44 protein-coding genes and 4 pseudogenes (1 of these 48 running past the window's edge) are annotated in these 57671 nt (G+C 52.3%); 12 read left to right on the top strand and 36 right to left on the bottom strand.

Features of this window, described 5'->3' with window-relative positions:
* The 10 genes and pseudogenes from recB to rppH all read right to left on the bottom strand — a co-directional run.
* Positions 1-783, bottom strand: partial view of an exodeoxyribonuclease V subunit beta gene (gene recB / locus JK211_RS05855; protein ID WP_212707777.1) — the beginning only. 2802 nt of this gene lie to the left of the window's left edge; the window shows 783 of its 3585 coding nt (coding positions 1-783); its start codon is at positions 781-783; its stop codon lies off the left edge, out of view.
* Positions 784-828: 45 nt separating this feature from the next.
* On the bottom strand, positions 829-4203 hold the full coding sequence (recC, locus tag JK211_RS05850) for an exodeoxyribonuclease V subunit gamma (RefSeq protein ID WP_212707736.1): 3375 nt from the start codon (positions 4201-4203) through the stop codon (positions 829-831).
* Positions 4204-4279: 76 nt separating this feature from the next.
* Entirely contained in the window at positions 4280-4615 is a 336-nt protein-coding gene (locus JK211_RS05845) for a prepilin-type N-terminal cleavage/methylation domain-containing protein (RefSeq protein WP_212707735.1), read from the bottom strand.
* A pseudogene (locus tag JK211_RS16880) lies at positions 4614-4979 on the bottom strand (DUF2509 family protein); the annotation flags it as partial. The pseudogene JK211_RS16880 and the gene JK211_RS05845, both read right to left, overlap by 2 nt.
* Before the next feature lie 123 nt (positions 4980-5102).
* Positions 5103-5603, bottom strand: coding sequence for a prepilin-type N-terminal cleavage/methylation domain-containing protein (locus JK211_RS05840; protein WP_212707734.1), 501 nt, complete (start codon positions 5601-5603; stop codon positions 5103-5105).
* A complete protein-coding gene (locus JK211_RS05835; RefSeq protein WP_212707733.1) occupies positions 5594-6082 on the bottom strand; it encodes a prepilin-type N-terminal cleavage/methylation domain-containing protein in 489 nt (162 codons plus the stop codon). Before JK211_RS05835 ends, JK211_RS05840 begins: the two co-directional genes overlap by 10 nt.
* A 198-nt stretch (positions 6083-6280) precedes the next feature.
* On the bottom strand, positions 6281-7075 hold the full coding sequence (gene thyA, locus JK211_RS05830; RefSeq protein WP_212707732.1) for a thymidylate synthase: 795 nt from the start codon (positions 7073-7075) through the stop codon (positions 6281-6283).
* The gene (lgt, locus tag JK211_RS05825; RefSeq protein WP_212707731.1) at positions 7072-7953 is read right to left on the bottom strand and encodes a prolipoprotein diacylglyceryl transferase; all 882 of its coding nucleotides are present in this window, start codon (positions 7951-7953) and stop codon (positions 7072-7074) included. The genes thyA and lgt overlap by 4 nt, the downstream gene beginning before the upstream one ends.
* Positions 7954-8083: 130 nt before the next feature.
* A complete protein-coding gene (ptsP, locus tag JK211_RS05820) occupies positions 8084-10330 on the bottom strand; it encodes a phosphoenolpyruvate--protein phosphotransferase (RefSeq protein WP_212707776.1) in 2247 nt (748 codons plus the stop codon).
* A gap of 12 nt (positions 10331-10342) precedes the next feature.
* Complete coding sequence (gene rppH / locus JK211_RS05815) at positions 10343-10870, bottom strand: RNA pyrophosphohydrolase (RefSeq protein WP_212707730.1); 528 nt, start codon at positions 10868-10870, stop codon at positions 10343-10345.
* A gap of 683 nt (positions 10871-11553) precedes the next feature.
* On the opposite strand from rppH, the gene mutH reads away from it, so the two are divergent.
* The 4 genes from mutH to JK211_RS05795 all read left to right on the top strand — a co-directional run bounded on the left by mutH (position 11554) and on the right by JK211_RS05795 (position 14680).
* Entirely contained in the window at positions 11554-12240 is a 687-nt protein-coding gene (gene mutH / locus JK211_RS05810) for a DNA mismatch repair endonuclease MutH (RefSeq protein ID WP_212707729.1), read from the top strand.
* Between the two features lie 59 nt (positions 12241-12299).
* On the top strand, positions 12300-13010 hold the full coding sequence (locus JK211_RS05805) for a TerC family protein (protein WP_212707775.1): 711 nt from the start codon (positions 12300-12302) through the stop codon (positions 13008-13010).
* A gap of 187 nt (positions 13011-13197) precedes the next feature.
* Positions 13198-13416, top strand: a complete 219-nt coding sequence (locus JK211_RS05800) for a YgdI/YgdR family lipoprotein (protein WP_249213036.1) — start codon at positions 13198-13200, stop codon at positions 13414-13416.
* Positions 13417-13639: 223 nt separating this feature from the next.
* A complete protein-coding gene (locus tag JK211_RS05795; protein WP_212707727.1) occupies positions 13640-14680 on the top strand; it encodes an NADP(H)-dependent aldo-keto reductase in 1041 nt (346 codons plus the stop codon).
* 42 nt (positions 14681-14722) lie between these two features.
* Here JK211_RS05795 and lplT read toward each other — a convergent pair whose 3' ends face one another.
* The 7 genes from lplT to JK211_RS05760 all read right to left on the bottom strand — a co-directional run bounded on the left by lplT (position 14723) and on the right by JK211_RS05760 (position 29251).
* A complete protein-coding gene (gene lplT, locus JK211_RS05790; RefSeq protein WP_212707726.1) occupies positions 14723-15934 on the bottom strand; it encodes a lysophospholipid transporter LplT in 1212 nt (403 codons plus the stop codon).
* Positions 15927-18092: a bifunctional acyl-ACP--phospholipid O-acyltransferase/long-chain-fatty-acid--ACP ligase gene (gene aas / locus JK211_RS05785; protein ID WP_212707725.1), complete on the bottom strand. Its 2166-nt coding sequence runs from the start codon at positions 18090-18092 to the stop codon at positions 15927-15929. Before aas ends, lplT begins: the two co-directional genes overlap by 8 nt.
* Positions 18093-18264: 172 nt before the next feature.
* Positions 18265-19698: an efflux transporter outer membrane subunit gene (locus JK211_RS05780; protein ID WP_212707724.1), complete on the bottom strand. Its 1434-nt coding sequence runs from the start codon at positions 19696-19698 to the stop codon at positions 18265-18267.
* Positions 19699-19701: 3 nt separating this feature from the next.
* Positions 19702-22803 carry an efflux RND transporter permease subunit gene (locus JK211_RS05775; protein ID WP_212707723.1) on the bottom strand — a complete coding sequence of 1034 codons (3102 nt, stop codon included), beginning with the start codon at positions 22801-22803 and terminating at the stop codon, positions 19702-19704.
* Complete coding sequence (locus tag JK211_RS05770; RefSeq protein WP_212707722.1) at positions 22800-25991, bottom strand: efflux RND transporter permease subunit; 3192 nt, start codon at positions 25989-25991, stop codon at positions 22800-22802. Before JK211_RS05770 ends, JK211_RS05775 begins: the two co-directional genes overlap by 4 nt.
* Complete coding sequence (locus tag JK211_RS05765; RefSeq protein WP_212707721.1) at positions 25991-27199, bottom strand: efflux RND transporter periplasmic adaptor subunit; 1209 nt, start codon at positions 27197-27199, stop codon at positions 25991-25993. Before JK211_RS05765 ends, JK211_RS05770 begins: the two co-directional genes overlap by 1 nt.
* A gap of 297 nt (positions 27200-27496) precedes the next feature.
* The gene (locus JK211_RS05760) at positions 27497-29251 is read right to left on the bottom strand and encodes a penicillin-binding transpeptidase domain-containing protein (RefSeq protein ID WP_212707720.1); all 1755 of its coding nucleotides are present in this window, start codon (positions 29249-29251) and stop codon (positions 27497-27499) included.
* A gap of 503 nt (positions 29252-29754) precedes the next feature.
* Between JK211_RS05760 and galR the strand changes: the two genes are divergently transcribed.
* Entirely contained in the window at positions 29755-30768 is a 1014-nt protein-coding gene (galR, locus tag JK211_RS05755) for an HTH-type transcriptional regulator GalR (RefSeq protein ID WP_212707719.1), read from the top strand.
* A gap of 15 nt (positions 30769-30783) precedes the next feature.
* Here the strand turns inward: galR and lysA are convergent, their stop codons facing one another.
* Positions 30784-32052, bottom strand: a complete 1269-nt coding sequence (gene lysA / locus JK211_RS05750) for a diaminopimelate decarboxylase (protein ID WP_212707718.1) — start codon at positions 32050-32052, stop codon at positions 30784-30786.
* A 193-nt stretch (positions 32053-32245) separates the two neighbouring features.
* On the opposite strand from lysA, the gene JK211_RS05745 reads away from it, so the two are divergent.
* Complete coding sequence (locus JK211_RS05745; RefSeq protein WP_212707717.1) at positions 32246-33184, top strand: LysR family transcriptional regulator; 939 nt, start codon at positions 32246-32248, stop codon at positions 33182-33184.
* On the opposite strand, the gene JK211_RS05740 is transcribed toward JK211_RS05745, so the two are convergent.
* Positions 33178-34344: an MFS transporter gene (locus JK211_RS05740; protein WP_212707716.1), complete on the bottom strand. Its 1167-nt coding sequence runs from the start codon at positions 34342-34344 to the stop codon at positions 33178-33180. The two genes, JK211_RS05745 and JK211_RS05740, sit on opposite strands and share 7 nt — an antisense overlap.
* Before the next feature lie 511 nt (positions 34345-34855).
* Here JK211_RS05740 and JK211_RS05735 point away from each other — a divergent pair.
* Genes JK211_RS05735 through JK211_RS05720 form a run of 4 tightly spaced genes read left to right on the top strand, consistent with a single transcriptional unit; the run spans position 34856 to position 38201 of the window.
* Positions 34856-35155, top strand: a complete 300-nt coding sequence (locus JK211_RS05735) for a PTS sugar transporter subunit IIB (protein WP_212707715.1) — start codon at positions 34856-34858, stop codon at positions 35153-35155.
* Between the two features lie 16 nt (positions 35156-35171).
* Positions 35172-36458: a PTS sugar transporter subunit IIC gene (locus JK211_RS05730; RefSeq protein ID WP_212707714.1), complete on the top strand. Its 1287-nt coding sequence runs from the start codon at positions 35172-35174 to the stop codon at positions 36456-36458.
* Between the two features lie 16 nt (positions 36459-36474).
* Positions 36475-36810: a PTS lactose/cellobiose transporter subunit IIA gene (locus tag JK211_RS05725; protein WP_212707774.1), complete on the top strand. Its 336-nt coding sequence runs from the start codon at positions 36475-36477 to the stop codon at positions 36808-36810.
* Positions 36810-38201 (top strand): 6-phospho-beta-glucosidase, encoded by a 1392-nt coding sequence (locus JK211_RS05720; protein ID WP_212707713.1) that lies wholly within the window; start codon positions 36810-36812, stop codon positions 38199-38201. Before JK211_RS05725 ends, JK211_RS05720 begins: the two co-directional genes overlap by 1 nt.
* Before the next feature lie 323 nt (positions 38202-38524).
* Here the strand turns inward: JK211_RS05720 and JK211_RS05715 are convergent, their stop codons facing one another.
* From JK211_RS05715 to JK211_RS05675, 9 genes are all read right to left on the bottom strand, one after another.
* Entirely contained in the window at positions 38525-39691 is a 1167-nt protein-coding gene (locus JK211_RS05715) for a nucleotide sugar dehydrogenase (RefSeq protein WP_212707712.1), read from the bottom strand.
* 183 nt (positions 39692-39874) lie between these two features.
* Positions 39875-40336, bottom strand: coding sequence for a DUF986 family protein (locus JK211_RS05710; RefSeq protein WP_212707711.1), 462 nt, complete (start codon positions 40334-40336; stop codon positions 39875-39877).
* A 50-nt stretch (positions 40337-40386) separates the two neighbouring features.
* Entirely contained in the window at positions 40387-41235 is an 849-nt protein-coding gene (locus JK211_RS05705; protein ID WP_212707710.1) for a PTS mannose transporter subunit IID, read from the bottom strand.
* Positions 41236-41247: 12 nt separating this feature from the next.
* A complete protein-coding gene (locus JK211_RS05700; RefSeq protein ID WP_212707709.1) occupies positions 41248-42045 on the bottom strand; it encodes a PTS mannose/fructose/sorbose transporter subunit IIC in 798 nt (265 codons plus the stop codon).
* Between the two features lie 50 nt (positions 42046-42095).
* Entirely contained in the window at positions 42096-43079 is a 984-nt protein-coding gene (manX, locus tag JK211_RS05695) for a PTS mannose transporter subunit IIAB (protein WP_212707708.1), read from the bottom strand.
* Between the two features lie 405 nt (positions 43080-43484).
* Positions 43485-44660, bottom strand: coding sequence for a mannose-6-phosphate isomerase, class I (gene manA, locus JK211_RS05690; RefSeq protein ID WP_212707707.1), 1176 nt, complete (start codon positions 44658-44660; stop codon positions 43485-43487).
* A 502-nt stretch (positions 44661-45162) separates the two neighbouring features.
* Positions 45163-45681: an iron transporter gene (locus JK211_RS05685; RefSeq protein WP_212707706.1), complete on the bottom strand. Its 519-nt coding sequence runs from the start codon at positions 45679-45681 to the stop codon at positions 45163-45165.
* Positions 45682-46026: 345 nt separating this feature from the next.
* Entirely contained in the window at positions 46027-46353 is a 327-nt protein-coding gene (locus tag JK211_RS05680; RefSeq protein WP_212707705.1) for a DUF1493 family protein, read from the bottom strand.
* Entirely contained in the window at positions 46347-46811 is a 465-nt protein-coding gene (locus JK211_RS05675) for an STM2901 family protein (RefSeq protein WP_212707704.1), read from the bottom strand. Before JK211_RS05675 ends, JK211_RS05680 begins: the two co-directional genes overlap by 7 nt.
* A 434-nt stretch (positions 46812-47245) precedes the next feature.
* On the opposite strand from JK211_RS05675, the pseudogene JK211_RS05670 reads away from it, so the two are divergent.
* Positions 47246-47766 (top strand): annotated as a pseudogene (locus JK211_RS05670) (transposase); the annotation flags it as partial.
* Positions 47767-47823: 57 nt separating this feature from the next.
* On the opposite strand, the gene JK211_RS05665 reads toward JK211_RS05670, so the two are convergent.
* From JK211_RS05665 to JK211_RS05635, 7 genes are all read right to left on the bottom strand, one after another.
* Positions 47824-48726, bottom strand: coding sequence for a beta-1,6-N-acetylglucosaminyltransferase (locus JK211_RS05665; RefSeq protein ID WP_212707702.1), 903 nt, complete (start codon positions 48724-48726; stop codon positions 47824-47826).
* 31 nt (positions 48727-48757) lie between these two features.
* Entirely contained in the window at positions 48758-49624 is an 867-nt protein-coding gene (rfbD, locus tag JK211_RS05660; RefSeq protein WP_212707701.1) for a dTDP-4-dehydrorhamnose reductase, read from the bottom strand.
* The gene (locus JK211_RS05655; protein ID WP_212707700.1) at positions 49621-51063 is read right to left on the bottom strand and encodes a lipopolysaccharide biosynthesis protein; all 1443 of its coding nucleotides are present in this window, start codon (positions 51061-51063) and stop codon (positions 49621-49623) included. The genes rfbD and JK211_RS05655 overlap by 4 nt, the downstream gene beginning before the upstream one ends.
* 114 nt (positions 51064-51177) lie before the next feature.
* Positions 51178-51711, bottom strand: coding sequence for a dTDP-4-dehydrorhamnose 3,5-epimerase (gene rfbC / locus JK211_RS05650; protein ID WP_212707699.1), 534 nt, complete (start codon positions 51709-51711; stop codon positions 51178-51180).
* 1 nt (position 51712) lies between these two features.
* On the bottom strand, positions 51713-52582 hold the full coding sequence (gene rfbA / locus JK211_RS05645) for a glucose-1-phosphate thymidylyltransferase RfbA (RefSeq protein ID WP_212707698.1): 870 nt from the start codon (positions 52580-52582) through the stop codon (positions 51713-51715).
* 19 nt (positions 52583-52601) lie between these two features.
* Positions 52602-53663, bottom strand: coding sequence for a dTDP-glucose 4,6-dehydratase (gene rffG / locus JK211_RS05640; protein WP_212707697.1), 1062 nt, complete (start codon positions 53661-53663; stop codon positions 52602-52604).
* Between the two features lie 21 nt (positions 53664-53684).
* Entirely contained in the window at positions 53685-54590 is a 906-nt protein-coding gene (locus JK211_RS05635) for a glycosyltransferase (protein ID WP_212707696.1), read from the bottom strand.
* A gap of 481 nt (positions 54591-55071) precedes the next feature.
* On the opposite strand from JK211_RS05635, the pseudogene JK211_RS05630 reads away from it, so the two are divergent.
* Positions 55072-55858, top strand: a pseudogene (locus JK211_RS05630) (transposase).
* Between the two features lie 248 nt (positions 55859-56106).
* Here the strand turns inward: JK211_RS05630 and JK211_RS05625 are convergent.
* Positions 56107-57269: pseudogene (locus JK211_RS05625) on the bottom strand (IS3 family transposase).
* Positions 57270-57671: the final 402 nt, after the last annotated feature.

The raw sequence follows: 57671 nt of genomic DNA, 5'->3' as shown, positions 1-57671 counted from the left end.
TTCGATAATATCCCGCAGATCGTCAGCGGCCTGGCTCCACGCCTGTTTCAGTGTATTAATCCGCTGAATATTCTGCTCATGCCGCCCGGTCAGGCTCTGTTCTTCGGCCGGAGCTGACTTAATCACCGGCATTTCCCCCTGCAGCCAGGGCAGCAGAGAGGCTAATAAATGTTCCGGGCCGCTAAAGGTTTCCAGTACGATCCGCGCAACATCTTCATCCAGCGGGTAACAATAGCGCCGCCAGAAATCTGCGGCCGCCTGCCCGAGCAAAGGCTGTTCATTTTCGACCAGTTGCTGTTCAAACAGCATCCCTGATTCAAATGCATTCATATTCAGCATCCGCTGGCAGAAACCGTGGATGGTAAATATAGCGGCTTCATCCATCTGCCGCTCTGCCGCCAGCAGCCGTGCCGCCGCGCCAGAAAAATCAGTAATTTGTGCCAGCAATGGCTGCCAGGCGGCATCCTGCTCCGCCAGCGCCCCGCCGCTTTCCGCCGGAGACGGTTCGGCAGCCCGGATACAGGCAATACGCAGACCATGAATATTATTACGGATACGGCCACGTAATTCGGCAGTCGCCGCCTCGGTAAAGGTCACAACCAGAATTTCTTCCACCGATAACGGACGGTGAAATGCATGATCACCTCCCAGCCCCAGCAACAAACGCAGGTAGAGAATACCTATAGTGTAGGTTTTGCCGGTCCCGGCAGATGCTTCAATCAGCCTCTGGCCCTGCAACGGTAAAACTAACGGGTCCAGTGCTTCTGCCTGCTGCATATTCATCATCCCTTACTTATGATTAATTTAGTCCGGCCTGTCAGGCTGCAGTTATTCGGCCACATGGGCACGGATCACCGGCAGATACCACTGTTCGGCCGCCGCACAGATTTCGCTAATCACCTGCGGGCCGGGTTCACGGCACAGACGCTGCAAATAAGGATCACTGCCTTCGCCCGGCACCTGGAAACTGCCCTGCCAGGCATCCGTCAGTTTTTGTAATGCCTTGCGCCGGGTTTCTTCATCGGTCAGCAGTTGCTGCTTATCAGCACTCAGGCTGCTGGTCAGCCAGCTGCCACCGCAACGGTTCAGCAGTAACAACGGCTGGTTCATCCCCTGCAGAAAGCCATCGATCAGCTGTTCCAGCTGCTGCAGGGCCTGCTCCGGCGGCAGAGGCAGAAAACGCCAGCCACTGTTTTTACGTCCGTACATGCGGCTGATCCCCTGGTAACCGAGGGCACAGTAAACCACGTGCTCAATCCATAATAGCAGGCCATCACTGAGATTAAGCTCTCCCGGCCGCCAGCGCAGAATACCGTCGTCCTGTACCCCGGTCAGCCAGCCCGTCAGCCGTACCTGTAATTCCAGATCCACCTCAATACTGCGGGTATCGGCCAGTTGTCCGCTCACCTGACTGGCAATCTCCTGCATATCGGCTAACTGTTTTTCGCGGAACAGGGCGCCAAAAGGCCCGTAAGGCAGATGACCCGCCATCCGCTGCCGCTGGAAAAACTGCTCACTGTCCTGCTGATAAATCAGGGCATTCAGCAGCTGACTGTTGATCTGATAGCGCTGCAAATTATCCAGTACAAAAGGCTCCGTATCCGGCAGGTCATCTTCCTCCGCCAGAAAACTCACCCCCAGCCGCCGGGTAAACCAGGCCCGCACCGGATGCCGCCAGAAACGCAGTAACTCCTCCAGGGATATTTCGTCGCAACAAAACTCCGCCAGCGGCTGAACAAAGGATGGCAGGGCTTCTCCCTGACCGCGGGCAGAAGGCAGCCATTCACTGGCAAAGCTTTGCCGCGCAGCCTGTGGCATAAAGTTTTCGGCCGCAAACGGGGTACGGCTGTGCTGATGCAGCAGGTGCTCAAGTACCTGCTGTGCACTGTCATCCACGTTCAGGGCTTCATCGCCGGGCAGGCAAAAGCTCTGAGAGATATATTCACAAAGTTCACTCACCAGTACTGATGGCAGACGCACACGGTTATCCTGAATACTGCGGCCGATATAGCTGATATACAGACGGTCGCGGGCTGATACCAGCGCTTCAAGAAACAGGTAACGGTCATCATCCCGGCGACTGCGATCGCCACGGCGCGTCGATTGCTGCATCAGGTCAAATCCGGAAGGGGTCAGCGTCCGGGGATAAACACCGTCATTCATTCCCAGCAGGCAGACTACCTTAAACGGAATGGAACGCATCGGCATCAGGGTACAGAAATTCACCTGCCCCGCCAGAAAACGCTGGCTGATACGCTGCTGGTCCAGCAGACTGCGTAATTCATCCCGCAATATGGTCACCGGAATCTGAGCCGGATACTGTGCTTCAATCCCCTGCTCTGTCAGCTGCCGCCACTGTTCATCAATCAGTGCCAGTGCGGTTTCACTGTCTGTGTCGCCGCTAAAAAAGGTATCAATCATCTCGCGGCAACAGGGCTGCCAGTCCCGCAGAGACAGAGACTGGCGTAAACGCTGACGCCAGTCAGCCAGGCAACTCAGCAGTTCGGCCAGCTGCCCGGCCAGTTCGGCCATCAGTCCGGCCGACTCGTCATAAGGCAGAATCCCCTGCCAGTCACCCTGCTCACTTTCCAGGGCATACCCCAGCAACATACGTTGCAGGCCAAACTGCCAGGTATGCTGGCCCGTCACCGGTAACGACAGGTCACTGACGCTGCTGTCATCCAGCCCCCAGCGCACCCCGGATTCATCCACCCAGTGGCGCAGGGTTCGCAGCCCCTGTTCATTAATCGAAAAACGGGCAGCCAGCGCCGGCACTTCCAGCAGGGCCAGAACATCTTCCGACGTAAAACGGCTGTCGGGCAGCGACAGTAACTGTAAAAAGGCCTGGATCACCGGATGGGCCTGACTGGCACGGCGATCGGAGATGGCAAACGGAATATGCCGCTGACGATTAACCCCGTTAAATACCGACTGGATAAAAGGTGAATAGCTGTCAATATCGGCGACCATCACGATAATATCCCGCGGTTTCAGTTGCGGATCGGCCTCCATCAGTCCCAGCAGGTAATCCTGTAAAACTTCAACTTCACGCTGCGGGCTGTGACAGGCACGCAGCGAAAACGAATCATCCTCGGGCGATAACCGGCGTTTACTGCCGCTGTGGTTATATTGTTCGCTGGTCAGCCCGCTGACCGAGTGGTCCTCAAGGGTCAGAATATCCTGTTGCAGACAATGCAGCAGGCTGTCTTCCCCCGGCCCGGCAAAGGCATCAATTTCATTATCCAGTGCATCCATCTGAGCCAGCAGATATAAGTTATCGCGTCCCAGCTTTCCCCAGGAAGCAAGCAGCGGCTGGGTCAGCTGTTGCTCTCCGTCCTCATTAAACAGCGAGGCGGCCTGCTCTGGTTCACGGAACACCGGCCGTTGTTGCGAAGAGTTAATCTGCTGACGCTGGCGGTGTTGTAGTCGGGCAAGAAACGTCCGGTCACGGATGTCGCCCCAGTAGTCACGGCACGGATTAGTAAACAACAGATGAATATCAATATGCCGCCCCAGGGCCTGTAAAGCCTGCAAATATACCGGGGGCAGGGCCGAAATACCGCAAATAAATACCCGTGGCGGCAGCCCCGGCGGCGGCGTATCACAGCTCTCCAGGGCCTGAATAAACCGTGAATACAGATTGGCACGGTGCCATTCAGGCTGCCCCAGTTCGGCGGTATATTCCACCAGCGCCCGCCATAAGGGAGCCTGCCATTGCTGGGCGTCGCCTAATCCCTCTACCAGCTGCTGTTGCTGCCACTGGTTCAGCCAGTCAGGACGGTACACCAGATACTGGTCAAATAAATCGGCTATCCGGCTGCTGAGCTGGAACAGTTTTCGTTTATCGTCATCATCATTCAGGTAATGGCGCAGGGGTAAAAAGTCGTCCCGCGCCAGCATCTCCGGCAGTAAGGTCATCAGCTTCCAGCTCATGGCACTTTTATTAAAGGCACTTTGCCGGGGAATCCCGGGCAGCACCTGCATAAACATCTGCCAGATAAAGGTTGCCGGCAGGGGAAACTCGATATTGGCGGCAATACTGAACTCGTCAGCCAGCGCCATCTGTAGCCACTGAGCCATGCCGGGGCTTTGCACCAGCACAACTTCTTTGGCAAAAGGATCGCTCAGGGGCTGCATCCTGATGAGATGGGCAGTGAGATCCTTTAAAATATCCAGCTGATTGGAATGGTAAACACTGAACATACTGTCTCCTGAAACGGCTGCCGGCGGTGACCGTCACTGTACCTTCTGATTTAGCGGTTGCAAGCATTAGCAGCAGTTATTCCGGTAAACGCTGACCGAAAGGCGGGCAAAACAACTGCTGCAGCCTGAAATGGCGGTTAAACCGGCCCCTGACCTGCGCCGTTACCAGGCGGCAGCCTTCGGCGGTGACCTCCTGTTTCAGTTCATTTTCCCAGCCAGCCACCGGCTTACCGGCCAGCAACCGGGTCGCCGCCCAGGCCGCGTCGCGCTGCGCCCACTGTAGCCGATAGGCCGTCACCAGTTGCTGATGGTAACCGGATAACATCACTACCCCGAGGGACAGGATCAGTAGCGCTATCAGGCTTTCGGTCAGGCTGAACCCCTGCGACTGAAACCGTACAGCGCTTCTCATCGGCCAGCGGACAGAGATCGGTCCAGCCACCGGCAACCGCCATAATCTGCGGCTGGTCAGGGAACGCACGGCGGATAATACGCCAGATCTGTTTTTCCGCATTACGCGACTGGCCCAGTAACAACCCGCTATCCGCCGTTTGCCATAATAAACAGCTGTAGCCACCCGCGACCGGTACCCGGCGGCACTGCCAGCCATTGTTATCCGGCCATGACTGACGCTCCCCCCACGCCAGAGAAGACTGCGCCTGATAAAAGTCCTGCAAATATTGTGATTCATCCGCGGCTCCTGCCATCCCCCTGGTCAGCAAACGGGCACTGCTATGCAGTAATAACGTCCCGCTCAGTAACAGAATCAATACCATCACCAGCGGACTGCTACCCTGCCGGTTCACAGGTTTTCTGCCAGTAGCCAGTGCTGACGGCTGACCGTCACTCCCGAGCCCGACGATATCCGCAGATAAATACCGACCCGTGGCAGCTGAGACTCAAAGCGCAGGGCATCCACCCGTAATGTGGCCGGGTCCGTCAGCCGTTCCCAGCCCGTTTCCCGGCAGTGCTGCACACCGCGCTGAGTTTCGATACTGCCGTCCCGCCAGCGGTATCCGTAACTTTCGTTGGCCAGTCCGCCGGGTCTGCCGTCCGCCGGATAGCGCCGTTCCTGCAGCCGCAGGATAGCGCCGTTCCTGCAGCCGCAGGATAAGACAGCGTCCCTGGTCACTGACTGTCACCCCGCGGCCGGCACAGGGACTCTGCTGGCAGAACCCGGCACGGCGCAGGTTTTTCTCCAGTACCAGCATCAGCTGGCGAAGCTCCTGAGTCAGCAGATTCTGTTGCTGTAACTGACGGCTTTGCTGAAACAGTCGCGGAAAAAACTGTGCCGCCCCCAGTAAAACCACCCCGCAGATCAGCATCGCCAGCAGCATTTCACTGAGGGTAAATCCCCGCTGGCAACAGGGCGGTACAGGTTGCGGTGCGGTCACTGGCATCCCTCCTGTGCTGGCTGACAGACGCGGATCCGTGCCCGCGCAGAAATAATAATCCGCCACGCCTGTCGCGGCTGACCAAACTCAATACTGCCGGCCCGCGCCACACTGCGCCGCCCGTAAAACCCCGGCTGACCATTCACGGCCAGCAGCGCGACCTGCGGGTAAGGTGCCTGCCAGACAAAACGCCCGCGGGTCTGGCAGTCTCCGGGCGAAGGCGACGGACTGGCATCAATACACCAGCCATCAGCGGTCTGACGTACCCTCAGTGGCAGATCACGGTGAGTACGGTTCGCATTCTCCCGTACCCCGGCCAGAAACAGATGCAACTGGCTGGCAGTGTCTGATAATTGCTGACGATAGCCTGACCATTGCCGGTAATATCCGCCACCGGCCGTCAGCACTGCAATAATCAGCAGCACCAGCGCCAGTTCCGGTAAGGTAAATCCGGCAGCGTCCCCTGCCGGGCGGTAGGTTTTCATTCCCCTATACTGAAGGTTCTTCCGTCAGAACAACAGCAGTCAGGCCGCTGAGTGCGTAACCCGCCGTAATTAAATTACCGCAGATAACAACATTCTGCCGAAACGCCGGATCCACTGCAGGGTTTATCGGCTGCGATAAAAAAGGCGGCAGAGCAATAATGCTCTGCCGCCTTTTCAGCCAGCCTCAGGCGTATCGGTTCAGACAGCGACCGGGGCTTTAATCGCCGGATGCGGATCGTAGCCTTCAATCTCAAAGTCTTCGAAACGATAGTCGAAAACAGAGTCCGGTTTACGCTTAATTTTCAGGGTCGGCAGCGGACGCGGTTCACGAGTCAGTTGCAGGCGCGCCTGTTGCAGATGGTTGTTGTACAGGTGGGTATCCCCGCCGGTCCAGACAAAATCACCGACCTCTAAATCGCACTGCTGAGCGACCATATGTACCAGTAAAGCATAGCTGGCAATATTAAAGGGCAGACCGAGGAAAACATCGCATGAGCGCTGGTACAGCTGACAGCTTAAGCGCCCCCCGGCAACATAAAACTGGAAGAAAGCATGGCAGGGAGCCAGCGCCATTTTATCCAGTTCGCCGACATTCCACGCAGAAACAATAATCCGCCGTGAATCCGGGTCCTGTTTCAGCTGACGGATCACTTCGCTGATCTGGTCAATATGACGGCCATCGGCCGCCGGCCAGCTGCGCCATTGCTGGCCATAAACCGGCCCTAAATCACCGTTTTCGTCGGCCCACTCATCCCAGATACTGACCTTATTTTCTTTCAGATAGGCAATATTAGTATCACCCTGCAGGAACCACAGCAGCTCATGCACAATTGAACGCAGATGACACTTTTTGGTGGTCACCAGCGGAAATCCCTGTTGCAGATCAAAGCGCATCTGGTGGCCAAAGATCGACAGGGTACCGGTGCCGGTACGGTCATCTTTTGATGCACCTTCGTTTAATACTTTCTGCATCAGATCCAGATACTGTTTCATTTTACTTCACCCGGTTGTTTCAGGGGGCTGCTACGGTAAGCCCAAATCATCATAATAACACCGGCCAGAATCATTGGTATGGACAGGATCTGCCCCATACTGATTACGCCGCCAAATAACCCAAGCTGGGCATCCGGCTGGCGGAAAAACTCAACAATGATCCGGAAAGCGCCGTAACCAATCAGGAACAAACCAGACACACTTCCCCGCGGACGCGGTTTACGAATAAATACATTCAGGATGATAAATAACAGCACCCCTTCAAGTAACAGCTCATAAATCTGTGACGGATGACGCGGCAGCACACCGTAGGTATCCAGCAGTGACTGCCACTGAGGGTGGGTCGCCACCAGCGCCAGGTCTTCGCTGCGGGAGCCGGGAAACAGCATCGCCCACGGACAATTCGGGTCCACGCGGCCCCATAATTCACCGTTAATAAAGTTCCCCAGACGACCGGCACCCAGCCCAAACGGGATCAGCGGGGCAATAAAGTCTGACACCTGGAAGAAAGTCCGGTGGGTGCGGCGGGCAAATACCAGCATAACCACGATCACACCAATCAGTCCGCCGTGGAATGACATACCGCCATCCCAGACCTTAAATAAATACAGGGGGTTGGCGAGAAACAGCGGCAGGTTATAAAACAACACATAGCCGATACGGCCGCCGAGGAATACCCCGAGAAAACCGGCATACAGTAAATTTTCGACTTCGTTTTTGGTCCAGCCACTGCCGGGCTTACTGGCCCTGCGTCCTGCCAGCCACATGGCAAAGATAAATCCGATCAGGTACATCAGACCGTACCAGTGAAGAGCAACCGGGCCGACAGAAAAAATCACCGGGTCAAATTTTGGAAAAGCGAGGTAGCCGTTTGTCATCTTTCACCATTATTTTTCTATCTGAAAGCCAGCCGGTACTGAGAGATCTCCCGCGCTGGCCGTAAAGAGTTGCGCATCATAGCACAGCCGCTGTCGGCGTGTGACCGGCAAATGTAAACAGCAATGAGTCTCATCGCCCGCCGCGGATTAAGCCTCCCAGCCCCCGCCGCTCCATAAACACCACCACCTGATAACGCACCTCGCTGGCGGTACTGGCCTGTAATACCTGCGCGGTCAGCTGTTCTGTTTCGTCACAATCCAGATGACGCAGCAGATATTTCACCCGCGGGACATTTTTGCCGTTCATACTTAAATGGCGGAATCCCATACCTGTCAGTAGTGCCACACACATTGGGTCACCGGCCATCTCACCACACAGGCTGAGCGGCAGGTTATGGCGACGGGCTTCGGCGCTGATATGATACAAGGCCTGTAATACTGAAGGGTGTAATGAATCGTAAAGGTTTGCCACCCGGGTATTATTCCTGTCGACAGCCAGCAGGTACTGGGTCAGATCATTACTGCCGACCGAGATAAAATCGACACTGCGGGCCACCTGCGGGATAAGGAATATCATCGAGGGCACTTCAATCATAATGCCGATTTTCGGACGCGGGATCACATACCCCAGCATCTCTTCCACTTCATGACCGGCACGTTCGATCAGTTTACGCGCCTCATCGATTTCGTCGATGCTGGTCACCATCGGTAACAGAATATTCAGGTTGCCTGAGGCGGCATTGGCCCGCAGCATGGCACGGACCTGTACCAGAAAAATCTCCGGCTGATCGAGAGTCAGGCGGATCCCCCGCCACCCCAGGCTGGGGTTTTCTTCACTGATCGGCATATAAGGCAGTTGCTTATCGGCACCGATATCCAGGGTGCGCAGGGTGACAGACTTATTATTGAACAGCTGTAACATCCCCTGATACTGGGCCACCTGCTCTTCTTCGGACGGAAACCCGCTTTGCAGCATAAACGGCACTTCGGTACGATACAGGCCGACACCATCCACCCAGCTGTTCATTTCCTGTTCCAGCTCGGCACTCAGCCCGGCATTCAGCAGAATTTCCACCGCTTCGCCGCTTTTCAGCATTGCCGGGTGTTCCGCTTCGGCTTCGGCGGTTTTACTCAGGGCATTTTCTTCACGGATCAGCCGCTGATATTCTTTAATCAGAATAGGTTCAGGATCGATCAGCAACTCACCACGGTAGCCGTCAACAATCAGTAACTGCTTGTGCAGCTGTTCGGGGCGGATATCCGCGCCCATCACCGCCGGTATCCCCATGGCACGGGTTAAAATAGCCGCATGGGAGTTGGCGGCACCGTCACGTACCACCACACCGGCCAGACGTTCCGGCGGAACTTCGGCCAGGGCCGTCGCGGTCAGTTCATCGGCTACCAGAACAAAACGTTCCGGCCAGGCATTCGTGCCCTGCAGGCTGTCGTCAAGATGAAACAGCAGCCGCTGCCCAAGTTCACGGATATCGCCACTGCGTTCCCGCAGATAGGCATCTTTTAAATCGGCAAACTGACCCGCGTATTGTTCAATCACCGTTTTCACGGCCCATTCGGCGACTGAACCACGATCTATTTCTGCCAGCAGATCTTTCTTCAGGCGCGGATCACTCAGCAGGTGCGAGTAGAGGTCAAAAATAGCCGCACTTTCTTTCTGCACACTGCTGGTAAAACGTTTGCTGTAGCGACGAAACTCGTCACCGGCTTCACTGATCGCCAGTAACAGACGCTCCCGCTCCTGCTCGCTGTCGAGTGTCGATGCGCGCGATACCTGATCAAGGGTCGGCTGTACATGGTCAACCCAGCCGGGGGCGACGGCTACCCCGGGCGAGGCGGCGATAGCTTTAATACGGCTCTGGCGGAACAAACCAAACAACTGTCCGGTCTGCGACTGGGAGAGTAATGCGCCGACCTGAGTCGCGAGGGTCATCAGGAAAGACTCTTCCGATTCGTCGAAGGAACGCAGTTCCCGCTGCTGTACCACCAGTACCCCCGTCACCTGACGGCGGTTAATTACCGGCACACCGAGAAAAGAACGATAATTTTCTTCTTTCACTGACGGGATAAATTTAAAACTGGGGTGGCTCTGAACATCGGCGAGGTTAATCGGTTCGGCAAGACGCCCGACCAGCCCGACAATGCCTTCGTCAAAAGCCAGGGTAATGGTTCTGCCACGCGGTTTTTTTAAACCGCGTGTCGCCATCAGGTAGTAGCACTGACGCTCATGGTCAGCCAGATACACCGAACAGACTTCGGTATCCATCATCCGGCAGATCTCATTAACCAGTATTTCCAGTGCTTCATTGAGTCGGGAAGCACCGGCAACCTTTTCCACAATATCGCGCAACTGGGTGAGCATCAGCGGCATGCCCTATCCTCTTTTTCTTCGGCCGGAGGGTTGACTGCGTTGCAGTGAATTTTCCGTGACAGACATCACTACGGTAGCGAACTCTTTCATCACCCGACGATAAACATCACGTTTAAAAGAGACCACCTGGCGAACCGGATACCAAAAACTCACCCATCGCCAGCCATCAAACTCGGGGGTACTGCTTCCCTGTACGTTAATGGCACCATCATGAGATTGCAGCTGTAACAGAAACCATTTTTGTTTCTGGCCGATGCACACCGGCCGGGTATCCCAACGCACCAAACGTTTTGGCAACCTGTAACGCAGCCAGTTGCGGGTCGATGCAATAATTCTGACATCTTTACGATGCAATCCGACTTCTTCGAACAATTCGCGATACATCGCCTGTTCCGGCGTTTCCCCGGGGTTGATACCTCCCTGGGGGAACTGCCAGGAATGCTGTCCAAAGCGCCTGGCCCACAATACCTGTCCCTGCCTGTTACAGATCACAATCCCAACATTCGGGCGGTAGCCATCATCATCGATCACCAGACTACCTCAAATCTATCTTCAGATAGCCTGATTGTTTCATACTCCTTACAGACGGTAAACCATTGGCTGTCAGGGTTTCATCAGAATAATTCCGGAATAACTCACAATTCTTAGCCAAGTTATAAACAGCAGCCGGTAGCCGGAGACAATTTTATGCACCTTTTCTGTGGATAGCTTTGTGCAGAACGCGGGAATTTAATGAATAATACACCAGTAAAACCCGATTCCCCATAAAAAAAGACAGAAATAAAACACTTAAATTACAAATAGATAATTCATGTAAGCGCGATAAAAAAAGCCGGATTAGCTGCCAGCGATAAAGACAACTTAACTCACTGAACAAAAAATAACCACCGGCATTTTTATCCACAGTTTATGGTGATAACTTATCCATCACTGCCTGAAAAATGGCACAGGGTGGCAAAGTCAAGGCTGTAAATCGAACCAGTAGTCAGGTTAATACACAGTTATCCAGTTTTTCTGTGGATAACTGGGCGGATAATCCTGTTTATTATCGATGACAACAGGGTATAAACCGGTCACAGGTCAGAGGATACAACCGAAAATGGATTAAAAAACCATGATTAATCATGCTATTATTAGCTTTATCCCCGATAATTTATTCTGCAGATCCGCGCCTGTACCACGGCGAGTGTTTTTTAACCAACTCATGAGGCCGAATGTCTTATTCTCCTGAACCTTTGTCTGCGCCGGAAAGCGAACAGATCTTAATGCAACGGGCCTGTGCATTGGCCGGACAATCGATGGAAGAGCTGGCCGGCAGGCTGGGGATAACCGTGCCTGCCGACTTGCGCCGCGATAAAGGCTGGATTGGCACATTACTCGAACGCCACCTCGGTGCCAGTGCCGGCAGTAAAGCAGAGCAGGATTTCTCCCATCTGGGGATTGAACTGAAAACAATCCCCGTTGACCGTCTTGGCCGGCCGCTGGAAACCACCTTTGTCTGCGTAGCCCCCCTGACCGGTAATAGCGGTGTTGACTGGCAACACTGCCATTTGCGGCATAAACTTTCATGTGTACTGTGGATGCCGGTGGAAGGCGACCGCGCAATTCCGCTGAAAGATCGCCGTATCGGCAGCCCGCTGTTATGGCGTCCTTCGGCGGAAGAAGAACAGCAACTGCGCGCAGACTGGGAAGAACTGATGGAGATGATCGTATTGGGCAGGGTAGAGAATATTACCGCCCGCCACGGTCAGTACCTGCAAATCCGTCCCAAAGCCGCCAACAGTAAGGCCCTGACTGAAGCTATTGGCCCGCAGGGGCAGCCGGTACTGACCCTGCCACGGGGTTTTTACTTAAAGAAAACCTTTACCGGCCCGCTGCTGGCCCGTCATTTTTTACTTTAGTCAGGGAATACTGCCCGGTTATACTCTTCGTTTAGCTTTTGTTTAGGATTGATGTGAGTATGTTCGAGTGGATTGCGGACCCTAATGCCTGGCTGGCGCTCGGGACACTGATTGTTCTGGAAGTCGTTCTCGGTATCGACAATATTATTTTTCTTTCACTGGTGGTGGCAAAACTGCCTGCACACCAGCAAAACCGAGCCCGCCGTCTGGGTCTGATGGCCGCCATGCTGATGCGGCTGGCATTGCTGGCCTCAATTGCCTGGGTTGTACGCCTGACTACCCCCCTGTTCACCCTGTTCAGTCATGAGTTTTCCGCCCGTGACTTGATCCTGCTGGCCGGGGGACTGTTCCTGATCTGGAAGTCCGGCAAAGAAATTCATGAAACGATTGAAGGCGGTGAAGAGGTCAGAGCCAGTCGCGTACATTCATTCTTCGGCGCGATTGTGCAAATCATGTTGCTGGATATCATTTTCAGCCTCGACTCGGTGATCACTGCCGTCGGGCTGTCCGATCATCTGTTTATTATGATGGCGGCAGTGATCGTGGCGGTGATTATGATGATGTTTGCCGCAAAAGCGATCGGCGAATTTGTCGAGCGTCATCCGACCATAAAAATGCTGGCGCTGGCTTTTCTTATCCTGGTCGGTTTTACCCTGATGCTGGAAAGTTTTTCGGTGCATGTTCCCAAAGGCTATATCTACTTTGCGATGTTCTTTTCAATGGGTGTCGAATTACTCAACCTGCTGCGCGGCAACAAAAAAAACCACTGATCGTAGCCGCCCGCGAAACAGCGTGCCGCCCGTCGCGGCACGCTGCTTTTGTTACTCAGCCCGTGAATTTTGTTGCCTGCCTGATGTTTATTGCCTGTTTCAGACCCGTCTGGTTTGTTTACTGCACAGAAATCATTTATTACTGATAGCGGTAACGTATAAATTTACGTCGGGAGACAAGATGAAAATGATAAAAATCACCGCACTGTGCGGTGTATTACTGGGGACCGTTCTGTCAGCCGGTTGCAGCAGTCATTATGTTATGGCCACCAAAGATGGCCGGATGATAATGACCGACGGTAAACCACAAATCGATAAAGATACCGGGCTGGTACAGTATACGGACGAAGCCGGTAACAAAATTCAGATTAACGGCGACGATATCTCCGGCATTATCGAACGCTGACGCTGTCCGGCCGGAACACCCGCCCGGCCGCTGCACATTATCCATACCGTCTCCCTGACTTAATCCGCGGAATAACCTGACAAGCCGGTACTGCGGGCCGGTAACACTGCCGTCACCACTCAGCGCGGCCCGGCGACACTTCCCGTAACACGCCCTGCTGTAGACTTGCCCCCGGTGCCGGTGTAGATTTCCCTTACCCCATCATGACAAAAGGAAGCCAGCCATGCTCTACCATCGTATTCCCCATAGTTCGCTGGAAGTGAGTCAACTGGGTCTGGGCACCATGACCTTCGGCGAGCAAAACAGTGAAGCCGATGCCCATGCCCAGTTAGATTACGCGCTCAGTCAGGGCATAAACCTGGTCGATACGGCAGAAATGTATCCGGTCCCTCCCCGCCCTGAAACTCAGGGGCTGACCGAGAGCTATATCGGCAGCTGGCTGAAAAAAACCGGTCACCGTGACAAAATTATCCTCGCCAGTAAGGTCGCCGGACCGGCACGCGGCAGCGATGCCCAAATCCGCGCAGGCCAGGTGGTGGACCGCAAAAATATTCGTGCCGCACTGGATGCCAGCCTGAAACGGCTGAATACTGACTATCTCGACCTCTATCAGGTGCACTGGCCACAACGCCCGGCCAACTTCTTTGGGCGTCTCGGCTACCAGTACACGGAAGAAAATATCCCCGTTACCCTGCTGGAAACCCTGGACGCGTTATCAGAACAGGTCCGCGCCGGAAAGATCCGTTATATCGGTGTTTCGAATGAAACCCCCTGGGGAGTGATGCGCTATCTGCAACTGGCAGAAAAGCATCAGTTACCGCGGATTGTCACCATCCAGAACCCGTACAGCCTGCTGAACCGCAGTTTCGAAGTGGGACTGGCCGAAATCAGCCAGTACGAAGGGGTGGAGCTGCTGGCCTATTCTGCTCTGGGCTTCGGCACCCTGAGCGGTAAGTACCTCAACGGGCAACAACCGGCCAATGCCAGAAATACTCTGTTCAGCCGTTTTACCCGTTATTCGGGGCAGCAGTCTGCTGAAGCAGTCGCTGCCTATGTCGCGCTGGCAAAACAACACCGGCTCGACCCTTCACAGATGGCACTGGCCTTTGTTCGTCAGCAACCGTTTGTCGCCAGTACTCTGCTGGGGGCCACCACACTGCAACAGCTGAAAGCAAACATCGACAGCGTTAACCTCAGCCTGAGCAGTGAACTGATGGAGCAGCTGGAAGCCATCCATCGCCGTTATACGTATCCGGCTCCCTGACCGGTTTTGCACTGCGGCCCCGGCCGCGGTGCAGCCTCTGACTTACTGCCGCACCGCAGATTTACCGCGCCACTGCCAGAGCCATAAACCGGCAATCGCCAGCGAAAACAGCCCGCCAAAAGCCATCCCGGTAACAATGACTGAGGCCCCGAGCCGGATGGTCAGGGTATACAGGGCCAGTAGCAGCAGCATGGCAATATTCTCACCAAAATTCTGTACCGCAATCGCCGGACCCGCGCCGACCGACTCTCTGCCACGCACCTGTAATAATGCATTCAGGGGCACCACAAACAGTCCGCCACAGACGCCGAGCAGTAACAGCCAGAAACCACCGCTATACTCATGTGTGCTGAGGGTAAACATAATCACCAGTCCGCCAACCAGTATCCCCGCAGGTATACAGCGCTGAGTATGCTGCAGTGAAATCAGCTGTTCTGCCAGCAACGCTCCGCCGACAATCCCCACCGCGACCATCCCGTTCAGCAGCGTCGCGGTTTTGTTATCAGTGATCCCCAGCACCACCGGAACCCACAGTACCAGCAAAAAACGTAAGGTGACCCCGGCTCCCCAGAATAAACTGGTGCCGGTTAACGAAAAACGGGTATCGCTATCCTGCCACAGGCTGACGCCATCATGGCGGAAGCGTGACAGCAGCTGCCGCCAGCGCCAGTTTTTGTCCGGTGTGGCTGCCCGTAAGCCGGGTATCAGCATATTAGCAACCACCGCCAGAGCGTAAATCACCGCGCATAACAGTAACGCGGTGGAAATATGCCAGTCGGCCAGCAGGCCGCCGGTTACCGAACCGAGCAGAATAGCGACGATGGTCGAGCTTTCCATCAGTCCGTTCGCCCGGATCAGTTGCTGTTTATCGATCAGTTCGCCGAGAATACCGTATTTGGCGGGCGAGTACGCCGCCGCACCAATTCCCACCAGCCCGTAACCGGCAAAGGGATTAACACCGAGACCAATCAGTACCGCACCGGTAAATTTCAGCCCGTTCGCCACCATCATCACCCGGCCTTTGGGAAAACTGTCGGCCAGCTGTCCGACAAACGGTGCCAGCAGGATATAAGCCACCACAAACACTATCTGCAGTACCGGCTGAGTCCAGTCCGCATAGCTGTCTTTTTTCATCAGTGCCAGGGTGGCAAACAACAGGGCATTGTCGCCGAATGCCGAAAAAAACTGTGCCAGTAATACCGGACGTAAGCCAGAAGCCCTGCCAGCAGCAGTGCCTGAGCTTAATTCATTCATTGTTATTTCCGTTTTCGGCTGGCGTCGCCGCCAGCGCTTTCAGTTGCAGGTAGTCGGGTTTACCGCTGCCCAGCATCGGCAGCGGTGACAGAAAGCGGATATCACGCGGCACATTTAACTCGCTGTAGCCGAGTTCACGGCTGGCCTCTAATAACCGCTCGCGGGTTAATTGCGGATCGCTGGTAAACAGCACCAGTGCCTCACCCCGCAGGGGATCATTTTTCAGCGAAGATGCATGCTGATACCCGGCCGACACCCGCAGAGCCAGGCTTTCGGCCACCTCCAGCGACACCATTTCACCGGCCAGTTTGGCAAACCGTTTCACCCTGCCCTGAATCTGGCAAAAACCGTCCTCATCAAAACTGACAATATCGCCGGTATCGTACCAGCCCGGCTCTTTGACCCCTTCGCCGTTATCCGCCACCGGCGGTTCAATCACCCCGGGCGCTTCCAGCCGCAGGTAGCCTTTCATCAGGTTCGGCCCGCTGACCTGCAGACGGCCACCGTTCTCTATGCCCGGCACCGAAATCAGCCGGAAGTCCATGGCCGGTAAAATACGGCCAACCGTGGAGAAGCGGGCTGCCATCGGCACATTAATCGACAGCACCGGCGCACATTCTGTCGCGCCATAGCCTTCGAGGATCCGCAGGCCAAACTTTTCCAGGTACAGATCACGGGTCGAATCACGCAGTTTTTCGGCCCCGGCCACCACATAACGCACTCTGGCTAAATCATAAGGGTGGGCAAACTGCGCATAACGGGTCAGAAAGGCCGGGGTGCCAAACAACACGGTACAGTTACGGTCGTAGACCAGCTCAGGGATCACCCGGTAATGCAGCGGGCTGGGGTAGAGGAAAGTCTCAGCCCCGGTAAACAGGGGGGTCAGCATGCCGACAGTCATGCCGAAGGCATGGAATAACGGCAGGGATGACATAAAACGGTCCCCTGGCCGGAAATCTGCCACCGTACGGATCTGTTCAACATTGGCCAGCAGACTTTTATGGCTGTGAACGACACCTTTCGGGTTGCCCTCCGAGCCGGAGGTAAACAGGATCATCGCGGCGTCTTCCGGCTGCTGTGCGGCCTGTGCCCGGCCGGGCACCAGCAGATGCCAGAGAACCCACAACTTATCGCGTAACTGCAGCGCCGGTTTCAAATCTTCCAGATACACCCAGCTGACCCCGCGGATCGCCTCCGTCAGATGCCACAGTTTGCCTTTCTCCAGAAACTGACGAGAGGTAAAAATGGTGGTGATCTGTGCAGCCGTTACCGCCACCTGTAATCCGTTAACCCCTGCGGTATAGTTCAGCATCGCCGGCACACGGCCTGAGAGAATTGCCCCGAATACCACCGCCGGGGTCACAGCAGTATTGGGCAGTAACAGACCCGGGGTCGCACAGGGCGGACAGTGTTTATCCAGCAGCCGGGCCACCCCGAGCATTTTTTTCAGTAACCCGCGGTAGCTGTCGGGTGTAAAGCGGATATCTTCCACACAGGCCCGCCGCCAGCCATAACGTTTGGCCGCACTCAGGTAAGCGTCAAACAGGGTATGTCTGGGACGGACCGCCATTCTCGCTTCCATCATAATATGGTGCAGATGCTCCCCGGCCAGTGCTCTGCGCTGTCTGGCACTGCCCGCAGACGGCATAGGAATACGGGTAGCGGGTAACACATGCAGAGCAATGTCCGGAAAAGCACGGCGGCGGATGTCACCACTTTTACGGGCAAACCAGCTGAACTCTGCCCCTTCTATCCTGACGGGAACCACACTGGCACCGGTTTTCGCCGCCACAAAACCGGCACCGCTGTATACCTTCATTAATGAGCCGGTCACGGTGATCCGGCCTTCCGGAAAGATAACCACCGGTCTGCCCTGCTCTGTAAGACGGATCAACTGCTTGACTGACATAGGTTTCAGCGGATCGAGGCTGACCACATCCACCAGCGCGCCCAGCGCTTTCATATACCAGCTATCGGACAGGCCGGACCAGACTGCGAACACCGGTTTTACCGGTAAAAACAGCCCTAACAGGATACCGTCGAGGAAAGAAACATGATTAGGGGTGATCAGTACGCGGGGATTATTCAGTACCGATAAATCACCGTGCAGCCGTACCCGCCATAGCAAGCGGCACAGGCCACGCAATAAGCTAAACATTCTCTCTCCTTAAGATTCAAACCGCAATATGACGGATTAAACACGTTTGTGTCGCCGTAAACAATTCCCCGACAGAAAATGTCGCTTTTTCGGTGGCAAAATGTGCTGCACCTCAGATTCCCGCGCCGCGGGCACCTGAGGCACACAGGTTATTTCAGAAAGGGATCAGCAATTACTGATGACGGGATTCCGCCGTGTCGGGCAGGGTCGCCCTGTCCCAGCCGCCGCCCAGCGAGGTAATCAGCGCCACGCTGGTGACCCACTGGCTGCTCTGTAATGCCAGCAGGCTCTGGCGGGCACTGAGACTGCTGTTTTCCGTGGTCGCCACATCGAGGTAGTCGATCATGCCGGCATTGTACTGGTTACGGGTCACCCGCGCAGACTCCACGGCAGCATCAGTGGCCTGTTGCTGCGCGGCAATTTCCTGTTGCAGGGTGGTCAGTTCCACCAGGTTATTCTCCACCCCCTGTACCGCCGTCAGCACCGTCTGGCGATAGGTCGCTACGCGGGCATCATAGGCTGCCCGCGCCTGGTCAACCGCCGCCGTGGTGGCACCGAAATCCAGCACCGTCCCGCTCAGCTCCGGCCCCAGAGACCATACCCGCTGCGGTAATGAAAACAGGTTGTGTAATACGGATGAGGTAAACCCGCCGCTGGCACTGAGGGTCAGGTCGGGGAAGTATCCGGCAATCGCCACCCCGACCGCCGCATTGGCAGCCGCCACATTACGTTCGGCATAGGCGATATCCGGACGACGTTGCAGCAGGCTGGCGGGCAGCACAGACGGAACCGGCGGCAGTGTCGCCTGTAACGGCGCGGCTGCAACCGAGAACTGTGACGGGGTTTTTCCGATCAGCAGAGCCATGGCATGTTCCAGCTGGGCACGCTGCCAGTGATAGTCGAGTGCCGATGCCTGCGCCGAGGACAGCTGCATCTGTGCCTGGGCCAGAGTGCCGCGATCCTCACTGCCGGCCTGATATTTATGGGTAATTACCCGTAAATAACCTTCATAAGCAGCGATACTTTGCTGATACAGGGCAATACGCTGGTCAATAATCCGTAACTGAAAATAGTCCTGTGCCAGTTCCGACTGTGCACTGAGAGTGGCATTAGCCAGTTCGGCGGCGCTGGCTGCCGCTGAAGCGCGGTTCTCTTCCAGCTGACGTCGCAGTTTTCCCCACAGGTCCGGTTCCCAACTGGCGCTGAGACTGGCTGAATGACTGTCAGACAGACGCTGAACCGGCGAACTGCCACTGCTGTGACTGGCGGCACGGGAAGACCCGGCACTGGCGGTCAGGGCAGGAAACAGGCTGGCTTTGGAAGACGCCGCCAGTGCCTGTGCCTGCCGGTACTGTGCCATATACATGGCAATATTCTGGTTAGAAATCGCCACCTGTGGCATCAGCTGATCCAGCAGCGGATCATGGTATACCCGCCACCACTCCCCTTTCGGCTGGTCATCCTGTGGACTGGCCTGCTGCCAGCCTTTGGCTTCTTTAAACTGCAACGGAATATCGGCCGAAGGACGATGATAATCCGGCCCGGCCATACAGCCGCTAAGCAGTAATGCCAGACAGAGCGGAGTCAGTTTTTTAGCAAATTTCATCGGTCAGGATCCTGAGGCCCGTACACGGTGCCATTGTCGTTTGGTGGCCCGGCTTAACCGGTCCAGCCACAGGTACACCACCGGGGTGGTAAAAAGCGTCAGTAACTGGCTCAGGGCCAGACCACCGGCAATTGCCAGCCCGAGGGGACTGCGTAAGTCTGCATCCCCGCCGTGGCCCAGAGCCAGAGGCAGTGCCCCGAAAAACGCGGCCAGTGTGGTCATCATAATCGGCCGGAAACGGTGAATACAGGCCTGCATTATTGCCTGCTGCGGGCTGAGCCCCTGCTTACGCTCCGCCTCCAGCGCAAAATCGATCATCATAATGGCATTCTTTTTGACAATGCCAATCAGCAGCACAATGCCGATCAGCGCAATCACTGTCAGCTGAGTATGGGTTAGCAGTAATAACAGTAAGGCACCGACCCCCGCCGACGGCAGGGTCGAGAGGATCGTCAGCGGATGAATATAACTTTCATACAGCATTCCCAGCACGATATACACCGCCGCCAGTGCCGCCGCAATCAGCCACGGCATAGTGGCCGTCAGGTCACTGAACGCTTTGGCGGTGCCCTGGAAACCCGCCTGGATGGTGCCCGGCAGGGCAATCTTCGCCATCGCCTGTCTGATCAGCCCCTGAGCCTGTTCGAGGAATACGCCGTTGGCCAGGTTAAAAGCAATAGTCGTGGTCGCCGACTGTCCCTGATGGGCCACCGACAAAGGAGCATTGCCGCCGCTGAAACGGGCAAAGGCCGATAGCGGGATCCGATCACCGCTGTTATTAATCACATACAGGTGTTGCAGCTCAGACGGGTCGCTGGTCGCGCTGCTTTGCAGCATCATCACCACATGGTACTGGTTGAGGGTTTTGTAGACAGTGGCAATCTGCCGCTGGCTGAACGAGTTATTCAGCAGGGTATCCAGCATACTCACGCTGACCCCTAACCGGCTGGCACGGTCGCGGTCAATATCAATCATCACTTCCTGCCCGCCGGTCTGTGAATCAGAATCCACACTGGTCAGTTGCGGAATGGCCCGTAATGCGGCCGTGACTTTCGGTGTCCAGAGCCGTAACAGGTCGAGGTCATCGGCCTGCAGGCTGTACTGATAGGTGGCATTGGCACTGCGCCCGCCGATATGCAGGTCCTGGGCCGCCATCAGGAACATCTGAGCCCCGGCAACCTGGCGGGCTTTCTGGGTCAGCCGGTTTGCCACCTCGGTGGCCGTCGCCGTGCGCTGGTTAAAATCTTTCAGCCGGATAAAGAAGTTCGCCGTATTTCGTGAACCAAACATCCCGCCGCCCATTGAGGACATCACAGTGTCCACCGCCGGGTCGGCACGGATAATCTCCGTAAACTGCTCCACCTTCGGCTTCATTGCCTGGAAAGAAATATTCTGATCCGCACGCACCGCCCCCATCAGCAGCCCCGTATCCTGGTCGGGGAAAAAGCCTTTCTGCACGACAGAATAAAGGAACAGGTTCAGCAGAATGGTCAGCAGCAGACTGAAAATGGTCAGTTTCTGATGCGCCATCACCAGCCGCAGTGCCCTGGTATAGGCATTCAGCAGCCGGTTAAGCTGCTGCTCTGTCCAGCGAAATACCGGATGCACCGGCCGTGTGGCCGGGGGCTGGCGTTTCAGTAACCTGGCACAGAGCATCGGTGTCAGGCTCAGGGAAACCAGCATGGAGATCACCAGAGAGACTGACAGGGTGACGGCAAATTCGCGGAACAGACGTCCGACAATCCCGCCCATCAGCAGAATCGGGATAAACACCGCAATCAGCGAGACGGTCATGGACAGGACCGTGAAACTGACTTCCTGCGCGCCCCGCACCGCCGCCCGTACCGGCCCGAGTCCGGCTTCGATATGGCGCATAATATTTTCCAGCACCACTATCGCATCATCCACCACAAATCCGGTGGCAATAATCAACGCCATCAGTGACAGGTTATCGAGGCTGTACCCCAGCAGATACATCACCATACAGGTGCCAATCAGTGACACGGGTAACGCCAGGGCCGGAATGACCACCGCCCGCCAGTGACGTAAAAAAACAAACACTACCCCGATCACCAGCAGTACCGCTGTCAGCAGAGTTTCTTCTGTATCGTACAGCGAGGCGCGGACCAGAGGGGCCCGGTCAATGACCAATTGCAGATCTGTATCGGCCGGTATCGAAGCCCGTAACCCCGGCAGCTGCGCTTTGATGGCATCAATCGTTTGCAGCATATTGGCACCGGCCTGGCGGGTGATGCCGACCATCACAGCCGGTTTACCGTTCAGAAAACCGGCGCTGTATTTATCCTGAACCCCGTCATAAACCGTCGCCACATCATGTAAACGTACCGCAGTGCCGTTCTGATAACGGACAATCAGGTTCCGGTAGCGGGCGGCACTGTCCAGCTGGCTGTTACTGTCGATAGACCAGGACAGGGTATCGCCCTGCAGATAGCCCTTCGGTAAGTCGGAGGTGCTGTCGGCGACGGCACGGCGTACCGCATCCAGCGAAATTCCGTAATCGGTCAGTTTTTCCGGCTGCAGATCAATACGTACCGCCGGTAAAGAGCTGCCCATCAGAGACACCGAGCCTACGCCGTTAACCTGCGACAGCACCTGTTCGACCTGACTTTCCGCAATATCGTAGAGTTCACCGGGCGTCCGGCTGGAGGAGGTCAGGGCCAGCATCACAATCGGTGCGTCAGACGGGTTAGCTTTGCGGTAGGTCGGCAGCGACGGCATACTGCCAGGCAGCAGGCTGCGGGCCGCGTTAATCGCCGCCTGAACATCCCGTGCCGCACCGTTAATATTCCGGCTCAGATCAAACTGCAAAATAATAGTGGTGGAGCCCTGAGAACTGTCGGACGTCATTTCCGTGACCCCGGAAATTTCGCCCAGGGCGCGCTCCAGCGGGGTGGCCACCGTGGCCGCCATCGTTTCGGGGCTGGCCCCTGGCAGGCTGGCACTGACCATAATGGTCGGGAAATCCACCTGCGGTAACGGGGCCACCGGCAGCAGCCGGTAACCCAGCGCCCCGAGCAGCAGGATCGCCATCGTCAGCAGCAGCGTGGCAACCGGCCGGAAAATAAACAGCCGGGTAATACTCATTGCCCCTCCCGCGAGTGTTGCTGGCGGCGTTTAATAAAGCGCTGACCACGTCGCGACCACCCGTCAAACCACAGATAAATGACCGGGGTGGAGAACAGGGTCAGCACCTGACTGACAATTAAACCGCCGACAATCACCAGCCCCAGCGGCTGACGTAATTCAGCGCCGGAACCGCTGGCCAGCATCAGTGGCAGAGCACCGAGCAGGGCCGCCATGGTGGTCATCAGAATGGGCCGGAAGCGCAGCAGGCAGGCCTGATGGATCGCCTCACGCGCCGACAGATGGCGGGTTTTTTCCGCCTCAAGGGCGAAATCAATCATCATAATGGCGTTCTTTTTCACTATCCCAATCAGCAGGATCACCCCGATTAATGCAATCAGACTGAATTCCGTACCGCTGAACAGTAACGCCAGCAACGCGCCGATCGCCGCCGAAGGCAGGGTGGACAGGATGGTCACCGGATGAATAAAGCTCTCATAGAGAATCCCCAGTACCAGATACATGGTCAGTAAGGCGGCAAGGATCAGCCACAATGTATTACCGGTGGCGCGCTTAAAGGCCGCTGCCTCACCCTGATATTGCAGGTTAACCGATGCCGGTAATTTCAGTTGCTGGCTGACTTCGCTGATCGCCTGCTGCCCCTGTTCGATGGAGTAGCCCGGATTGAGATTAAACGACACCATAACCGCCGGATACTGGTTCAGACGCATATTCATCAGTGCGCCTGGCCGCTGGTGGAGGGTAGCGATTGACGTCAGTTTCACCATCCCGCTGCGGGTGGTGGTCGCGGAGCTGCTGCTGTCCGCGGAACTGCTGCCGGAGGACGATGAATCCGTCGCCGGTGACGTACTGTCGGTCACTGAGGTTGGCAGATAAATATCGTTCAGTGACTGCGGGCTATTCTGATACTGCGGGGCCACTTCCAGTACCACCCGGTACTGGCTGGACTGGGTGAAAATCGTCGATACCAGTCGCTGGCCGAACGCATTATACAGCGCCGTATCCACGTCGGAGGCGGTGATCCCCAGTCGCGACGCTTTATCACGATCTATATCCAGATAGGCAATCCGCCCCTGATCCTGCAGATTACTGATCACACTGTTAAATTCAGGGCGTTTCTCCAGTGCTGCCACCAGCTTCGGTGTCCAGCTGACCAGGGTTTCACTGTCCAGTGAGGCCAGGGTGAACTGATACTGACTCGGGGTGACCTGATCGTTGACGGTCAGATCCTGAGCCTGCTGCATATAGAGTTTAATCCCCGCGACCTGCTTCGCCGCCTGCTGTAACTGCTCAGTCACCTGCGCCCCGCTGAGGCTGCGTTGTGAAAAAGGTTTCAGGTTAATCTGCAACCGCCCGCGGTTAAGGCTGGTATTGGTGCCGTCAATCCCAATCACCGACGTCAGGGACGCCACCGCAGGATTTTTCAGTATCTGCTCAGCCAGTGCCTGTTGCTGACGGGACATTTCACGGAATGAAATATCCTGGGAAGCCACGGTCACCCCCTGGATCAGTCCTGTATCCTGCTGCGGAAAGAAACCTTTCGGCACCAGCAGATACAGTACCGCCGTCAGGGCAAATGTCGCCAGCGCCACCAGCAGGGTTATTTTCTGATGGCGGAGAACCCCCCCGAGTAACCGGTCATAGCCGCGGATAATACGCTCAAACACGGCCTCGCCCTTACGGGCAAAGCGGGACTGTTTCTGTGGCGGGATATGGCGCAGCAGATAAGCACAGAGCATCGGTGTCAGGGTCAGTGACACTACCAGCGACACCAGAATCGATACCGCCAGGGTAATGGCAAACTCGCGGAATAACCGGCCGACCACGTCGCCCATAAACAGCAGCGGGATCAGCACCGCAATCAGAGAAAAGGTCAGAGAAATCAGGGTAAAGCCGATTTGCTGCGAGCCTTTCAGGGCCGCTTCCATCGGCGGTTCGCCCTCTTCCAGCCGTCGTGAAATATTTTCCACCACCACAATCGCATCATCAATAACAAACCCGGTGGCAATCGTCAGGGCCATCAGCGACAGGTTATTCAGGCTGAAACCGAGCAGATACATCACACCGAAAGTGCCGACCAGTGACAATGGCACCGCCACACTGGGGATCAGGGTCGCCGACAGATTGCGCAGGAACAGAAAGGTCACCATCACCACCAGAGCCACCGATAACAGGAGTTCAAACTGTACATCGGCTATCGAAGCCCGGATGGTCCGGGTGCGGTCAGAGACCACCGACAGTGTCACCCCGTCCGGTAATGCCGCCTGCAGTGACGGCAGCTGCTTTTTAATACTGTCAACCACCTGAATAACATTGGCACCCGGCTGACGCCGGACATTAATGATAATCGCCGGTTTATTGTTAACACGGGCGGCCTGAAAGCGGTTTTCCGCCCCCTGCGTAATGGTGGCAATATCTTTCAGCCGCAGGGCGGCACCGTTTTGCCAGGTGAGGATCAGATTGGCGTATTGTTGCGGGGTTCTCAGCTGGTCATTGGCGTCGATAGTCACCGAATGATATTTACCGTCAAATCCGCCCTTAGAGCCATTAACATTACTGTTATTAATCAGCGTGTTCACATCGGCAAGGGTCAGATTATGGGCTGCCAGCGCCTGCGGGTTTAACTGCACCCGAATCGCCGGCTGATTCCCCCCGGCCAGGCTGACCATCCCTACCCCGTTAATCTGTGACAGTTTCAGTGCCACACGGGTATTGACCAGGTCCTGCACCTGCGTCAGGGGCAGGTTATCGGCGGTGGCCGACAGGGTGATCACCGCCGTATCTGCCGGGTTCACTTTTTTATAGGTCGGAGGGTTCGGTAAATCATCAGGCAGCAGGCTGTTGGCGCTGTTAATCGCGGCCTGCACTTCCTGCTCAGCCACATCCAGCGAAATATCCAGCCCGAAGCGTAAGGTGATCAGTGAAGATCCGCCGGACGTCTCCGATGTCATCTGGCTGAGGCCGCTCATTTCTCCCAGATTACGTTCCAGAGGCGCGGTCACCGACGTCGACATCACTGTCGGGCTGGCCCCCGGATAAAGGGTGGTCACCTGAATGGTCGGGTAATCGACCTGCGGTAATGCCGACACCGACAGAAAACGGTAGGCGAACAGGCCGGATAACAGAATACCGGCCATCAGTAAAATGGTGGCGACCGGTCGCTGAATAAAGAGTCTGGACGGATTCATTAATTACCGGCCTGCGGCTGTCCGCTGCTGTCCGCGGCCGTATTGGCCGGATCATTGGCTACCGAGACTCTGGCCCCTGTCGTCAGACGGTCAATGCCGTCGGTCACCAGACGATCGCCGGGTTTCACACCGTTCAGCACTACCTGCTGGTCACTGCCATAGGCAGGCCCGGGAGTGACGGCGGTACGGGTCACCGTATTATCGGCATTGATCACAAACACAAAACTGCCGTCACTGCTCAGTTGCACGGCCTGCGCCGGGACGACGGTGGCATGTTTCAGAATATCCGTTTGCAGCCGCAGGTTAACAAACTGGTTGGCATACAGGGTTTCATCCTGGTTAGGGAATGTCGCTTTCAGCTCAATACTGCCGGTACTGGTATCAATGCTGTTACTCATAAACCGCACCTCCCCCTGTGCCAGCGGAGTGGTATCGTTCTGGTCAAACGCTGTCGCCGGTAACGGCTGGTCATGATGCAGCTTTTCCACCAGCCGCGGAATATTGCTCTGGGGCACACTGAAAGTTACCGCCGCGGGCTGCATCTGGGTAATGGTTACTATGCCGGTGGTCGAGGCGCTCTGGATCATATTCCCCGGGTCAACCAGCCGCAGACCGACCCGGCCGCTGACCGGGGCGGTGATTCTGGCATACCCGATATTCACTTTCGCACTGTCAATCTGTGCCTGATCTTCCTGCACTGCACCACTGTACTGGCCGACAGTCGCCTGCTGGCTTTCCAGATCCTGGCGGGATAATGAATCCTCAGCGAACAGCTTCCGGTAACGGGCAAGGGTTAAACGGGCATTGGTCAGCAAAGCCTGATTCTGCGCCAGTGCCCCCTGATACTGGGCCAAAGTGGCGCGGTAACCACGGTCATCAATTTGTGCCAGCAGCTGTCCGGCGCTAACCCGCTGCCCTTCGGTAAAAAACACCTTATCCAGCTGGCCTTCCACGCGGCTGGTCACAGTAACGCTGGCATTAGGGATAACCGTACCGGGTGCACTCAGGTAGACGGGGACATCCGCTTCACCGGCCTGGCCGGCATTGACCAGGGTGGGTCCGCCAAAACCGTGCCCGCCCGGCCCTGCGCCGCCGCCCGCGGAAAACCAGACCCGCCAGACCACGCCGCCGATAACCACACACAACAGCAGTAATAACAGCCATCTCAGCCAGTGATGTCGAACCGGTTTACTTATGTTATTTGTCATCAGATTTCGTGATTATCAGAGAAAGAGGACACAGCAGACAGAAGCCATATTTGTGCAGTAAAGTGAACATATTAACCGGTGTATTATTGACAATTACTGTGCTGTTTTTCCACCGGCAAAACGTAAGGTTTTGGTTAAACCTTGTAAGGACAACAGGTTACCTACCCTGTTACTCAGGCTGGCAGAGGGCAGAAAACGGTGCGGATACGGACAATAAATATCAGAAAAAACAGACTGTCAGTGCCGACCGTCCGGCCGCCACACCGCAGATGTGGTGGCCGGTGATAAAGCCTGTACTCAGTGTGCGGTAACAGGCGCGGGCGCGGAAGCAATATCCGTATTGGTGCTGTACAGGGCATCCGGCGGTACATTCAGATACTTAAGTACCGGGCCGATAATATTACCAAATACCGGCGCGGCCACTGAGCCACCGAAGTGTGCCCCCGCCGTCGGGTGGTTAATCATAATCACCAGTGCCACCACCGGATGGCTGGCCGGGGCGACCCCTGCGGTGTAGTTAATATAACCGCCATCATATTTACCGTTACTGCCCATTTTTTCTGCAGTACCGGTTTTAATTGCCAGACGATAGCCGGGCACCGCTGCGCGTACCCCGGAGCCGCCGGGCAGTGCATCACTTTCCATCATATGCACCACACTGCGCACCACATCATCGTCAGCCACCCGCGTGCCCTGCACCGGAGGCGTTACTTTGGTTATCGACAACGGACGGTAGACACCAAATGACCCGAGGGTGGCGTATTCGCGGGCAATCTGCAACGGCGTGACACGCAGCCCATAGCCGAACGAAAAAGTCGCCCGTTCGATATCAGCCCAGCGCTGGCGGTGCAGCGGGAAGTAACCGGTACTCTCTCCGGTCAGGCCTAAGTCGGTGGGACGTCCCAGCCCGAAAGAGCGGTAAGTATTGACTAACACATCCGCCGGCATTGCCAGAGCTATATGGGAGACCCCGATATCACTCGATTTCTGCAAAATACCGGTCATGGTCAGACGCGGCCAGTGGCCGACATCGCGGATCAGATGCCCGTTAACCGTATATGGCGTGGTATCCAGTACCGAATCAGGCCGCACCAGATGACGCTGCAAACCTTCCATCACAACCAGCGGTTTAACCGTAGAGCCGGGTTCAAAGCTATCGTTAATCGCCACGTTACGCATCTGAACCGGCGTTGCATCGTCATAATTATTCGGGTTATAGGACGGGTAAGATGCCATACCGAGGATTTCTCCCGTATCCACCCGTACCATTACTGCGGCCCCGGAATCGGCCTGGTTAAGCAGTACCCCGTCGCGCAGTTTGCTGTACATGGTGTACTGGATATATTTATCAATACTCAGTTGTACCGTCGGCGGCTGGGTCGGTGGCTGGTAACTGATCATCGAGATAATATTGCCGTGACGATCCTGGCGGTACTTCTCTTTGCCGGGCTCGCCCTGCAGAATTTTATCAAAACTGCGCTCTATTCCATTCAGGCCGCTGTTATCTGCCCCGACAATACCGATCAGCGGCGCTGCCGCATCACTCATCGGGTAAAAACGGCTGTCATCATAGACACTGGAAATCCCGGCCAGATGCAGTCCGGAGATATCTTTGGCAATCCCCAGTTCAATTTTTCTGCCGAGGTAGAGAAAACGTTTTTTCGGGCTGGCGGTGATCGCCGCAGCCAGCTCTGCCGGACGTAAGTTCAGTGCCGACGCCAGATACGTCCACTTAGCGTCATAAAAATCCGGATTAGCTTCCAGCACTTTCAGGGGGTCAGCGATAATGTCGCGGGAGGGAACACTCAGGGCGAGAGTATCGCCATTACGATCCAGCAAGGTGCCGCGGTTAGTCGGCAAAACCACTTCACGCAGGGAGCGCTGGTCGGCTTCTTTTTCCAGCATCGGGCGATCCAGCAACTGCAGATCACCGACCCGCATAATCAGGAAGACCAGGCAAGCGACCACACCGAGGCACACCAGGCGAAATCGAAAAGGGTTAAATGTTGCTTTTTTCTGGTCTTTTCCCAGCGTCTTCTTGGTCCGGGGCATAACATTCCGCTGAATTATAAACAATTAAGGCGTATTAACCCTGTCTTATAATCAATTTACCCGCAGGATCACAGCGAAAGTGTGTATCAGTTGGTAATCGTTAAGCAGAGTAAACATTGACAGCATATCAGGCTACGGGAAGAAATGAGAAACCGCGGGCAAAAAAAAACCTGCGCGTCAGCGCAGGCTGGTGTAATCAAATATGTTTGATGTTCACCCATCAATACCTCTGGGACTGTTAATCTACCCGTTAATGGCTGCGCGGCTCCACAACATAAACGCAACAGTTGTCCGCAAAATGTAAGCAGCTATTTAGAGATTAACGCTTTAAATACATAATCCTGCCGCTGCCGGCCGTCCGTACCCTGCCCCGGGGTCTGCCCGGTAATACCGGCCGCAGACAGCCTCCGCCAGCGGCCCTGCTGCGTCTTATTCCCTTGCAGTGGATGCGCTTTTCCGTAACACTGGCCCGATGTGTAAACGCTTTACCGGAAAAAAAACCAATGGCTACCATAAAGGATGTTGCCAGACTGGCCGGTGTATCAGTCGCCACTGTCTCCCGGGTGCTCAACCACTCGCCAAAAGCCAGTGACGCTTCACGTCAGGCCGTGCAGGACGCGATGCAGCAACTGCATTACCAGCCCAATGCCAATGCCCGCGCACTGGCACAACAAACCGCCGCCACCCTCGGCCTGATCGTCGCCGATGTCTCCGACCCGTTTTTTGGCGCGATGGTAAAGGCCGTCGATGAGGTCGCCAGCCAGACCAATAACTTTCTGTTGATCGGTAATGGCTATCATGACGAGCACCAGGAGCGGCTGGCCATCGAACAGCTGATCCGTCATCAGTGCGAAGCCCTGGTGCTGCATGTCAAAAAAATTCCCGATGATGAACTTTCAGAACTGATGCGCCATATCCCCGGTATCGTACTGATTAACCGGATTCTGCCGGGCTTTGAGCAGCGCTGTGTGGCGCTGGATGATAACTACGGTGGCTGGCTGGCAACCCGCCATTTAATTCAGCAGGGCCATGAGAATATCGCGTTTATCTGTTCCGACCATGCGATTTCCGATGCCAGTGACCGGCTGGAGGGCTACTACCGGGCGCTCAGCGAACATCAGATTCCGCTAAACCCGCAGCTGATTGCTTACGGTGACCCGGATGAAACCGGCGGTGAGCAGGCGATGATCCATTTGCTGGCGGAGGGGAAAGCCTTTACCGCCGTCGCCTGTTATAACGACTCGATGGCGGCCGGGGCGCTGGCCGCCCTCAATGATAACGGTATTCAGGTTCCGCGACAGATGTCGCTGATCGGCTTTGATGATGTGCTGGTTTCGCGCTATGTGCGGCCGCGCCTGACCACCATCCGTTATCCGGTGGTGACCATGGCCCGGCAGGCTGCCTCGCTGGCACTGGCATTATCAAAACAGCAGCCAGCCCCGCAAACCACCCATCTGTTCCACCCGACACTGGTGATCCGTCACTCGGTGGCCAGCTGTAACGACGCGCCGGGCTAAAGACCCGGCCGACGATTATTCGCCCGCGACATCGGATTCCAGCGCCAGTAATTCACCGATGGTCTGAGCCCGGCGGATTTCACGCACTTTCCCGCCGCTAAATAACACTTCCGGGATCAGCGGCCGGCTATTGTAGTTCGAGGACATCGAAGCCCCGTAAGCACCGGTATCATGAAATACCAGATAATCGCCGACCTTCGCCGCCGGTAACCAACGCGGTTCAACCATCCCCCCTTCCAACTGGGTAAAGACATCACCCGATTCACACAGGGGACCGGCGACAACCGACTCACACAACCGGGTGGTATCCGGCGGGCTGCCGTCGGCAGGCATCAGGGAAATTTCATGGTAGCTGCCGTACATCGCCGGACGCATCAGGTCACTGAATCCGGCGTCCACCAGCACAAAATGGCGGCTACCCATCTGTTTCACGGCCCGCACCTGGCTGACCATCACGCCTGACTGGGCGACCAGAAAACGGCCGGGTTCAATTTCCAGAGTCACCGGATGGCCGAGATGTGCGGCAATCCGCTGACGGGCTCCGTCCCACAGGCTGAAATAGTGGGCCGGGTCTATCTCATCCTCTGCATAATGGTAAGGCACCGACAGACCACCGCCGGCAGAAATGGCCGGTACATCCGCGCCGCTGCTGATCACCTGGCTAACCATGGCATCACACACCTGCTGCAGGTGCTGGTAATCGACACCGGAACCGATATGCATATGCAAACCGGCCAGCGTCAGCCCCTTATCCTGTACCACCTGTAATGCCGCATCCAGCTGCTGATACCAGATACCGTGTTTACTGTTCTCGCCACCGGTATTGGTTTTCTGACTGTGGCCATGACCAAAGCCGGGGTTAATCCGCAGCCAGACCGGATGACCGGCAGACACCGCCGCCAACTGATGCAGCATATCCACAGAACCGGCATTGACCGGAATCTTCAGTTCTGCCACCCGCTGCAATACGGCGTTATCCAGCACATCGGCTGTAAACACAATATCGTCACCGCCGGCCGGATAACCGGCCACTAACGCCCGTTCGATTTCCCCGAGAGAAACTGAGTCAACTTTTACCCCGGCAGCACGCATCAGCCGCAGAATATGAATATTCGAGCAGGCTTTCTGGGCAAAACGGATCACGTCAAAATCCGTAAGCCGTGCAATCTGGCGGCGGATCACATCGCCGTCGTAGGCCCAGAACGGCCCCTGGTAGTGTTGTGCCAGTGGTAATAAATTATCCCGGTTAAGGGCGGTATCGGTGGTGGTTAACGGGCGTGGCATAAGTTCGCTTCTCCTGTGCTGATACAGACAGTAAGCCACAGACCATGCATATTGAAAAATATCATTTCATCTGTTATCTATTCATTTTTGATATGGATAGTTGCGTCGGCTGCCGCGCCCGCTACGCTCTCAGCCACCGCCACTCACTCTCCCCGCTCTGCCAGCAGGTACACGGGTACGGACAGATACACTGATGCAAAAAATAACCTGGCGGCAGATTGAAATTTTCCACGCCATCATGACCCGCGATAACCTGACCCGGGCCGCTGAATTTCTGCATACCTCTCAGCCCACACTGAGCCGCGAACTGGCTCGCTTTGAACAACAGCTGGCGGTCAGCCTGTTCAGCCGTATCGGCGGCCGTCTGCAGCCGACGGTGCAGGCACTCAGGTTATTTGAAGAGGTGGAACGCAGCTGGTACGGCATGGAAAGAATACGGGAAACGGCCGAAGGGCTGGGTGACTTTCATCAGGCCGAACTCTCAGTCGCCTGCCTGCCGGCTTTTTCCCAGTCACTGCTGCCCGCCCTGTGTCAGCCGTTTCTGGAACGTTACCCGACAGTCAGTATGAATATTATTCCCCGTGAATCGCCGTTACTGGAAGAGTGGCTGTCGGCGCAGCGTTACGACCTCGGGCTGACGGAAACCCGCCAGCGTCCGGCCGGGACCGAGCTGCTGCCCTTGCTGACAGTGGACGAGGTCTGTGTGCTGCCGGAACAGCACCCGCTGGCGGCACGCAGTCAGCTGACCCCGCAGGATTTTGCCGGGCTGCCGTTTATCAGCCTGTCAAAAGATGACAGTTACCGTCAGTTACTGGACAGCCTGTTTCGTGAACAAGGGGTCAGCCGCATGCTGCGGATGGAAACCCACAGTGCGGCTTCGGTCTGTGCCATGGTAAAAGCCGCTATTGGTGTGTCGATTATTAATCCTCTGACGGCACTGGATTACACCGGTCACGGCGTGGTGATGCGACGGTTCAGTATCAGCGTGCCTTTTACCGTCAGTCTGATCCGGCCGCTGCACCGGCCAGCCTCTGCCCTGACCGGCAGTTTTGTCCGTCATTTACAACAACAGGCGGGGATATTTACCCGGCAGATTGAACAGCAACTGCAACCGCCCGCGCCAGCTTACTGACGCAGTTCACGCGGGCTGTTATCGGCCGCTCCACGAAAAGTGATCACGGCGGTCAGCAGACCGGCGACGGCCAGCACCGCGGCCACAACCGGCACTGAGGTCAGGCCAGCCCCCTGACTGATCACTACCCCGCCCAGCCAGGCACCGATAGCGTTACCGAGATTAAAGGCCGAAATATTCAGGGTCGATACCAGGTGCGGTGCTTCCTTCCCGTGACGTACCACGTTAATTTGCAGGGCCGGTACGGTCGAAAAAGTGGCTAACGCCCAGATAAACAGGGTGATCTCTGCCAGCCAGAATCCGCCACTGGTCCAGCGGAACAGCAGCGAAAACAGTGCCATCAGGGTAAAACTCAGCAGTAAACTGAAAGACAGTTTACGATCGGCCAGCCAGCCGCCGAAAATATTCCCCAGGGTCAGCCCCGCACCGACCAGAAACAGGGTCCAGCTGAGCCCGCTTTCGCTGAGCCCGGTCACCTGTAACAGTAACGGGGCAATATAGCTGAACAGAGCAAACATCGCCGCGGCAAAACAGACCGTCATCAGTAATGATAACCACAGCCTGCCGTTGTTCAGGGCTGCAATCTCACTCACCAGATTGACCGGTTTTTCGTCACGGTTGACCGGCAGACTGAGGATCAGCCCGATAAACGCCAGCACCCCGATGCCGCTGACCGCCCAGAAAGTGGAACGCCAGCCATATAACTGCCCAAACCAGGTCCCGAGCGGCACCCCCAGCACATTGGCCAGCGTCAGCCCGGTAAACATTAAGGCCACAGCCGATGCCTGCCGGCCCGGAGCGACCAGGCTGGCAGCCACCACCGCCCCGATACCGAAAAATGCGCCGTGACACAGGGCGGTCACAATACGCGCTACCATCAGCAGGTGATAGTCAGAAGCGGTGGCACACAGCAGATTACCGGCAATAAAAATCAGCATCAGCAGCAACAGGGTTCGCTTACGTGGTAACCGGGCGGTCAGTAATGCCATTACCGGCGCACCTATTGCCACCCCCAGCGCATAACCACTGATCAGCCACCCGGCCGAAGGGATCGACACATGCAGGTTTTCTGCCACCCCGGGCAGTAATCCCATAATAACAAACTCGGTGGTTCCGATAGCAAACGCACTCAGCGCCAGAGCCAGTAACGCAACGGGCATACATACTCCTGTGATAATGATAGAAATTCCCCGTGTGGCAGCAGACAAGCCCGGGGAACCGTCAGATAACACTAAAATGTGATACAGATCAGTTAAGCACAGCCGTACCACAGATCAAATAGCGGTTACGGCAAAGCATTATTGCAGCGAGTGCAAAAGTCTGCCCTGCCTGCTGCGGTTGTGTGCCCCTGCCAGCGGCTTTACAGGCCTGTTAACTGCGGTGACCGGCACATATCCGTCTGCCGGTTATCCGCACTATTACTGTCTTAAAAAGAACAGAGTAATAAAAATAAAATGTCAGAAATCAACCGAAATTAATAACACAGTATGTAATTCAGACAGGTTAAATAAATCAATTACAGTCCCCGGATAAATATCATCACCAGACATAAGAAAATAAAATATTTCTCCGCGTGTGATTATACGCACAATATAGAATTACCGGCGCGTGTATAAACAGCAACGGTGACTGTTTATTCAGGATGAATGTCCATTGACTCAGGGATGGTTTATGAAAAATATACTGCTGTGTTGTGCCGCCGGAATGTCGACCAGTATGCTGGTCACCCGCATGCAAAAGTATGCCCGTGAAAATCAGATCGATGTTTATATCAAAGCCATCAGTATCAATGAATTAGATGATAACCTTCAACAGACTGACTGTTGCCTGCTCGGGCCACAGGTAAAATATAAACTGTCGGAAGTTCAGGAAAAACTGGCACCTCTTAATATTCCCGTCTCGGTGATTGATGCAATGGACTATGGAATGATGCGCGGTGATAAAGTTCTGCAATCAGCATTAGCCATGTAATTCAGCCGGGGGACATATGGATATTAATCGCATTTTTTCTGCGCTGGAAAAAGTAATGCTGCCGCTGGCGGCAAAAATATCGGCCCAGAGACATATCATGGCTATCCGTGATGGTTTTATTTCCGTGATGCCATTTATGATTATCGGATCCTTTGTGCTTATATTTGCCTACCCGCCATTCTCTGAACAGAATAACTTTTTTATTGCCCGTGGCTGGCTATATATTGCCGCAGAATATAAGCAACAGCTGCTGACGCCCTATAATATGACTATGGGGATAATGTCCGTCTATATATGCCCGGCGATTGGTTATGCACTGGCCCGCCATTACCGGATGGAAGCCCTGAACACCGCATTACTGTCACTGGTGGCTTTTTTGCTGGTCTGCAGCCCCCTGACCGACGGTGTGATGTCTGCCAGCTATCTCGGCGGTTCCGGTATCTTTACCGCGATTATTGTCGCGGTCAGTGTGACAGAAATATCTTACTGGCTGCATAAACATAATATCGGTATCCGGCTGCCGGAGCAGGTGCCGGATAATATCCGTAAATCCTTTAACCAGCTGATTCCGTTATCTCTGATACTGCTGCTGTTATTCCCGATCAGCCTCGCGGTGCAATCCCTGAGCGGCATGCTGATCCCTCAGGCGATTATGGACCTGTTCAGCCCGCTGTTATCCGCCTCTGACTCACTGCCGGCGGTCATTATTGCGGTACTGATCTGTCATATCCTATGGTTTGCCGGGATCCATGGCGCCAATATTGTCGGCGGCTTTTTACAGGCATTCTGGCTGACGAACCTTGGCCTGAATCAGATGAATATTGCCGGCGGTCAGGCGGCAGAGAATATTTTTGTCGAACCTTTCTGGTCGTTTTTTGTCACCCTCGGTGGTTCCGGGGCGACTATCGGGCTGGTGCTGCTCTATCTGCGCAGCAAATCAGCCCATCTGCGGGCTATCGGTAAAATATCGCTGGTCCCGTCGCTGTTTAATATTAACGAGCCGGTGATTTTTGGCTCACCTATCGTGATGAACACCCTGTTTTTTATCCCTTTTACCCTCACGCCAATGGTTAACGCCATTATTGCCTGGTTTGCCATTAAGTACGGACTGGTGGCCCATATCATTTCCCTCGCCCCCTGGACCTCTCCCGGCCCGATAGGCGCAGCCTGGGCAACCGGCTGGGATATTAACGCCGCCTTACTGGTGGTGCTGCTGACCTTAAGTTCAGCCCTGATCTACTACCCGTTCTATAAGCTTTATGAGCGCAGTTTACTGGCGGCAGAAACCGTCAGCGGAGAATGATATGGAAAGAACTGATATGGAAATAGATGAAGAGACCATTATTAACCTGATCCTGTGCGCCGGAGAATCGAAATCCTGTGCCATGGAAGCCATACGCGCAGCCCGCAACAGCCAGTGGCAGCAAGCAGAAGATTTTCTGCAACAGTCCGGCGCGGCGGCCAGTCAGTGTCACAATATGCAGACCCGGCTGATCGGCGAGGACGAAGGTGCCGGCAGGGTGCCGGTCAGCCTGATTATGGTGCACGCCCAGGACCATATTATGAATGCCATGTTATGCCGTGAAATGGCCGAAGAGATCGTCGCGTTATACCAGAAGTTTTATTCACTCAACTCACAGAGAAAGGATGCCTAATGAAAATAGTGACTATCGGCGGCGGTTCCAGTTATACCCCGGAACTGATTGAAGGACTGATTCTGCGTAAAGATAAACTGCCGGTGAAAGAGATCTGGCTGGTCGATATTGAAGCAGGACAAGAGAAGCTGGAGATTGTCGGTAATATGGCCCGCCGGATGATTGAGGCTGCCGGGCTGCCGTGGCAGGTCCGGCTGACGCTGGACCGTAAAGCGGCCCTGAAAGATGCAGACTTTGTCACCACCCAGTTCCGCGTCGGGCTGCTGGATGCCAGGCTAAAGGATGAATGTATCCCCTTAGCCCATGGTTACCTGGGCCAGGAAACTAACGGTGCCGGGGGCATCATGAAAGCCCTGCGTACCATTCCGGTGATCCTCGATATTATTAAAGATATGCGTCAGCAGTGCCCCAATGCCTGGCTGGTTAACTTTACCAATCCGGCCGGAATGGTCACCGAGGCGGCTATCCGTTACGGCCAGTGGGAAAAAACCATCGGCCTGTGTAATGTCCCGTTCAGCCATATTGAACAGGCCACCAGCCTGCTTAATCAGCCGGAAGACGCTCTGTTTTTTAAATTTGCCGGGTTAAACCACTTCCACTGGCACCGGGTATGGGACAAGCAAGGCACCGAACATACTGCCGGTCTGCTGGAGGCCATCTACGGTGGTCAGCAGCTGAATGAAGGGCTGCGTAATATTCATCAGATCCCGTTTAATATTGAGCAGGTCCGTCACCTCGGTCTGCTGCCCTGCGGCTACCACCGTTACTATTATCTGGAACAGCAGATGCTGGAACACGCGGTAGAGGATTTTGCCGGTTATGCCACCCGTGCCGAAGTGGTGAAAGCCACCGAGCAGCGGTTATTTGAACTGTATAAAGATCCGAACCTGAAACAGAAACCGGCCGAGCTGGCAGATCGTGGCGGCGCTCACTACAGCGATGCCGCCTGTGACCTGATTGAATCAATTTATAATGACAGCCGTAAAATGATGGTGGTCAGTACCCGTAACAATGGTGCACTCAGCGACCTGCCCTATGACAGTATTGCTGAGGTGTCCTCTGTTATTACTTCCCACGGGGCTGAACCCCTCAACTGGGGTACGTTCCCGCCTGCGGCACGCGGTATGTTGCAGGTGATGAAAGCCATGGAACAGACCGTGATTGAGGCCGCGGTCAGTGGCGACTATGGCGCGGCACTGCATGCCTTTACCATCAACCCGCTGATCCGGGCCGGTGATAACGCCAGACAACTGCTCGACCAGTTACTCTATGCCCATAAAAAATATCTGCCCCTGTTCAGTGATGATATTGCCCGTATCGAAGCCACCCAGGCGGACGATACCCGGTGTGTTGATCAGCTGCTGGCGGATCGCAGACAACATCAGGGCTGAGATTGTGGTGACGGTGGCAGTGGGAGATACGGCCACCGCTGAAGACTAAGTAAAGCAGCAGAATAAGCAGTAAGCAGTAAGCAGTAAGCAGTAAGCAGTAAGCAGTAAGCAGTAAGAAGTTAACAGTCATAACACCTGAACACACTTTCAGTTGTGACGTTAAACCAGCAGTCAGCGCCTTCAACCGGATGACACCAGACCAGCAAGGATGCTGGCAGGCAGACAGACGGGCAACTGCGGCGTAATTGAGGGAGTCAAAGTAAAGCCCCGCAACCAGTGGCTGCGGGGCTTTCTTTATGGCTACGGATGAATATGGCTACTGATTAATCACTGCCAAATAAATCGCGGGTATAGACCTTATCGCTGACATCTTTCAGCTCATCAACCAGCCGGTTGGCGACAATCACATCACACTGCTGTTTCAGTTCGTTAACGTCGTGGGTCACCTGCGAGTTAAAGAACAGCGGTTCGTCGAGTACCGGTTCATAAACCATCACTTCCACACCTTTAGACTTCAGGCGTTTCATAATGCCCTGTACCGCCGAGGCACGGAAGTTATCGGAACCGGCTTTCATCACCAGCCGGTAAATACCGACCTTTTTCGGGTGACGTTTTAAAATACTGTCGGCGATAAAATCTTTACGGGTACGGTTGGCATCAACAATCGCGCTGATAATGTTGTTCGGCACATTGTGATAGTTAGCCAGTAACTGTTTGGTATCTTTTGGCAGGCAGTATCCCCCATAACCAAAAGACGGGTTGTTATAATGGCTGCCGATACGCGGATCCAGGCCAATACCTTCAATAATCTGACGGCTGTTTAAACCGTGATGCTCAGCATAGCTGTCCAGCTCGTTAAAATACGCAATACGCAGGGCCAGATAAGTGTTGGCAAACAGTTTAATCGCTTCTGCTTCTGTATCGTCCGTAAACAGTACTTCAATATCCTGCTTCTCGGCACCGGCAACCAGCAAGGCAGCAAAGGTTTTACCGGCTTCGGTCTGGCTGCCGACCACAATCCGTGACGGGTACAGATTGTCATACAGTGCACGGCCTTCACGCAGGAACTCCGGAGAGAAAATGATATTATCCACCCCCAGACGCTGTTTCAGGGCACGGGTAAAGCCGACCGGAATGGTCGATTTAATCACAATCGTCGCCTGCGGATTAATCGCCAGCACATCACTGATCACCGACTCAACACTTTTGGTATTAAAGTAGTTGTTTACCGGATCGTAATCGGTCGGGGTCGCGACAATCACAAAATCAGCGCCCTGGTAAGCAAGGGTCTTATCTGTGGTGGCTGTGAAGTTAAGCTGTCTGGTCGCCAGATAAAGTTCGATCTCTTTATCAACGATAGGTGAGATTTTCTGGTTTAATTTATCGACCTTGCTCTGGTCAATATCTAACGCCACCACTTCATTATGTTGTGCCAGCAAAATACCATTCGAAAGCCCGACGTAACCGGTACCGGCAATAGCAATTTTCATAGTCCATACATCCATTGAGTAAGCGTAAAACTGCCATACTCTGCGTAGCTCAGGCAGAGCGGAATAATGACAGCTATTGTGCCGTCCGCAGCGGCAACCACCAAACAAATAATGAGATTTTTTCTGCTTTTAGGAATTGGGAGGTATCCGCCGCGGGGAAAAGAATGGCTAAAGTAGCACCGCTTAGTCGCTGGTGGCAATCATGGTGCGGTAAATATGTTCAAGATCATCAATATTACGTACGCGGATCAGCAGATTACGTGATGCCAGACGAATAACCAGCACCCCGTCTTCTGACAGACGGATATTATGAATGGCGCGATAAGGGATAAACAGCGAGCACAACCAGAACCCCTGAGGCTTAAGTAACAGTGCCGGACGCCGCAGCCACACCAGATACACCCCGGCCACCAGCAATACGGATAACAGCCAGCCGGTCAGGGGCTCACCCGCAGAATTGATATTGTTGTACAGCAGAATCGCCAGCAGCCCGATAAAAATAGCCCCGTCAATCCGCTTACTGCGCAGCAGACTCACTTTCAGCAGGGTCGGCCCTTTCAGCCAGCCGGTGATGATCTGATCAAATAGCAGCCAGCCCAGCAGGCAGACACTCAATAACACCAGTACGCTGTCGGTCAGTGACATTTCTCACTCCTCAACGGCGGGGGCAGCCATCGCCCCCGCCCTGTCTGCGATTACATTCCCAGCAGGCCGGCCGCATAACCGGCAATACCGATAACGAAGAAGCCGATAATGATCCACAGCGCATTCACTTTTTTGCGCAACAGCCACATACAGCCAAACGTCAGCAGCAAAGGCACCAGCCCCGGCATTAACTGGTCGAGAATGGTCTGTACCGTGGTGACCTGCTCAGCCCCGTTCGGGTCGACCACCGTCGACACCACCAGCGGTATATTGACATGGGTCCACTTATTCACCAGCGCCCCCATCACAAATAACCCGAGAATCGATGCTCCTTCGGTCAGTTTTTGCAGAAAGCCACCGCCCATATCTTTTACGATATCGACCCCTTTGCGGTATCCGTAAGAAATACCATAGTACAGAGTCAGCAGACGGACGGCATTAAACAACACAAAGAACAGCAAAGGACCGAGCAGGCTGCCGCTCATGGCAATCCCTGCGCCCAGAGCCGCAAATACCGGACGGACCGTTCCCCAGTAAATCGGGTCACCTACCCCGGCCAGCGGCCCCATCAGGCCCACTTTAATGCCGTTAATTGCCGCATCATCAATCGCGGCACCATTGGCACGCTGCTCCTCCATCGCCAGGGTTACCCCCAGTACCGGGGCCGCCATATACGGATGGGTATTAAAAAACTCCAGATGACGCCGGATTGCCTGACGGCGGTCATCGTTATTTTCCGGATACAGGCGGCGTATCGCCGGTATCATCGAAAAGCAGAACCCCAGCGCCTGCATACGTTCAAAGTTCCACGACCCCTGAAACAGGTTCGAACGAATAAAGACGCCACGGATATCACCGGGGGTGAGCTTTTTCTCTGTCGGACGGGTTGTATCAACCATTTCTCTCACCTCTTAATCTAATTCGTTATCAAGATCGTTATTACCCGATGCCGCCACCGGGGCCGCAGAACGGTTATATTTGGGGCTCAGCTGGATATAGAGTACCGCCATGACTGCGCCGATAACGCCCAGCGCCACCAGGTTGAAGTTGGTAAAGGCAGCCGTCACGAATCCGAGATAAAAGAAAGGCATCAGATAGCCGGCACGCATCATATTGATCACCATCGCGTAACCGACAACCACAATCATGCCACCGGCAATGTTCAGGCCATTGGTCACCACTTCCGGAATCGCATTCAGCATCGACTGCACTTCACTGGTGCCGACGGATACCGCGACAATCAGTGCCGGGATAGCGATACGCATGGCCTGCAGCAGTAACGCCGACACATGGATCCAGGATAATGCGCTCAGATTGCCGTTATTGGCCGCTTTATCGGCCGCATGCTGGAAACCAACGGTAATAGTACGCACGATAATGGTTAATACCTGACCGGCCGCCGCCAGCGGGATCGCCAGCGCAATACCGGCCCCGATCCCCTGGTGACCGGCAATCACCAGAATGGTCGAAATAATCGATGCCAGTGCCGCATCGGGGGCAACCGCCGCCCCGATATTCATCCAGCCAAGGGCAATCATTTCCAGAGTACCGCCGATAATAATGCCGGTTTTCATATCGCCGAGCACCAGACCGACTAAGGTACAGGCCACCAGTGGCCGGTGAAACTGAAACTCATCCAGTATTGATTCCATACCGGCAATACAGGCAACGATGAATATCAGTACAATCTGAAGTGTGGTTATCTCCATTGTACTTCTCCTGTGAGGTTAAACTGATAAGACGACAGACTGCCGGGCAATCACTGGCCCAGTTTGCCGATAAGATCCATCATTTTTACTTTCTGATCGGAAGAGACCTTACGCACTTCCAGCTCAATCCCGCGACTATTGAGCTTTTTAAAGGCCCCGATATCCTGCGCATCGACCGACACCGCATTGGTGACCTGGGTTTTCCCCTGGCGGAACGCCATCCCCCCGATATTAATACTGGTAAATTTCACCCCGCCTGCGGCCAGACGTTCGACATCCGTGGGATTGGTAAACAGCAGCATAACCCGCTGGCCGGCATATTTAGGATTGTTATAAACCCGCAGCATTTTGGCGACGTCCACCACATGGGCCGTAACTCCCGGCGGGGCCACCTGGGTCAGCAGTGTTTTGCGCACCTGATCGGCGGCCACCTCGTCACTGACCACAATAATGCGCGACACATTGGTTTCTTTGGTCCAGCGGGTCGCCACCTGTCCGTGGATCAGACGGTCATCGATACGAGCCAGACCAATCACCATATAATCACTGTCACTCATCGGCTTTTGCGGGGCCGGTGCGGTGGCGGTTTTCACCGGCTGAGGGCTGGCAGGGGCAACGGCGGGGGTGGCCGTTTCTGGCTGAAATTTCAGTGCCCTGACCCCTTCACGTCCGGTTTCCAGCGCGATCGCCACAAGTTCATTAAATGCCGGGTTATCGTCCCGTGCCATAAAGGTTTCCACCAGCATCGGCACATTGACTCCGGCAATCACCTCATAGTTTTCTTTCTCTGTTACCATCCGGCTGGCCGCATTAAACGGACTGCCGCCCCAGGTATCCACCAAAAATAACACGCCCTGGCTGGTCTCCAGTGCTGCTAACCTCGCGGTATATTTTTCGATTAAGGTGTCAGCATTCTCACCAGGGACAAAGTCAATCCAGCCGACATTATCCTGCTCACCTAACAACATTTCTGCGGTTTTCAGCAATTGTTCTGCCGCCCAACCGTGAGTACCAATGACAATAGCAATAGTCACTTGCTACCTCCCGTATCAACTACATCTTTCTCAAAGGTCCTGCATCTGCAATGGTCAGGATAAAAACACGCAAATATCAGGAAAGTGTATTCGGAAACAGAGTTATTTTATTCCCTAAAAAAAATAAAATATGTGACGGGACTCAGTAAAACGAGGCGACCGGCGCATCACGGAGATGAATAATTATTATTTAAAATAATATATTAGCCTCAGGTGAATATATTATTTCACACAGGTTAATTAAAATCATACTGCCCGGCAGAGCACTCAGCTGCTGACAATGCGGCAGATCATTTTTTTATAACTTTGATTTAAATAAATTTAAATTTTTCATTCTCCGGGTAACCGGTATTGATAAAAATATAGCACAGGGAAAAAACTGTGCGCTGCCGGTAAAGTAAATAATTAATAAATTTCACAATACGCCCCGGCCAGACGTCCGTCGCCGCTGACCAGCAAGGGCCGTTCGCTGGCGCCAATAAAGGCTGACTGTCCGGCGTGAAGGCTCAGCTGCTGCCCGGCGCACTGACACAGGGCCTCGCCCTGCAGGCAGAATACAATCAGCGGTCCGCCCCATGACAAGGCGCAGGGCAAGGCCTGCAACTGATGCACCGCGAAACTGAAGTCACTGACCGGTACCGGAAAACTAAATTCATCCTGCGAAACAACCGGAGTGACACGCAGCTGTTCCGGGTGACTGACAGTGAAATCAACATTCGCCAGTAACTCAGTAATATCCATATGTTTATGTGTCAGTCCGGCCCGCAGTACATTGTCAGAATTGGCCATCACTTCCAGCCCGCAGCCGGAAAGATAGGCATGGGGCGTGCCCGCATACAGAAACATCGCCTCTCCGGGCTGCAGCTGCACCACATTCAATAACAATGGCATAAACAGTCCCATATCCTGCGGATAATACTGCTGCAGTTCGCGCACTGCCTGCCATGCCTCACCGGGCAAGTGAGCACTCACTTCTGATAAGCGACGTACCGCCCTGGCAGCATCCTGTCCCTGCATCCCCAGCAGACCGGCAAACAGCGCTTTCAGCGCCTCTGTCCCCGGCCGGGCGACAAAGGCGGCAATCAGCGGATCCATACCAGCCAGCGGGGTCAGTAATCCGGCAATCTGCCGGGGCGAGCGGAAGCCGTTTATCGCCCGAAAAGGCGTCAGGGCATAGAGTAATTCCGGTTTATGGTTAGGGTCTTTGTAATTACGTAACGGTGAGTCATGGGGAATGCCGGCCTGTTGCTCACGGGCAAAGCCCTGCTCTGCCGCCGCTTTATGGGGATGCACCTGGATGGACAGCGGACTGGCGGCACAGAGTACCTTAAACAGAAACGGCAGCCCCGAAAAACGCCGCGCAACCTCTGCCCCGAGCATTTGCTGCGGATAATCACGGATAACATCGGCCAGGCTGATTTGCCGGCCCGCGGTGATTATTGACGAACTGGCATCAGGGTGGGCACCCATCCATAATTCGGCCATCGGCTGACCGGCTGAATTTTCAATACCATAGAGTTCTGTCAGGGCGGTTTTACTGCCCCAGTCATAATGCTGAATGATATTAATTAAACGGTTCATCACTTTTCCTTTTGCTGTCTGCAGACCGGAGTGCGTGAGAAATATAAATCATAGCTTGCAATAAAATGACGCTTTAAGAGAGTTAAGCATTCAATATGGGATCTGACTCAAGCATTGAAAAAATAAAACCAGAAGCGCATTTTTTGTATCTTCCGAACGATTGATTAATTATTTATTGGTAAACATTCGGTTATATCGCAATAAATAACCCGCGCGAAAATATTCACATTGATTTAACTGGTTTTTATTTTTTCTCTGCCCGGGAAATATAATAATCATCATCAAAGATATTTATTATTAAGCAGGCTATAAATATTTACCACCGGCCAGGCCCTCAGTGCAGAGCGCTGTCATCCGCTACTGATTTACAGCCGGCAGTATGATCAGTACACCGCCCTCAGAGAAGGGTTGCGGCAATCAGCGGGAAAAGTGCGGTTAAGCAGCACGGACGGACAGGATTCGGGAAAGGTGACGGCAGGCCAGTGCGCCTGCCGTGCGGCGATTATTGGGGGTAACGGAAGGTAAAGGTTTCGGTAAAGGGGGCAAACCAGCGCGGAATTCCGGTGGCTTTATCAGTATGGCGTGCATAGCCCTGTTCATCCGGGGCGTTATATTTCAGGGTGACTTTATAGGTACCCGCGCCGGCCATTTTTACGCTATGGGCATAGTGCGCACCATCGTCAGCAGACATCGGCAGCAACTGACCGAATTCAAGGAAATGGCTGTCACCCTGTTTCTGTACCACATAATCTACCGACAGATAGGGGATCCACTCCCCTTCAGAAAATCCCCATTGATTATTTTTGGTCGCATGGACATCGGTTTCCAGATGAATAACATCGTTACCCATCACCATCGACTCCGGTGACGGACTGGTTTCGATATTCAGCAGATAAGATGAGGCAATCTGCATTCCCTGATGTTCAACTGGCCCGCCAATCGGATACTCTTTGGCCAGCACTGTCGCCGAAAACATCACCGACCCCGCGGCCACACCAATAAGTAATTTTGAAGATTTCATTCTGCTTATCGCTCCTGACAGATTACTGCCTGCGGCCGCACCATGCACCCGCCATAACGATTAATCTGGACGCGATATTAATGGTTGTAAATGTGAATCATTATCATATTAATAATTAATTACTAAATATCACTAAACCCTGAATCTCGAGACATTTTGTTATCTGTGATGTTATCAGCCACGACTGGCGACGGGCGGGTAAAACAGGTTGTCGGGCAGTGTGATGCTCTTCAAACCCGGCAATTTTCCGCTCACCGGGACTGGTTAGCGCGGGTAACGTCGTCCTGCGATCATCAGTTAAAAATAAATAAACAGGTTCTGCCATTACCCCCCCCTTATGTAGCGTTAATCGAATAGCCAGCGCCCGGCCTTTGCTGATTCAACCAGCATACGGATAGTAAAGTCAGGGACCGGTATCAGTGTTTTTTTTGCGAAAGGATTCAGGGACAAAGTGCCCGGTGGATAGTAGGTTTCAATTCTGAAACTGCCCCGTTCAACGTTAAATTGTGTGAAGAAATCATTCATCAGATCTTCAGCTTCAAGTTCATCAATACCCAGATCAGTATCAAGATCGGTTTCAGGCATTAATATCACCGTCTTAAGGTTGAAAAGATAAGTACCGGCATACGGCCGTACCAGCATATAAACCCGTTGCACAATAGTTTCTACCATAACTTATCATTGCCCCGGGCTATCGTATTGTAGTCACGCACAGTCAGATAAGTGATTTGTGTGACATCTGAAGCCAGAATAATTATCCCAAATAAAGGTATTGAACGGCCGACAAAGGGTGCAAGATTACGCACCATCACACGACGCGCTGTCCATGGTGTATAACCTCCCGGCCAGGTAGGTAACGAGATACCGAAAGGAAATTTTATTTTCCCGAAAACGGCTCTGGCCCCCCTCGATGCATAAGATGTACCTTTGATAGCATTAGCCGGTTTAGCTCTTGTCACCAGGTTGTTTCTCCCGGAAACAATAGCGACAACGGCCCCGAAATCAGCTATACCGATACCGAATTGCCTGGCTGTATTCTCACAAAAAATCATGAAAAATAGTTCCGCGGCAATAATATTTGGTTTACCCGCATAAAAATATGTTCCATTCAGCTGTTCGACGGTATCCATTGACCATCCTGTTTTAAAAGGTTAACTTTACTGCTAATATCATATTCATTATTTAAGTAACAGCTATACCTGATAATATTCTGACACCAGAACTATTACTGGCTGTTATACGTTATCATGCTTAAATGACACGCCTGTAAATTTTATAAACGCTCGTCACCTGAGAAATAATCACAGGGCTGACAGAATACCGGCAACCGATAATAAAAGTAACTGACCGTGTCACAAAAATGACTATGTAATTTCTTAAATAAAAAATAAAATTATTTCCAGGCAATTAAGTCACTACGATATTCAGGGTGTAAGCAGATACCAATTGCCCACCGTGATAACAGGGTACAGGCAAATCGATATCAGAGAGAACTGGCGGCTGAAATTAACCGGGGGGGGGGGGTGAGAACTACCCTGGTGCTTAGCGGGGCTGGGAAATCACTGGGTATGAAGTGCATGAAACAGAAAGTGGTGAACAGGCTGCCGCCTTAATGCAACGCAATGTAATACGTGAAGGCTACTGGCGGCATCCGCTGGTACTGCATGCAGATAACGGCGCAGCCATGAAACCACAGACGCTGCAGATGAAACTGCACGAACTAAATATCACGCTGCCCCATAGCCGTCCGCGGGTCAGTAACGATAATGCGTATGCCGAATCGCTATTCCGGACCTTAAAATATGTTCCCACATGGCCGTCATCTGGTTTTAAAACGCTGAAGGAAGCACGGAGCCGGGTGAATAAATTTACCCGATGGTATAACGAAGAACATCGTCACGGCGGAATACGCTATGTTACGCCGTCAGAGCGACATCGTGGTGAAGATCATAAGCTTCTGAAACAGCGTGATGAACTGTACCGGAGCGCGAGGCAAGCCCATCCCACTGGTCAGGTAAAACGAGAAACTGGCAGCCTGAAGGGGCAGTAACCCTGAATCCAGGCCCGGAGAAACAGGCGGCTTGAATTAACCGGGGGTGAGAACGACCTTGACACTTACCGCAGGGACGTTCACACGTAATCTTATTTATTCAACAAAGCCGAAGGAGAATCCAAAATAAAACATTTAATTATGTCACTCGCACTTTCATCAGTAAACTTTCTAGCAAACAAACATGATGTTTCTTTAATTGAAAATAAATCACCCGAATTCAATATTTTTGGATACTCAGGACCGCTCTTCCAATCAATATACCTCAATGCATCATTCATTTCGTTAGGGTTATGATAAAAATCATTTACTTTTAAGTACTTAAGTGCTGTATGAAAAAAAACCTCATCACCACATAGCGATTTTTTGTATATATCAAAATACCATTCATTTTCATTCAAGAAATTTAACAACAACCTTACAGTCATATTGTTAAGTGAAAACCAACTTGTTCCTTTATAAAAAACCATCCCTTTGAGAAGACTTTCCTTATAACTTTTATTAATAAACAAAAAACCAAAAAACTTAAAAACCTTGGATTTCACTTTATCCAAAATATTTTTTCTTTTATTAAAAAAGAATAATGGGTAATTATATTTAACTCTCTGCTCTGGATCCACATACGAATTCCTCTCATCCTGAAAATGAACCATATTTTTAAACTCAATAGAATTTATAAAGTCATTAATCTCTTGATTAGACTTACAAGGCAAATCATCACCAGATATAAAAAAAAGATACTTAAAATCGAATGATAATGATTTAGTTAGCAACTTAATTGTTGATTCTATCTGTGAGTAACCGCCCCATTTCACATTAACTCTATCTGTAATAAATAAAACATTTTCAGATCTCAAGAAATTAAATGGCTCCATATCAAACTTATCATCAACATGTATTAACACTGTATTTTCTTTGAAAGAAGATAAGTACTCTACAGTTAACTGCAACGGATTAGTTAGCTTATGGCAAGTTACACAAAAAATTTTCTTCATATAAATAAACCAGTCTCAATTGAAATTTAAATCAAATGACATCTAAAACCAACTTCATTAGAACATTATCCAATGACAAGTCCCAGTTTGAAGGTGGGTGATATTTTGAAACCTTGTAAGCAGATAGAACTGAGTAATTAGGGCGTTTCGCTGGAGTTGGATATTCTTCAGTGCTAATTAAATTTACCTTTGGTTTATCCTTTATTATTCCAAAATATTCAGCTTTTAAAAAAATTATTTTTGCAAATTCGGCCCAGGATAGACTACGATCGCCGCAATAATGATAGATACCACCTGCTGCATTTTCCTTAAGCATTTTCAGGATAACTGTTGCGATATCACCCGCATAGGTAGGGCAGCCAACCTGATCAGCAACAATACCCAGTTCAGAGCGGTCTTTTGCCAGTCGCAGCATAGTTTTAACGAAATTATTGCCATATTCGCTAAACACCCAGGCAGTACGCACAATAATCGCGTCCGGAAGAATACTGCGTACCAGTAGCTCTCCGGCCAGTTTGGTCTGCCCGTAAACGCCTAATGGGTTTACTGCATCTGTTTCCAGGTAAGGCGTACTGCCTGTGCCATCAAATACATAATCGGTAGAGACATGCACCAGTCTTACACCAACCGCTTTTGCCGCCAGCGCCAGATTTTCCGGCCCATGGCTATTTACCGCCGCCGCGCGTTCAGGTTCGCTTTCTGCCTTATCTACCGCAGTATAGGCAGCAGCATTAATGATTATATCAGGCTGAAACTGTTTAGCGGTTTCAATCACTGCCTGTCGATTACTGATATCAAGCTCCTGCGATCCCAGAGCTAAAACAGTATCAGTTTCGGACACCAGGTCCCGGAAGCAACGGCCCAACTGACCGTTAGCACCAGTAAGGAGGATTTTCATGACTTCACCTTAAATAATTTATTAAATATAAAAAATCTTATTTTAAATGACAGGGTTAGCATGGATATTACATATATTACAGCACCCACAACTGAAGTTAAAATCAACTGCCAATAGTTACTTATATCATTTATCGGTATAAAATAATGGCCGAAAATATTTATTACGAATAACATAACCAGTGTTGATATTATTATCGGCATAAGCTGACGAATAAAAATAAAAAAGCTACCGGAAATAACATACATCAAAGACAGCATTACCGGTATAAAGTTAAGGACATTAGCAATAAGATAACAAAAAGCAAAAGTAACGATGCTAAAATGGATGCCAATTAAAAAAGAACCAAACTGCAAAACTGTCCCTAATATCCCAAGCCGCATAAGAATATCAGTGCGCCCCTTGGCAGTAAATACTGAACCCGTCGTGCTTAATATTGATTGAATAATAGCGGTAGGCGCTAACCATTTTAGCACATCGGCTGTAACCTCCCATTGATTGCCAAAGGTCAAATTAATGAAAGGATGACTTAACAGTGCAATTCCCGTCATAAGCGGCGCTGTAATTAACACTATAACAAAAACACAATCGTTATAGGTTTTATTTATCTTTTCATTATCATCCTGCTGCCTGCTCAATATCGGATAAAGTGATCTTGAAGCAACAAAAGTCAGACTTTGCAATGGAAACAACATAATCCTATATGCTAAATTATAACTTCCTAATATCGCTGCTGACATATACTTACCAATAATAAAACTATCCCCATTCCTGGATAAGTAGTTAATCAGGTTAAACATTGATAAATTAGCACTGAAGCCAAATACATTCCTTAATTCTTCCTTACAAATAAACTCTTTTATTGATGGCCTCCAGGTTGATGCTCTCCAGAACTGTATCGCTGACATTAAGTTAAGGGTTATGGCCTGACCGACCAGACTGAAAACACCGTAGCCTAAATTTGCCATAATGATAGCAACAATTACGGAAAAAACTGAAGACGTAATTTCAATATATGATATTTTTCTGAACTGAGATGCTCTTTCCATCAGAGCAAGATGAGCTGCAGCTGAGCTGGATAATGGAAAAATCACACTAATAAGGATAAATACTGAAAGTAATTCAGGTTGATTATAGACCGCTGACAGGACGGGGGACAATAAACAAATAGCTATTGCTATCGCAATCCCCATAATTAAGTTTATCCAGAATATTGTGTTTTTAAGCTTTTCATTTAATTCTTTCCTCTGAATTAATGCTGCTGAAGTTCCTAAATCTCTAAGTAACGTCCCCAGGTTAACAACTACGGCTGTCATTGCCATTAACCCATATTCAGAAGGAGGGATTATCTTTGCCAGATAAATTAAATTCAAAAGCTGAATTATTATTTTAAACAATTGTGAGAAAGCATTCCACTTTGCATTTGAGATAAGAGTCATTGGAAATACCAAATCATAAGACACCACAATGTAAAATAAAGAGCTCTGTTTAAATAAAAAGAGCTCATTAAATAAAAACAATCAGTTAGCGTGTTTTATTAACTAACAAATAACCTAAATCAAATTAATACTAAGCCCTGCTTTATCTTTCTCTGATAAAACAGGTTCAAAATCAATCGGCCATTGAATCCCTACCTCGGGATCATTCCAGGCCAGGCAGCCTTCAAAACCCGGGGTATAGTAATCGGTACATTTATATTCAAAGTCAGCAATATCAGAAAGTACCACAAAACCATGGGCTAAACCCGGCGGGATCCAGAACTGAGTTTTATTTTCTTCTGAAAGAATCACCCCTTGCCACTGGCCATAGGTCGGTGAATCCTTACGGATATCCACCGCCACATCAAAGACTTCGCCACGTACTACCCGCACCAGCTTGCCCTGGGCATGTTTGGTCTGGAAATGCAGGCCGCGTAATACTCCCTTCGACGAACGGGAATGGTTATCCTGCACAAAATCAAAGTCGATATTCAGCATCTGCTGATAACGTTTTTTCTCAAAGGTTTCGAGGAAAAAACCACGTTCATCGCCGAACACTTTTGGCTGAATAATTTTAACATCAGCGATTTTAGTATCAATAACCTGCATTTTATTCCTCTTCAATCATACGCTGCAAATACTGGCCATAGCCGGTTTTAGCTAATAATGTTGCCTGACGCTGCACCTGCTCACGGCTCAGCCAGCCTTTGTTATAGGCAATTTCTTCCAGACAGGCGACCTTATAGCCCTGACGCTTTTCGATAGTATGAATAAACGATGACGCTTCCAGCAGGCTGTCATGGGTACCGGTATCCAGCCAGGCGAAACCGCGGCCCAATTTTTCGACATGCAGCGCATTTTTCTGCAGATACATCTCATTAAGGGTGGTAATTTCCAGTTCGCCGCGCGCCGAAGGTTTTACCTGCTTTGCCATTTCCACAACATCTTTATCATAGAAATATAAGCCGGTCACCGCCCAGTTAGATTTAGGTGCGGCCGGTTTTTCTTCCAGTGAGATAGCGCGGTTATTTTCATCAAACTCCACCACCCCGAAACGCTCAGGGTCCAGCACCTGGTAACCAAATACGGTCGCCCCCTGCGTACGCTGCACCACATTTTCCAGCTTACGGCCAAAGCTTTCACCGAAATAGATATTATCGCCCAGTACCAGCGCACAGCTGTCACCATCAATAAACTCTTCACCGATAATAAAAGCCTGTGCCAGCCCGTCCGGACTTGGCTGTACTTCATAACAGAAACTGACACCAAACTGGCTGCCATCACCGAGCAGACGTTTAAAGCCTGGCATATCCTCGGGGGTGGAGATAATCAGAATTTCACGGATCCCGGCCAGCATCAGTACCGAAATCGGGTAAAACACCATCGGCTTATCATAAATCGGCATCAGCTGCTTAGAAACGCCCTGAGTAATCGGATATAAACGGGTACCGGAACCCCCGGCTAACACAATACCTTTCATTGACTCTGTTTCCTGTTAATTAAAGTGAACCCAGTCGTTCGCCGGCATAAGAACCATCCAGCACCCGCTGCCACCAGACAGGGTTATTCAGATACCATTCTACGGTTTTACGAATCCCGGTTTCGAAGGTTTCTGCCGGAGTCCAGCCCAGTTCACGTTCAATTTTCGACGCGTCGATTGCATAACGCAGGTCGTGCCCTGGACGGTCCTGAACATAGGTGATCAGATCTGCATAGTGGCTTACACCCTGTGCCTTATTCGGTACCAGCTCTTCCAGCAGGCCGCAGATAGTTTTAACCACTTCGATATTGCGGCGTTCATTATGGCCACCAATATTATAGGTTTCGCCGACTTCCCCCTTAGTTACCACGGTATACAGGGCGCGGGCATGATCTTCGACATACAGCCAGTCACGGATCTGGCTGCCATTGCCATAGACAGGTAACGGTTTACCGGCCATTGCATTAAGGATAATCAGCGGAATCAGTTTTTCCGGGAAGTGGTAAGGGCCGTAGTTATTTGAGCAGTTGGTGACAATGGTCGGCAAGCCATAGGTACGCAGCCAGGCTCTGACCAGATGATCACTGGAAGCTTTAGAGGCTGAATACGGACTGCTCGGTGCATAAGGGGTGGTTTCGGTAAACAGATCATCGGTCCCTTCCAGGTCACCATAGACTTCATCGGTGGAAATATGGTGGAAACGGAATGCCTGTTTTGCTGCACTGTCAAGGGTATTCCAGTAGTGGCGGGTCGCTTCCAGCAGAGTATAGGTACCGACCACATTGGTTTCGATAAATGCCGCCGGGCCATCGATAGAACGGTCGACATGGCTTTCTGCCGCCAGGTGCATTACCGCATCCGGCTGATACTTGCTGAATAGCGCATCAAGAGCCTGACGGTCACAGATATTAACCTGTTCAAAATGATAACGCGGGCTGTCTGCTACCCCGGCCAGAGACTCCAGGTTACCGGCATAGGTCAGACTATCAATGACTATCGCCTGATCCTGAGTATTTTCTATAATATTACGTACTACTGCGGAACCGATAAACCCGGCACCACCGGTGATAAAAATTTTCATAAAAACTCTCCAATAAAATAATTAGCATCGAGGATGCTTTCCTTTAATATAAATATACATAATGTAAAGTACATTATAAAATCTATACGAAATAAATTCCTTGGCAATTAATTTAAACAACCTAGCTGGTTTGTAAAGGATATTAGGGGAGTAATACTTAATTGATAGCACTCGATCTATCAGTCTCTCTTTTATTCTCCACCCTTCTTGTTTTAATGAACTACTCGATAAATCATGATTTAGTTGAGACTTAACTTTAATATTTACCCCCCCACCTGATTTAGCATAAAGATTAACCTTTCTGAATAGACTGTAATCTACTCCATATAGTGCATAACGTTCATCAAAAATCCTTACTCCAAAACAACTCAACTTATTAATAACTCGTTTAAATAGAACTAACCCGGAGCCAATAGATAATATCTCTTGGTTAGAATCTAAATTAATAATGACTTCATCCTCAACTACCATACCATTGACTTTAGGGTAATGGTATTTATTATCACCAATACCATATATCCTCGGTATCATAAGGTCATATTGGTTAGCTTGAACGCATTCATAAATACTTTTTATATAATCTATAGTTATCAGACTATCATCATCAAAAAAAGCAAAAGCATCGAACCCTGACTTTAATTCCATAAAATCATTATAAATTAAACTTAAAGGTGAGTTATTCGAGTCTTGTAGTAACAGTACATTAGCTACTTTATTTGATAGTTTAATATACAAATCATCATCTTCGATGGCATGTATTAAGTCAGGGCCATTGTTAAATATAACAAGATCAAAATCATAAAGATCTATATCAGATAATGACATCAACGTTTTTGACTGGTTAATTTCTTTACCGTATAAAACCACAAGAAGTGCTACCTTCAATTTCAGCCCCTTATCATTAAAATGAAGTTGAACGATACTCACAAAACCCCATTCAAACTCACTTAAAAACCTATAAACTTAGATATAAATATTTTTATAAAAACCAGATCTTCGCCCCACCACAGGGAAACCTGATTACTGACTTCATTAGATATTTAAATCCGCTATTTTATAAAGCCAGATAGAAACACAATGGATAATTAATAATTTTTTGATGCGAACCCTCGCTAATTACCACAGTGGCTTCACCATAAATAGCTTTGCCCAATACTGCTACTCTTTTTCCAGGCCATACTTTCTTCCTAGAAACGGGCTAGTGCTTTCCATAAAATAGCGTACTTTTTAACAGTCGCCATATTCAACGATATTGATGATTGTAGGTTATCGTTTCGTGCAACGGGATTTGTTGAATGAACCGAATTTTTGCTGAATTAAAGGATCATATCACGTATTCCCTTACAACACAGACAGTCCCGTGGCAAAGCAGAAGTTCAGAATCGACCACTAGCACACCTATAACAAAATTCTAATCAACCATAGCTCCATGACTTTCTGGCTGGATGACGAGACGATTAAGTCGTGGTATGACACGGCCACGCCTTCAGCACGCGGAAGACCTCACTAACCTTGCCATCAACGCGTATTCAGGCTGCCCCTGAGGGCTGCACTGTCCTTCATTGATTCCATTTTCCCCTAATGGGCGTTCCGCTGCGCTGTCCGGATTACTCCTGTGTCACCAAGCGGGCAAAGTCTGTCGATGTTAGTTTTAAAACGGTTAGCTGGGGTGAAGTCGCGTATCTAGTGATTGATTTCACAGGACTGAAGATCTTCGGTAACGGCAAATGGAAAGTCAAAAAATACGGCAAAGAACACCGCCGTATCTGGCGGAAGCTACATATGGCCGTTGACAGCAAAACACATGAAATCATCTGCGCTGACCTGTCGCTTAACAACGTACCAGACCCAGAGGGTTCCCTGGGTTAATCCGGCAGACCCACCGAAAAATCAGGTCAGCGCACTCATTCCTCCCCGGAAGGGAGCGGGTTACTGGCCTGGTGAGTACGCGGACCGCAACAGTGCAGTTGCTAATCAGCAACTAAGCGGAAGCAATGTATGGTGGAAACAGACAACAGATTATAACCGTCGTTCTATCTATAGCGAAAACGGCCATGTATAGGGTAAAACAATTGTTCTAAAGCTCACTGATACTGCTTGACTACGATAGTCAAATTGCAGAGGCTCTGCCCATGGTACGGGCACTGAACAAAATGACGAAGGCAAGTATGCCAGAAAGCGTGCGTATTGCCTGAAAATACAGCCAGCTACAGGGACACTCGCATGGAATTTTATTCAACAAAGCCCTTCAGCATCAGAAAACGTGGCGGTTGCGACTATTACGGCAAAGCGCACTTCTGCAGACCATTGTTCACTATTTTTCTCTGTACCGGTCACAGGTTTCCATTCTGATTTATCCTGATTACGCCAGTTATACAGGGTAGCTTCCGATATTCCTTCTATCTGAGCAACATGATCTTACCCACGTAATGTGGACACCGTCCTAAGTGAGGTTCTGGTTTTCAAACTGTTCCGGGCTGAGACCGCCACAGGCACTGTGACGGCGCCACCGATTGTAATCACACTCGATATAATTAAACACCGTCGTTCGCATTATTTCCCGGCTGATAAAGCGTTAACCGTGGATACATTCGACTTTCAGTGAGTGGAAGAAGCTTTCCGCACACGCATTGTCGTAGCAGCAACCCTTTGCACTCATGCTGCCGTGCAGGCTATGCCGCTTCAGGAGCGCCTGATAATCCGCTGAGCAGTACTGCCCGCCACGATCTGTGTGGACGATGACATTTTCCGGGCGTTTACGCCGCCACAGCGCCATCTGTAGCGCATCGCAGGCCAGCTGTGCTGTCATCCGTGACGACATTGACCAGCCGATAACGGCACGCGACCACAGGTCGATAACGACTGCCAGATACAGCCAGCCTTCATCCGTGCGTAAGTACGTAATGTCACCGGACCAATTCTGGTTCGGGCCACTGGCGTAAAAATCCTGCTTCAGCAGGTTCTCCGACACCGACAGACCATGTTCGCGGTAACTGACCGGGCTGAACTTCCGTGAAGCTTTCGCTCGTAGTCCCTGACGACGCAGGCTGGTAGCCACGGTTTTCACGTTGAACCGGTAACCCTGAGCATGCAGTTCATCAGTCAGGCGCGGTGCCCCGTAGCGCTGTTTTGCCCGGTGAAAAGCCTCGTGTACAGCGCAGTCGCAATTCAGGCGGAACTGCTGGCGTGAGTTTATCCCCGCACGTCGCTGAGCCCACACATACCAGCCGCTGCGGGCCACCCGGAGGACGCGACACATGGCTTTGATGCTGAGCTCAGCCTGATGTTTTTCGATAAAGACATACTTCATTTCAGGCGCTTCGCGAAGTATGTCGCGGCCTTTTGGAGAATGGCCAGCTCCTCTGCCTGTTCTGCCAGTTGACGCTTCAGACGGGCATTTTCAGCGGCGAGTTCATTTTCGCGAGCAGAGGATGAGAGCTGTTGCTGCTGTTTACTGCGCCAGTTGTAGAGCTGCGATTCATACAGCCTGAGCTCGCGGGCGGCTGCGGCCACACCGATACGCTCAGCGAGTTTAAGGGCTTCGTGACGAAATTCAGGCGTGTGCTGCTTACGCGTCTTTTTTACGGTTGATGCTGGCTTTGTCATGTGAGTCACCTCTGTTTGAGAGTTTACTCACTTAGTCGCGTGTCCACTATTGCTGGGTAAGATCAACAGTTGCCATGGTCATATTTTAAGTCGGTAACATTTTTAATAACCAATGAAATTTAACTAAAGAAACGCCTAGTGATTTTAATAAGTGGAACCTCTATATATTTGTATGTGAAAAGACCTACAATTAAAGAAAGAAGCATAGTAAATGAAACGTATAAAACCGAGCTATTTATACCAGATAATTTAAAAATATAAGTACTAACTCCAATATTCAATACATGTGTTAAATATATTGAATAGGATGCATCCCCTATCAAACCTAAATAGCTGCGCCAAATAGTAGATCACTTTAAGGGAACTCAGCCCGGATTGTGCGATCTGATCAATCGCCAAACA

Source organism: Tatumella sp. JGM130 (assembly GCF_018257525.1).
Taxonomy (GTDB): domain Bacteria; phylum Pseudomonadota; class Gammaproteobacteria; order Enterobacterales; family Enterobacteriaceae; genus Tatumella; species Tatumella punctata.
Note: the sequence above shows the minus strand (reverse complement) of the source record. Positions and strands in the feature narration are given on the sequence as shown.

What these genes read in the sequence shown, in the direction of transcription:
- JK211_RS05655 (WP_212707700.1), bottom strand. Translation starts at nt 51,063, where the DNA reads ATGACTCTTATCTCAAATGCAAAGTGGAATGCTTTCTCACAATTGTTT.
- aas (WP_212707725.1), bottom strand. Translation starts at nt 18,092, where the DNA reads ATGTTTAGCTTATTGCGTGGCCTGTGCCGCTTGCTATGGCGGGTACGG.
- JK211_RS05840 (WP_212707734.1), bottom strand. Translation starts at nt 5,603, where the DNA reads ATGCCAGTGACCGCACCGCAACCTGTACCGCCCTGTTGCCAGCGGGGA.
- rfbD (WP_212707701.1), bottom strand. Translation starts at nt 49,624, where the DNA reads ATGAAAATCCTCCTTACTGGTGCTAACGGTCAGTTGGGCCGTTGCTTC.
- JK211_RS05665 (WP_212707702.1), bottom strand. Translation starts at nt 48,726, where the DNA reads ATGAAGAAAATTTTTTGTGTAACTTGCCATAAGCTAACTAATCCGTTG.
- recC (WP_212707736.1), bottom strand. Translation starts at nt 4,203, where the DNA reads ATGTTCAGTGTTTACCATTCCAATCAGCTGGATATTTTAAAGGATCTC.
- lgt (WP_212707731.1), bottom strand. Translation starts at nt 7,953, where the DNA reads ATGACAAACGGCTACCTCGCTTTTCCAAAATTTGACCCGGTGATTTTT.
- lplT (WP_212707726.1), bottom strand. Translation starts at nt 15,934, where the DNA reads ATGAATGAATTAAGCTCAGGCACTGCTGCTGGCAGGGCTTCTGGCTTA.
- JK211_RS05720 (WP_212707713.1), top strand. Translation starts at nt 36,810, where the DNA reads ATGAAAATAGTGACTATCGGCGGCGGTTCCAGTTATACCCCGGAACTG.
- JK211_RS05835 (WP_212707733.1), bottom strand. Translation starts at nt 6,082, where the DNA reads ATGAAAACCTACCGCCCGGCAGGGGACGCTGCCGGATTTACCTTACCG.
- rfbA (WP_212707698.1), bottom strand. Translation starts at nt 52,582, where the DNA reads ATGAAAGGTATTGTGTTAGCCGGGGGTTCCGGTACCCGTTTATATCCG.
- galR (WP_212707719.1), top strand. Translation starts at nt 29,755, where the DNA reads ATGGCTACCATAAAGGATGTTGCCAGACTGGCCGGTGTATCAGTCGCC.
- JK211_RS05775 (WP_212707723.1), bottom strand. Translation starts at nt 22,803, where the DNA reads ATGAGTATTACCCGGCTGTTTATTTTCCGGCCGGTTGCCACGCTGCTG.
- JK211_RS05710 (WP_212707711.1), bottom strand. Translation starts at nt 40,336, where the DNA reads ATGTCACTGACCGACAGCGTACTGGTGTTATTGAGTGTCTGCCTGCTG.
- JK211_RS05760 (WP_212707720.1), bottom strand. Translation starts at nt 29,251, where the DNA reads ATGCCCCGGACCAAGAAGACGCTGGGAAAAGACCAGAAAAAAGCAACA.
- JK211_RS05680 (WP_212707705.1), bottom strand. Translation starts at nt 46,353, where the DNA reads ATGGTAGAAACTATTGTGCAACGGGTTTATATGCTGGTACGGCCGTAT.
- JK211_RS05795 (WP_212707727.1), top strand. Translation starts at nt 13,640, where the DNA reads ATGCTCTACCATCGTATTCCCCATAGTTCGCTGGAAGTGAGTCAACTG.
- JK211_RS05685 (WP_212707706.1), bottom strand. Translation starts at nt 45,681, where the DNA reads ATGAAATCTTCAAAATTACTTATTGGTGTGGCCGCGGGGTCGGTGATG.
- JK211_RS05805 (WP_212707775.1), top strand. Translation starts at nt 12,300, where the DNA reads ATGTTCGAGTGGATTGCGGACCCTAATGCCTGGCTGGCGCTCGGGACA.
- JK211_RS05730 (WP_212707714.1), top strand. Translation starts at nt 35,172, where the DNA reads ATGGATATTAATCGCATTTTTTCTGCGCTGGAAAAAGTAATGCTGCCG.
- JK211_RS05770 (WP_212707722.1), bottom strand. Translation starts at nt 25,991, where the DNA reads ATGAATCCGTCCAGACTCTTTATTCAGCGACCGGTCGCCACCATTTTA.
- JK211_RS05740 (WP_212707716.1), bottom strand. Translation starts at nt 34,344, where the DNA reads ATGCCCGTTGCGTTACTGGCTCTGGCGCTGAGTGCGTTTGCTATCGGA.
- JK211_RS05705 (WP_212707710.1), bottom strand. Translation starts at nt 41,235, where the DNA reads ATGGTTGATACAACCCGTCCGACAGAGAAAAAGCTCACCCCCGGTGAT.
- rffG (WP_212707697.1), bottom strand. Translation starts at nt 53,663, where the DNA reads ATGAAAATTTTTATCACCGGTGGTGCCGGGTTTATCGGTTCCGCAGTA.
- thyA (WP_212707732.1), bottom strand. Translation starts at nt 7,075, where the DNA reads ATGAAACAGTATCTGGATCTGATGCAGAAAGTATTAAACGAAGGTGCA.
- ptsP (WP_212707776.1), bottom strand. Translation starts at nt 10,330, where the DNA reads ATGCTCACCCAGTTGCGCGATATTGTGGAAAAGGTTGCCGGTGCTTCC.
- JK211_RS05675 (WP_212707704.1), bottom strand. Translation starts at nt 46,811, where the DNA reads ATGGATACCGTCGAACAGCTGAATGGAACATATTTTTATGCGGGTAAA.
- lysA (WP_212707718.1), bottom strand. Translation starts at nt 32,052, where the DNA reads ATGCCACGCCCGTTAACCACCACCGATACCGCCCTTAACCGGGATAAT.
- JK211_RS05765 (WP_212707721.1), bottom strand. Translation starts at nt 27,199, where the DNA reads ATGACAAATAACATAAGTAAACCGGTTCGACATCACTGGCTGAGATGG.
- JK211_RS05780 (WP_212707724.1), bottom strand. Translation starts at nt 19,698, where the DNA reads ATGAAATTTGCTAAAAAACTGACTCCGCTCTGTCTGGCATTACTGCTT.
- mutH (WP_212707729.1), top strand. Translation starts at nt 11,554, where the DNA reads ATGTCTTATTCTCCTGAACCTTTGTCTGCGCCGGAAAGCGAACAGATC.
- JK211_RS05715 (WP_212707712.1), bottom strand. Translation starts at nt 39,691, where the DNA reads ATGAAAATTGCTATTGCCGGTACCGGTTACGTCGGGCTTTCGAATGGT.
- JK211_RS05745 (WP_212707717.1), top strand. Translation starts at nt 32,246, where the DNA reads ATGCAAAAAATAACCTGGCGGCAGATTGAAATTTTCCACGCCATCATG.
- JK211_RS05800 (WP_249213036.1), top strand. Translation starts at nt 13,198, where the DNA reads ATGATAAAAATCACCGCACTGTGCGGTGTATTACTGGGGACCGTTCTG.
- JK211_RS05725 (WP_212707774.1), top strand. Translation starts at nt 36,475, where the DNA reads ATGGAAATAGATGAAGAGACCATTATTAACCTGATCCTGTGCGCCGGA.
- manA (WP_212707707.1), bottom strand. Translation starts at nt 44,660, where the DNA reads ATGAACCGTTTAATTAATATCATTCAGCATTATGACTGGGGCAGTAAA.
- JK211_RS05845 (WP_212707735.1), bottom strand. Translation starts at nt 4,615, where the DNA reads ATGAGAAGCGCTGTACGGTTTCAGTCGCAGGGGTTCAGCCTGACCGAA.
- JK211_RS05700 (WP_212707709.1), bottom strand. Translation starts at nt 42,045, where the DNA reads ATGGAGATAACCACACTTCAGATTGTACTGATATTCATCGTTGCCTGT.
- rfbC (WP_212707699.1), bottom strand. Translation starts at nt 51,711, where the DNA reads ATGCAGGTTATTGATACTAAAATCGCTGATGTTAAAATTATTCAGCCA.
- JK211_RS05735 (WP_212707715.1), top strand. Translation starts at nt 34,856, where the DNA reads ATGAAAAATATACTGCTGTGTTGTGCCGCCGGAATGTCGACCAGTATG.